37 protein-coding genes and 2 riboswitches (1 of these 39 running past the window's edge) are annotated in these 53,371 nt (G+C 63.5%); of the genes, 21 read left to right on the top strand and 16 right to left on the bottom strand.

The window, feature by feature from the left end; genetic code table 11:
* Both IRZ56_RS13395 and IRZ56_RS13390 read left to right on the top strand, forming a co-directional pair.
* The coding region (locus IRZ56_RS13395; RefSeq protein ID WP_419183259.1) for a FecR family protein at window positions 1–419 on the top strand (419 nt) is incomplete at its 5' end.
* A gap of 77 nt (window positions 420–496) precedes the next feature.
* Window positions 497–2,947, top strand: coding sequence for a TonB-dependent siderophore receptor (locus tag IRZ56_RS13390; protein WP_196145384.1), 2,451 nt, complete (start codon window positions 497–499; stop codon window positions 2,945–2,947).
* A 63-nt stretch (window positions 2,948–3,010) separates the two neighbouring features.
* Here IRZ56_RS13390 and IRZ56_RS13385 read toward each other — a convergent pair whose 3' ends face one another.
* Window positions 3,011–3,598, bottom strand: coding sequence for a GNAT family N-acetyltransferase (locus tag IRZ56_RS13385; protein ID WP_196145383.1), 588 nt, complete (start codon window positions 3,596–3,598; stop codon window positions 3,011–3,013).
* A gap of 445 nt (window positions 3,599–4,043) precedes the next feature.
* On the opposite strand from IRZ56_RS13385, the gene IRZ56_RS13380 reads away from it, so the two are divergent.
* From IRZ56_RS13380 to IRZ56_RS13360, 5 genes are read left to right on the top strand one after another with little or no spacing between them, the layout of a single operon-like run.
* The gene (locus IRZ56_RS13380) at window positions 4,044–5,438 is read left to right on the top strand and encodes a diguanylate cyclase domain-containing protein (RefSeq protein WP_196145382.1); all 1,395 of its coding nucleotides are present in this window, start codon (window positions 4,044–4,046) and stop codon (window positions 5,436–5,438) included.
* 10 nt (window positions 5,439–5,448) lie between these two features.
* On the top strand, window positions 5,449–6,777 hold the full coding sequence (locus tag IRZ56_RS13375) for a glycosyltransferase family 2 protein (protein ID WP_196145381.1): 1,329 nt from the start codon (window positions 5,449–5,451) through the stop codon (window positions 6,775–6,777).
* Window positions 6,778–8,913: a TolC family protein gene (locus IRZ56_RS13370; RefSeq protein WP_196145380.1), complete on the top strand. Its 2,136-nt coding sequence runs from the start codon at window positions 6,778–6,780 to the stop codon at window positions 8,911–8,913.
* A 7-nt stretch (window positions 8,914–8,920) separates the two neighbouring features.
* Window positions 8,921–9,961: an HlyD family secretion protein gene (locus IRZ56_RS13365; protein ID WP_196145379.1), complete on the top strand. Its 1,041-nt coding sequence runs from the start codon at window positions 8,921–8,923 to the stop codon at window positions 9,959–9,961.
* 36 nt (window positions 9,962–9,997) lie between these two features.
* Window positions 9,998–10,948, top strand: a complete 951-nt coding sequence (locus tag IRZ56_RS13360) for an NAD-dependent epimerase/dehydratase family protein (protein WP_196145378.1) — start codon at window positions 9,998–10,000, stop codon at window positions 10,946–10,948.
* A gap of 177 nt (window positions 10,949–11,125) precedes the next feature.
* On the opposite strand, the gene IRZ56_RS13355 is transcribed toward IRZ56_RS13360, so the two are convergent.
* On the bottom strand, window positions 11,126–12,451 hold the full coding sequence (locus IRZ56_RS13355; RefSeq protein WP_196145377.1) for a sigma-54 dependent transcriptional regulator: 1,326 nt from the start codon (window positions 12,449–12,451) through the stop codon (window positions 11,126–11,128).
* A 325-nt stretch (window positions 12,452–12,776) separates the two neighbouring features.
* On the opposite strand from IRZ56_RS13355, the gene IRZ56_RS13350 reads away from it, so the two are divergent.
* Window positions 12,777–13,043, top strand: a complete 267-nt coding sequence (locus IRZ56_RS13350; RefSeq protein ID WP_084858069.1) for a hypothetical protein — start codon at window positions 12,777–12,779, stop codon at window positions 13,041–13,043.
* A gap of 116 nt (window positions 13,044–13,159) precedes the next feature.
* Here the strand turns inward: IRZ56_RS13350 and IRZ56_RS13345 are convergent, their stop codons facing one another.
* The 4 genes from IRZ56_RS13345 to cobW form a co-directional block, all read right to left on the bottom strand.
* Window positions 13,160–13,717, bottom strand: a complete 558-nt coding sequence (locus IRZ56_RS13345) for a VWA domain-containing protein (protein ID WP_230386117.1) — start codon at window positions 13,715–13,717, stop codon at window positions 13,160–13,162.
* 110 nt (window positions 13,718–13,827) lie between these two features.
* On the bottom strand, window positions 13,828–14,841 hold the full coding sequence (locus tag IRZ56_RS13340) for an ATP-binding protein (RefSeq protein WP_196145376.1): 1,014 nt from the start codon (window positions 14,839–14,841) through the stop codon (window positions 13,828–13,830).
* Window position 14,842: 1 nt separating this feature from the next.
* Complete coding sequence (cobN, locus tag IRZ56_RS13335; protein WP_196145375.1) at window positions 14,843–18,604, bottom strand: cobaltochelatase subunit CobN; 3,762 nt, start codon at window positions 18,602–18,604, stop codon at window positions 14,843–14,845.
* 3 nt (window positions 18,605–18,607) lie between these two features.
* Window positions 18,608–19,675 (bottom strand): cobalamin biosynthesis protein CobW, encoded by a 1,068-nt coding sequence (cobW, locus tag IRZ56_RS13330; protein ID WP_196145374.1) that lies wholly within the window; start codon window positions 19,673–19,675, stop codon window positions 18,608–18,610.
* 97 nt (window positions 19,676–19,772) lie between these two features.
* A riboswitch (cobalamin riboswitch) is annotated at window positions 19,773–19,972 on the bottom strand.
* Window positions 19,973–20,095: 123 nt separating this feature from the next.
* Window positions 20,096–20,316, top strand: a riboswitch (cobalamin riboswitch).
* Between the two features lie 93 nt (window positions 20,317–20,409).
* Here cobW and IRZ56_RS13325 point away from each other — a divergent pair.
* The 7 genes from IRZ56_RS13325 to IRZ56_RS13295 all read left to right on the top strand — a co-directional run bounded on the left by IRZ56_RS13325 (window position 20,410) and on the right by IRZ56_RS13295 (window position 26,945).
* A complete protein-coding gene (locus IRZ56_RS13325; RefSeq protein WP_196145373.1) occupies window positions 20,410–20,595 on the top strand; it encodes a CbtB domain-containing protein in 186 nt (61 codons plus the stop codon).
* Between the two features lie 10 nt (window positions 20,596–20,605).
* Complete coding sequence (locus IRZ56_RS13320; protein ID WP_196145372.1) at window positions 20,606–21,295, top strand: CbtA family protein; 690 nt, start codon at window positions 20,606–20,608, stop codon at window positions 21,293–21,295.
* 17 nt (window positions 21,296–21,312) lie between these two features.
* Complete coding sequence (locus IRZ56_RS13315) at window positions 21,313–21,705, top strand: cobalamin biosynthesis protein (protein ID WP_196145388.1); 393 nt, start codon at window positions 21,313–21,315, stop codon at window positions 21,703–21,705.
* 36 nt (window positions 21,706–21,741) lie between these two features.
* Complete coding sequence (cobM, locus tag IRZ56_RS13310) at window positions 21,742–22,494, top strand: precorrin-4 C(11)-methyltransferase (protein WP_196145371.1); 753 nt, start codon at window positions 21,742–21,744, stop codon at window positions 22,492–22,494.
* 43 nt (window positions 22,495–22,537) lie between these two features.
* Entirely contained in the window at window positions 22,538–22,804 is a 267-nt protein-coding gene (locus tag IRZ56_RS13305) for a DUF1272 domain-containing protein (protein ID WP_196145370.1), read from the top strand.
* A gap of 197 nt (window positions 22,805–23,001) precedes the next feature.
* Window positions 23,002–23,616 carry a response regulator transcription factor gene (locus tag IRZ56_RS13300; RefSeq protein ID WP_196145369.1) on the top strand — a complete coding sequence of 205 codons (615 nt, stop codon included), beginning with the start codon at window positions 23,002–23,004 and terminating at the stop codon, window positions 23,614–23,616.
* An 11-nt stretch (window positions 23,617–23,627) separates the two neighbouring features.
* The gene (locus tag IRZ56_RS13295; RefSeq protein WP_196145368.1) at window positions 23,628–26,945 is read left to right on the top strand and encodes a transporter substrate-binding domain-containing protein; all 3,318 of its coding nucleotides are present in this window, start codon (window positions 23,628–23,630) and stop codon (window positions 26,943–26,945) included.
* Between the two features lie 19 nt (window positions 26,946–26,964).
* Here the strand turns inward: IRZ56_RS13295 and IRZ56_RS13290 are convergent, their stop codons facing one another.
* Window positions 26,965–27,984 carry a LacI family DNA-binding transcriptional regulator gene (locus IRZ56_RS13290; protein WP_196145367.1) on the bottom strand — a complete coding sequence of 340 codons (1,020 nt, stop codon included), beginning with the start codon at window positions 27,982–27,984 and terminating at the stop codon, window positions 26,965–26,967.
* 208 nt (window positions 27,985–28,192) lie between these two features.
* Here IRZ56_RS13290 and IRZ56_RS13285 point away from each other — a divergent pair, with 208 nt between their 5' ends.
* From IRZ56_RS13285 to IRZ56_RS13275, 3 genes are all read left to right on the top strand, one after another.
* Window positions 28,193–28,732: a gluconokinase gene (locus IRZ56_RS13285; RefSeq protein ID WP_196145366.1), complete on the top strand. Its 540-nt coding sequence runs from the start codon at window positions 28,193–28,195 to the stop codon at window positions 28,730–28,732.
* 100 nt (window positions 28,733–28,832) lie between these two features.
* Complete coding sequence (locus IRZ56_RS13280; protein WP_196145365.1) at window positions 28,833–30,185, top strand: GntP family permease; 1,353 nt, start codon at window positions 28,833–28,835, stop codon at window positions 30,183–30,185.
* A 76-nt stretch (window positions 30,186–30,261) separates the two neighbouring features.
* A complete protein-coding gene (locus IRZ56_RS13275; protein ID WP_416764212.1) occupies window positions 30,262–30,579 on the top strand; it encodes a hypothetical protein in 318 nt (105 codons plus the stop codon).
* A gap of 235 nt (window positions 30,580–30,814) precedes the next feature.
* Here the strand turns inward: IRZ56_RS13275 and IRZ56_RS13270 are convergent, their stop codons facing one another.
* The 4 genes from IRZ56_RS13270 to IRZ56_RS13255 all read right to left on the bottom strand — a co-directional run bounded on the left by IRZ56_RS13270 (window position 30,815) and on the right by IRZ56_RS13255 (window position 36,160).
* Window positions 30,815–32,239, bottom strand: a complete 1,425-nt coding sequence (locus IRZ56_RS13270) for a sigma-54-dependent transcriptional regulator (RefSeq protein WP_196145364.1) — start codon at window positions 32,237–32,239, stop codon at window positions 30,815–30,817.
* The gene (locus IRZ56_RS13265) at window positions 32,208–33,701 is read right to left on the bottom strand and encodes a sensor histidine kinase (protein ID WP_196145363.1); all 1,494 of its coding nucleotides are present in this window, start codon (window positions 33,699–33,701) and stop codon (window positions 32,208–32,210) included. Before IRZ56_RS13265 ends, IRZ56_RS13270 begins: the two co-directional genes overlap by 32 nt.
* A 291-nt stretch (window positions 33,702–33,992) precedes the next feature.
* Window positions 33,993–35,447, bottom strand: a complete 1,455-nt coding sequence (locus tag IRZ56_RS13260; RefSeq protein WP_196145362.1) for a sensor histidine kinase — start codon at window positions 35,445–35,447, stop codon at window positions 33,993–33,995.
* 104 nt (window positions 35,448–35,551) lie between these two features.
* Window positions 35,552–36,160, bottom strand: coding sequence for a lytic transglycosylase domain-containing protein (locus IRZ56_RS13255; RefSeq protein WP_196145361.1), 609 nt, complete (start codon window positions 36,158–36,160; stop codon window positions 35,552–35,554).
* A gap of 183 nt (window positions 36,161–36,343) precedes the next feature.
* Between IRZ56_RS13255 and gspG the strand changes: the two genes are divergently transcribed.
* A complete protein-coding gene (gspG, locus tag IRZ56_RS13250) occupies window positions 36,344–36,769 on the top strand; it encodes a type II secretion system major pseudopilin GspG (RefSeq protein ID WP_043212360.1) in 426 nt (141 codons plus the stop codon).
* Between the two features lie 11 nt (window positions 36,770–36,780).
* Entirely contained in the window at window positions 36,781–37,971 is a 1,191-nt protein-coding gene (locus tag IRZ56_RS13245) for a type II secretion system F family protein (RefSeq protein WP_196145360.1), read from the top strand.
* Window positions 37,972–38,284: 313 nt separating this feature from the next.
* On the opposite strand, the gene IRZ56_RS13240 is transcribed toward IRZ56_RS13245, so the two are convergent.
* Complete coding sequence (locus IRZ56_RS13240; protein ID WP_196145359.1) at window positions 38,285–39,199, bottom strand: site-specific integrase; 915 nt, start codon at window positions 39,197–39,199, stop codon at window positions 38,285–38,287.
* A gap of 619 nt (window positions 39,200–39,818) precedes the next feature.
* On the opposite strand from IRZ56_RS13240, the gene IRZ56_RS13235 reads away from it, so the two are divergent.
* Window positions 39,819–40,079, top strand: a complete 261-nt coding sequence (locus tag IRZ56_RS13235; protein ID WP_196145358.1) for a DUF1652 domain-containing protein — start codon at window positions 39,819–39,821, stop codon at window positions 40,077–40,079.
* Here the strand turns inward: IRZ56_RS13235 and IRZ56_RS13230 are convergent.
* The 4 genes from IRZ56_RS13230 to IRZ56_RS13215 form a co-directional block, all read right to left on the bottom strand.
* Window positions 40,076–42,169 (bottom strand): putative bifunctional diguanylate cyclase/phosphodiesterase, encoded by a 2,094-nt coding sequence (locus IRZ56_RS13230; RefSeq protein WP_196145357.1) that lies wholly within the window; start codon window positions 42,167–42,169, stop codon window positions 40,076–40,078. The genes IRZ56_RS13235 and IRZ56_RS13230 overlap by 4 nt on opposite strands.
* 179 nt (window positions 42,170–42,348) lie before the next feature.
* The gene (locus tag IRZ56_RS13225) at window positions 42,349–49,671 is read right to left on the bottom strand and encodes a neuraminidase-like domain-containing protein (protein ID WP_196145356.1); all 7,323 of its coding nucleotides are present in this window, start codon (window positions 49,669–49,671) and stop codon (window positions 42,349–42,351) included.
* A 439-nt stretch (window positions 49,672–50,110) separates the two neighbouring features.
* Entirely contained in the window at window positions 50,111–51,607 is a 1,497-nt protein-coding gene (locus tag IRZ56_RS13220; protein ID WP_196145355.1) for an efflux transporter outer membrane subunit, read from the bottom strand.
* Window positions 51,604–53,371, bottom strand: the 3' portion of a protein-coding gene (locus IRZ56_RS13215) for an efflux RND transporter permease subunit (RefSeq protein WP_196145354.1). It continues 1,340 nt past the right edge of the window; 1,768 of the gene's 3,108 nt are visible here — the last part of the coding sequence; its start codon lies off the right edge, out of view; it ends in the stop codon at window positions 51,604–51,606. Before IRZ56_RS13215 ends, IRZ56_RS13220 begins: the two co-directional genes overlap by 4 nt.

The raw sequence follows: 53,371 nt of genomic DNA, 5'->3' as shown, positions 1-53,371 counted from the left end.
CCGGGCGCCTGTTAAACTACGCCGGGGTTGTCCCCTTGGCCGGGGGGCGCGGGTTTGTCGGGCCGGGGGGCGAAGCTCAAGCCTCGACCATTCTGATGCCGGGGCAGCAGGTCGACTCGATCGGCGGGCAACTGACGCCGGTCAGCAAAGTCGACGCAGCCACCGCCATGGCCTGGAAGGATGACCGCATCGTGTTCGAGCAGACGCCGCTGGACGAGGCGATCGCGGTGCTGCGCCAGTATCGGAAGGCGCCTATCGAGATGGGCGATACCAGCTTGGCGGCGCTCAAGGTGACAGGTGTCTTCGACGCCCACAAGGTCGACCGGTTGCTCGACCTGCTGCCGAGCATCCTTCCCGTTGCCGTGCTGCGCCAAGCGGACGGCGCCGTACTGGTTCAACGCAAAACGACAAGAAAATAATTCTCAAAAGCAGGTAGGGTTTCTGGATCTCCGTGGCGGCTATTTGGAAAAAGCCAACCTACAAAGGAACTCCAGACGTGCATTCTTCCTTCAGGAATCGCTCCCTACGCCTTTCGTTGCTGACCAGCAGCCTGCTCCTCGCGATGTCGGCGCAAGGTCGGGAAAAGGTGGACGTGGACCTGCCGGCCGCGCCGCTCGGGCAAGCCATCAACACCCTCGCCCACCAGTCCTCGGTGCAGATCATCTTTGCCGGCGACCTGGGTGAAGGCCGTCAGGCCCCTGCGATCAAAGGCCGGTTCACCCCGGAGCAAGCCCTGCAGAAGTTGCTCGAGGACAGCGGCCTGCAAGCGCAAGCCAAGGATGAGCACACCTTCATCATCGTTCCGTCCAGCGCGGCCCAAGATACCCCCGCCCCCACGCAAGCCGCCCCGAGCCAGCCTCTGGAAATGGCACAGATGGAGATCACCGCCTCACGCACCAGCAGTGACCTGGTCTCTGCGACCCGGCAGTCCACCGTCATCGAGCACGACCAACTGCAGGAGCTGCGCCAAGGCTCCGACAGCCTGGCCACGGTGCTGGCCAAGGTAGTTCCGGGCATGTCCGACTCCAGCCGCACCATCACCGAATATGGGCAGACCCTGCGCGGACGCAGCATGCTGATCATGGTCGATGGCGTGCCGCTCAACACCAACCGCGACTCCTCGCGCAACTTGGCCAACATCGACCCGGCATTGATCGAGCGGGTCGAAGTCATACGCGGCAGCAGCGCCATCTATGGCAGCGGCGCCACTGGCGGCATCATTTCCATCACCACCCGCCCCGCCGGTGGTGAAAACCGGGCCGAAACCAGCCTGAGCGCCACCTCACCCCTGAGCCGCCTGGGCAGCGATGGGCTGGGCGGTCAGTTCCAGCAGTATTTCGCAGGCTCCCAAGGGGCAGTGGACTACGCGTTCGACTTCGGTACCCGCCACGTCGGCGCCTCGTACGATGCGCACGGCGACCGCATCGCGCCGGAACCGAGCCAGGGCGACCTGTTCGACTCGAACATCTACAACATCGGGGGCAAGCTCGGGCTGCGCATCGACGAGGACCAACGGGTCCAGCTCGCGGTCAGCCATTACGACGCACGCCAGGACACCGACTACGCCACCGACCCGAGCGTCGCCAAGCTTCCACCAGGCTCGGTCCCGGCCAATGCGATCAAAGGCCTGGACCTGGACGAGCAGAACCGCATTCGCAATACCTTGGTGAACCTGGAATACGAGAACCTGGACATTCTCGGCAGCCGGCTTTCTGCCCAGGTGTACTACCGGGACTACTTCACCCGCTTCACCCCATTCGATGCCCGCGCCGTCGCAACCCGCGGCGGCAACGTCGATCAGGTGATGCAGAACAGCGAAGTGTTCGGCAGCCGCCTGACCCTGCGCACCCCGCTTGGCGAAAGCGGCAATACCGAACTGGTGTGGGGCGGCGACTACAACCAGGAGCGCAGCGACATGCCGCTGGACGTGTTCGACTCGGACGCCTACGACGCCAGTGGCGGCCTGGTGTTCGACAAGACCGGCAGGCTTACCTACATGCCGCCGCTCAAAACCCGAAGCGCCGGCGCGTTCGCCCAGCTGCAGCACCGTTTCAACGAACACTGGTCGATCGACGGCGGCCTGCGCTACGAGTACTCCACGGCCAAGTTCGATGATTTCGTCCCGCTGTCCGAATCCAAGGCGGCCTCTCCGGCAACGGTCAAGGGTGGCGACATCGACTACGATGCGCTGCTGTCGAACATCGGCATCGTCTATTCGCCGGTCACCGGCCAGGAAATCTACGCCTCCTTCAGCCAGGGCTTCCAGTTGCCCGACATCGGCATCCAGCTGCGCAACGCACGCCGTGGCTTCGATCTCGGCGCCTCGAACCTGGAGCCGGTCAAGACCAACAACTACGAGCTTGGCTGGCGCGGCGAGCTGGGCAGCAACACTCTGGGCACTCTGGCGCTGTTCTACACCACTTCCAAGCTGGGCGACGTACAAAGCTTCAACAACGGCCTGATCCTCACCCGCACCAAGGAGCGCGTCTATGGCGTGGAGGCCAGCGCGGACTGGCTCAGCGACGATGAAGTATGGGGCGCCGGAGGTAGCGCGACCTGGATGCAAGGGCGAGAGAAGCCGGACGGCAAGGGCTGGCAAGACATGACCGGCTATCGCGTCCCGCCACTGAAGCTGACGGCGTACATTCAGTACAAGCCGACCTTCGACTGGAGCAACCGCCTACAGGCCACGTTCTTCGATTCCAAGGATTATCGCCTCAATGGTGTCGACAGCTTCGGCCGCCACCAGGTCAGTACCTACACGACGGTGGACCTGGTGAGCCAGTATCGGCTCACCCCCGATGACCAGGTGAGCATCGGCATCCAGAACCTGTTCAATCGCGACTACTACCCGCTCTACAGCCAACTGCTGCGCAATAACAACAACACCAGCCACCTGCCGGCACCGGGGACTGTGTTGACCGCCAGCTATACGCACAATTGGTGATAGCGTGCCAGCCAGCGGGCCCATCGCGGGCCTGCTGGCCGGCATCGCATACCAGGTTCGGTGTCAGGCCTGCTCGGCTTCAACGCTGGGCCGATACATCAGGTAGGCGTCCCCCGCCACCCGTACCAGCGGATGTGGCGCGATCTGGCAGGTCTTGACGATGCCGAAGCCCTTGCGCTCGTAGAAGCGCCGGGCCCCAGTGTTCTCGGCATAGTCGATCAGGCTCAGGCCTTTGAGCCCCAATTGGTCGGCCCTTGCCTGGGCAAGCTCCAGAAAGCGCGCGCCCAGGCCCTGGTTACGCCAGCCTTCATGCAACGCCAAGCTCGAAATGTAGAGCGTGTCGGGTACTTCCATGTCGGCATAGGGCGCCAGCACCGGGTCGGTCACAGGCTCGGCTGCAGGGTCGTGGTACATCGCATAGCTGTGCATCATGCCGATCACGCGCCCCTGCGCTTCTGCGATCAGGCAATTCTGGTACGAAAAATCCACGTCATCTCGCGCATAGCGGATAGCGCCGACATCCAGCAGCGCCTGCCCTGGCTCAGCCAACTGGCTCCAGATGTAATCGGCTACACCTTCGGAAGTGATCTGGAACAGCCTGGCGATATCACGGGCATCCGAGCGGCGAGCCGGACGAAATTCAACGGTCATGGGTACGCGTCCAAAGGGATGAAGGGGCTCTTATAACGGTCAGATCCGGGGCATTTCAATCCGCTGGTCGATTGTCTCGTCAACACGTCGTACCGAGGCATTGGCGTGACGTAACCAGGCAATGAAAGCCCTCTGGCATGCACCGGCCAGTGTCATCGGCTCTGTTCAAAAAAACGGCTCGAATTCGCCTGTCCACCCAATTGCGAAACCGTCATTTTTTGAACGGATAGCTGCACTTTTCCCAAAGAACCTCACCTGTTTGCTCTAATCCGCTGAAATACCGTGTCTCAATTCTGAACCCTCATCACAGTTAAAAAGTCAAATTTACGTCACAAACGTCAAAAATATTAATCACAAAAAATTATTAGCGGTTTTTTGACGCAGTCTCTATAGTCGCCGGGTTTCTGACTGCACGTTGTTCGTTTGACCCACAAGGAAATACAACATGCCAACCCCGACTCCTCGTATCGCAGTACTGGGCGGGCTGGTGTCGAGCCACAGCGGCGCGACACTGGACTGCTTCGCCGACCTCGAAAGTCTGCTGGCCGCTCCGGTATTCGATGTCCTGCTGATCGATCAACCCGCCGCTGTCGCCAGCCGGTCCCTGCATACCTTGCGCAGCGCCAGCCCCTACCGCTTCCATTTGATCCATTGTTGTCGCGACCTGGACGACAGCTGCATCGCGCTGAGCGATGGGCCAGTGCCTGCCGACCTGGACGAGCTGACAGTACGCTGGCAGCTCTGGCAGTCACGTTACGCCCGCTTCGAGGCATCGGCCGCGGCCGATCGCTTCGAAGGCCGGGTACTGGCTTGGCTGTGGATGCGTGCCAGCGCACAGGTCCTTGCTGTACGCGATCCTAGCGTCGCCCAGCATTACCGGTATCCCTTGCTCGAGGCGCTGGCCGGCGAGGAACAGGTCAGCAGCTTTGCCTGGCTGAGCCTGATGGCGCAGCAGGACTGGCTCGAAGAGGGCGACATGCTCGACCGCATCCGACTGTGTGGCGACTGCGGCTCCGGACGCTTGAACTATGTCGATGTCTGCCCCGAGTGCCAGGACCTGGACATCTCCCGGCAACCGGCGCTGCATTGCTTCACCTGCGGCCATGTGGCGCCCCAGGACGCGTTCATGAAGAACGCCATGCTGCTCTGCCCCAACTGCCTGAAACAGCTGCGACACATCGGCAGCGATTACGACCGCCCGCTGGAAAACTACTGCTGCCGTGGCTGCAAGGCGTTCTTCGTCGACGCCTCCGTGCAGGCGCGTTGCATGGATTGTGGCCAGGTCCATGCGCCGGACCGTTTGCGCGTGCGTGAAGTTCGCCATTACCGCCTGACCGAGGCCGGCCGCCTGCGCTGCCGCCAAGGCCTGGACAGCGAAAGCGGCGACATCAGCCACTTCAACCGGCTCAATCTGCTCGGCGGACGAGCCTTCCACGATCTGCTGAGCTGGCAACTGCAGATCGTCCGCCGCTACGAGCCGTCGACGTTCTCGGTGCTTGGCCTGCGCTTCGTCAACCTTGGCCAGACCGTCACGCGCCTGGGCGAACACCGTGGCCATGCCTTCATCGACAGCCTGGTGGCACGCCTGCAGGAAGCCCTGCGCGAAACCGACCGGTGCTCGCGCGGCACCGAGGAAATTCTCTGGGTCCTGCTGCCGCACACCGGTTCGGAAGGGCTGGACACGGTCAAGCGGCGCCTGGGTCAGGTCGCGGAGCTGTTCAGCGACCCCGAGGTGAGCAGCATCAGCCTGCGCATCTCCAGCCTGACCGCGCCCCAGGACCTTCACGGCGACGAGAATGCCGAACTGCTGCTGGCCCGCGTGGCCAGTGGGTTGGCATGAGGAGCACACCATGCCGCCGTTTTTTGAGCAGCTCTATAACGCGCTGTACCCGCTGACCGGGCCCGATGGCCTGAGCCGCGTGTTCCTGATGCTTTTTCCCTATTTCCTGTTGCTGGAGCTGCCCTTGATCCTGCTGGTGCTGCTGGGGGTGCTGCGTTGGTTCGTGCGCCGCCACGCCTCCACACCGCAGGTCAACCAGTATTGTCCGCGGGTCTCGTGCATCATCACCTGCTACAGCGAAGGGATGGATGTTCAGAAAACCCTGCTCAGCTTGTGCGAGCAGACCTACCCAGGGCATATCGAGCTGATACCGGTGGTCGATGGCGCTACCGTCAACCAGCCGACCCTGCAGGCGGTGCGCAGCTTCCGCCTCGATTCACAGCTGTATCCCAAGCGCCACCTGCGGCCAATCGCCAAATGGCAACGCGGAGGGCGCGTGTCGTCGCTCAATGCGGGGCTCTCGCTGGCCAGTGGCGAAATCGTCATGGCCTTGGATGGCGACACGTCGTTCGACAACAACATGGTCAGCTCGATCGTGCGTCATTTCGCCGACCCCTCGGTACCGGCCGTGGCCGGCAGCCTGCGGGTGCGCAATACCTGGGCGTCGGTATCGACGGCGATGCAGGCGCTGGAATACCTGCTGTCGATCCACATGTCCAAGATCGGCCTGGCCGAATGGAACCTGGTCAACAATGTGTCCGGTGCCTTCGGTGCCTTCAGGCGCAGCTTCCTGGTCAAGATCGGCGGCTGGAACACCCATACCGCCGAGGACCTGGACTTGACCCTGCGAATCAAGAGCTACTTCGCCCGCCACGACCTGCGCATTCCGTTCGAGCCGCAAGCCGTCGGCCACACCGACGCGCCGGTGACCTTCCGCCAGTTCCTCATGCAGCGCCTGCGCTGGGACGGCGACCTGTTCTTCCTCTACGTGCGCAAGCACAACCACAACATCAACCCGACGCTGCTGGGTTGGCCGACCTTCATCATGATCCTGCTCAGCGGCTTCTTCTTCCAGTTGGTGCTGCCGTTCATCATCGTCGGCTACCTGCTGCTGGCGGTGTTCGTGCTGCCGGGCACCACATTGTTCGTGCTCGCAGCGTTGATCTACCTGCTGTACCTGTCGATCACCCTGGTGCTGTTCCTGGTGATGCTGCTGATGGTATCGGACCGGCCGCGCCAGGATGCACACCTGGCCGTGCTGGTACCGGTGTTCCCCTTCTTCATGCTGATCATGCGCTGCTGGAGTGCGGTGGCCATGCTCAACGAGATTTTCCGTCGCGGCCATGAGGAAAGCAGCATGGCGCCTTGGTGGGTCCTCAAGAAAGCCACGAGGTTCTAGATGCGTTCATTTCTTCTGGTATTGACCTTGTCCATGACCAGCGGCCTGGCCCATGGGCAGCTCCTGACACTCCAGGAGCTGCTCGACCGGCAGCAGGACACCCCCCTGGCCCGGGCAGGCGCCGCCGATCTGCGCGCCTTGCAGGCTGAAGCCAAACTGCACGAGGACCGTGCCGGCTGGCAGGTCTTCGCCGGTGCCAGCGCTGGCCGGTTCGAGGAACTGGTCACCGAGGACATCCGCGATGACTACTATGGGCGCAACCTGAACCTGGGCGTGCGCCACCCGTTGCTCGGCAGCCTCAACCGCCAGCTCGAACTGCTGGAGAACAACCAGTACGAACAGCAGCGCCAGCAAATGCGCCAGGCGCTCGAGCGTTCCAGCCGGCGCCTGGCATTGCGCAGCGCCTATGCCGACTGGTGGCGGGCGCAACAGGAGCTCGCGCTGTGCCGATCGCTAAAGGCTGGCGCCTCGGACGCCGCGGGCAAGATCCGCATGCGCCGTGAAAAAGGCTGGCTGCGCGACTCCCAGGCACAACTGCGCCTGAGTGAATGGCAGGTCATGACCCAGCGTTGCGACGACCTGCCCCAGCTCGAGGCGGACATACGCGCAGACCTGGCCCTGCTCAGCGGCCAACCGATCCCCGAAGGCGCCCAGGCCACTGCCGAACCCCTGGCCCTGGCACCGGAACCGCTCGATCGCTGGCAGGCCGTGCTGGGCCGTCACCCCCGCATCAGCGAAAAGCAGAACCTGCTCGCCCAGGCCGATGCCCAACGCGATAGCCCCTGGTACAACGCCATCGACTCGGATGTGATCCTCGCCGGCAGCAAGGAATACCGCAGCGGCTCGGACAAGTCCGGCAGCGGCCTGTTGGTGGCGTTGAACTTCTCCATGCCCTTCGACGTGGTCGGCAACAGCCGTGCGCGCAAGCAACTGGCCCAGGCCCGCTACGATGCGGCCAGCGAACGCCTCGAAGCAGAACGCCAGACCCTGGGGCTTGAGCTCAACAAAGCCCTGCGCGCCCAGCGTGCCGGGCAGCTCACCCTCGAGCAGCGGCGTCAGCAACGCAGTGTCGTCGCCCAAGCCCTGGAAGAGGAGAAACGGCGCAACATCGGCGGTGGCGACGATGGCTTCGATGGCCAGCTGATGGCCCAGCGGCTCTACTACCAGAGCGGCCTGGACCTGATCGCGGCCTGGCACGCCGCCTGGTTGCGCCAGGCCAATCTGGACCTGCTGCTCGAAGATGCGCCCCAGGCCGATCAACTGCTCGGGCGCGAGCGGCAGCAATGGACCACCCTGAATGATTCCGCGACCTCGCTGACGCTGGCCGCGGCACCGCCGCTGCTGCCCCTTTCTGTCGTGCGCGATGCGCCCATTCGCACCGCCGGTTGGAACCAGGGCACCTATGTCTGGAACAGTGCCGCCCTGCTCGACCCACACCGCCGCCCTGCCGAACTGCAAGCCTTGCAGCAGGCCGGCATGCAGAAGATCTACCTGGGTCTGGATGCGACGCAAGTGCGTAACCTGCCCACTACCCGGCAAGCGCTGGAACAACTGCTGGCCCAAGCCTCTGGCCAAGGTCTTCAGGTGAGCCTGCTGCTCGGTGACCCGAGCTGGATCGAGCCGGCCCAGCGTCACGAACTGATGAGCCTCGTGAAAAAACTCGACGGCCTGGCCTTCGACAGCCTGCACCTGGACCTTGAAGTCGAACAGCTCGGCTGGCCGGTGCCCGAGCAGCGCCTACGCGATTGGCTGGACACACTCAAGGCTGCCGTGCAGACGAGCCGGTGGCCGGTGGAAATCGCCAGCCACCCACGCTGGTTCGAACCCGACCCGCCGACCAAAACCTGCGTGCCCTGTGCCTTGCCTGGCGTCGGTGTACGCCAAGTGAGCGTAATGATCTACACCAGCAACAGTAAACGCGGCATCCAGCGTGCCAATGCCATCGCCAAGCGTTGGCCCGACCTGAGCTTTCGCCTGGTCCAGAGCGTCGAGCCGCAGTTGCTCAAGACCGAGAGCTGGGCCGGGCAGCCGCCCGAGCGGCTGCAACAACAGGTAGCCCAGTGGCGCAAAGACTTGTCTCCCCAGGGAATTGTCGGGATCGACTGGCAAGCCTGGGCTGATTATCCAAAACGGTGAAAGGCTCATGAATATTCGTTTTGACAGCCCCAAAGAACTCAACCCGACCCACGATCACGGCTTGAAGGTGCTCTATGCGCCGGGCAAGCGCATGGCGTTTCGCCTGCGCTGGTACCTGATCCTGTTCCTGGTCGCCAGCCCATTGTTATGGTTGCTGGGCAAGCTGTTGTTCAGCCTGGTCCTGATCGATGCACCGGCGCAGTTGCGCCTACCCATCGAGGAAGTGCGTGCCAGGGATGCCGGCCGGATCGAGCAATTGCATGTGACGGCGGGCGAGCAGGTCCAGACAGGCCAGTTGCTGGTCAATCTGGACAATCCCGAGTGGCGCGTACGCCTGCAACAGCTGGCCGCCATGCCCACCGAGATGCCGACTGTGGCGGACTCCGAATGGGTCAGCCGCGAAAGGCAGTCGCTGCGTGCCAGCGCGGGACGTGCCGCGCAGCAGGTGCAGCAGCTGTCGGCCCTGCTCGCCCAAGGCGCGGCCACTCGCGGCGAGCTGATGACCGCGCAGGCGGAACAAGACAGGCGCCAGGCCGAACTGGCCGCCTTCGAGCGTCGCGAACAACTGACCCGCCAGCCGCGCGAGTTCGACCGCCAGCTGATCGAGCAGAACGCCGAACGGCAATGGCTGCAGACCCGACTGCAGGCGCTGTCGTTGGTCGCCCCCGAGCCTGGACGTATCGCCGAGGTATTGGTCACGCCCGGCGAGAATGTCGGCCCTGGCACCTTGCTGATGCGCCTGGAGCGCGTCGGTGATCCATTGCTGTGGATCTACCTGGAGCCGCACAACATCGGTTATGCCGGGGTCGGCCAGCCGCTGCAAGTACGCATGCCGGACGGCAAGTGGCTCGACGCCCATGTGGTCCAGGCGGTGGACAGCGCCGGGCGCACGCCGGTGGTGCTACGCGGCCCGTTCGCCGCCAGCGAGATGGGCCTGCAGGTGGCGGCACGCTTCGACCAGCCGCTGTCGCCACGCTGGCGTATCGACCAATTGCCGCTGCATGTGCGCTTCCCCACCAACTGGAAGCGCACCCTGGGCTTCGACTGACCCGGTGGGTCTCATCCAATCGTGGAGTAAGCAACAATGCCTTCCGAGAAAATCCTGGTTACCGGCGGGGCCGGCTTCATCGGCTCGCACCTGGTCGAAGCCCTGCTGGAAAAAGGCCATTGCGTGCGGGTGCTGGACGATCTGTCGACCGGCAAGTTGAGCAACCTGCCCGTCGACAACCCACGCCTGAACGTGGTCATTGGCGATGTCGCCGATGCCGAAACGGTCGCCCAGTCCCTGAAGCATTGCACGGCGGTGGTCCATCTGGCCGCCGTGGCCTCCGTGCAAGCATCGGTGGACGACCCGCTGCGCACCCACCAGAGCAACTTCATCGGTACCTTGAACCTGTGCGAGGCCATGCGCGAACGGGGGATCAAACGGGTGGTGTTCGCCTCCAGCGCGGCCATCTACGGCAGCAACGGCCAGGGCAGCGCCATTCATGAAGACACGCCCAAGATGCCCTTGACCCCCTACGCCTTCGACAAGCTCGCCAGCGAACACTGCCTGGGGTTCTACCAGCGCCAGCACGGCCTGGAACCGGTGATTCTGCGCTTTTTCAATATCTTCGGTCCGCGTCAGGACCCAAGCTCGCCCTACTCCGGGGTCATCAGCATCTTCAGCGAGCGGGTCAATACCGACAGCCCGATCACCATCTACGGCGATGGCGAACAGACCCGAGACTTCGTCTATGTCGCCGATCTCGTGCAGATTCTGGTCCAGGCCGTGCAAAGCCAGGCGATCAGTCCGGAGCCGGTGAACGTCGGGCTCAACCGCGCCACCAGCCTCAATGACCTGGTCGCAGCCCTGAGCCAGGCCACCGGTAAGACCCCCGAGCTGCGCTACGATGCCGGGCGCCCGGGCGATATCCGCCATTCCCGTGCCGACAACAGTCGCCTGCTGGGCCAGTTCGCCCTGCCCACGGTGACCGGGCTGGAACAAGGGCTGACGCGCCTTTTGGCCAGTCTCAAGAACGCTGATCGCCGGTAACCCCGCGCCACACCCAGCCCCTGTAGGAGCGGCCTTGTGCCGCGAAAGGGCTGCGAAGCAGCCCCGACAGAGGTGCATCAAGGCCAAAATCCTGGGGCTGCTCCGCAGCCCTTTCGCGGCGCAAGGCCGCTCCTGCAAAGCCTGCATCCGTCGATACGACAGGGTTACCCGGGAATGTCAGCGGATCTGGTGCTTGTGCAACAAGCGATAGAACGTAGGCCGGGACACCCCCAGCACCTTGGCCGCGATACTGAGGTTGTCACTGTGCCGGTCGAGCACGTCGCACAATGCCTGGCGCTCGGCACGGTGCTTGTAGTCCTCCAGGGTGCCCAGAGGCTGGTCCTCCTGTTCGACGCCCTGCAACCCCAGGTCCTGGGCCTCGATCTGCCGCCCTTCGGCCAGTACCAGGCCACGCCGCACCCGGTTGGCCAACTCGCGAACGTTCCCAGGCCAGTCGTGCCGGCCCATGGCCGCAAGCGCGTGTTCGCTGAACGAACGTGGGCGACGGCCGGTCTCCACGCTGTAGAAATGGGCAAAGTGGCTGGCCAGCATCGACAGGTCGCCATGCCGATCACGTAGCGGCGCGGTGACAACCTGCAACACGTTCAACCGGTAGTAAAGGTCTTCCCGAAAGCGCCCCTGGACAATGGCCTTCTCCAGGTCTACGTGGGTCGCGGCCAGGACTCGGACGTCCACGGGGATTGGTTGGTTCCCGCCGACCCGCTCGATATGCTTTTCCTGCAGGAATCGCAGCAGGTTGGCCTGTAGCTCCAGCGGCAGGTCGCCGATCTCGTCGAGGAACAGGGTACCGCCGTTGGCCGCCTCGATACGCCCCACCTTGCGCTGGTGGGCACCGGTGAAGGCGCCTTTTTCATGGCCGAAGAGCTCCGACTGGATCAAATGCTCGGGAATGGCGCCGCAATTGATAGCGATGAACGGTTTGTCGCTGCGTTGCGACTGACGATGCAGGGTACGCGCCACCAATTCCTTGCCCGTACCGCTCTCGCCTTGGATCAGCACCGGTGACTCGGTCGGCGCCAACTTGCCCAGCAACCGGCGCAAGTCGCGGATCGGGCGGCTCTCGCCGAGCAGTTCGTGCTCCGGCTCGTCGACCCGCACCGTGCCCTTGCCACGCAAGCGTGCCATGCCGAAGGCCCGGCCAAGGGTGACCTGTACCCGCGACACATCGAACGGCAAGGTGTGGAAGTCGAAAAACCACTCGCACACGAAATCTCCAATGTTCTGCGTACGCAGCTCCTCGGCGCTGAGCACGGCGATCCATTCGGTGTTGCTGCGGGTGATCAAGTCCTTGACCGCTTCGGGGTGACGCAGGTGCGAGGCCTGCAGGCGCAACAGACCGACATCGCACCGCTGCTCCAGCGCCAAGGCCAGGGTACAGCTGTGCACATCCCAGCCGACGCTGCGCAGGCCCGGTAGTAGACGGTGGCAATCGTCGCACGGGTCGACGATGAGCAGGCGGCGTTGAGCGGTCGGTTCGGGCATGACTGTTCCTTGGCGCCAAAAAGTGGTTTTTTAAGTAGAAACAGTAAGTTGCAACGTCCGACTTAACAGTAGCAACGAACCTCGACAACCCCATGACCGTTTGTCCGCCAATGGCGGCCCCCCGCCGGAGACCTGGGAATCTTTCAACATTTCGGGCGTCACAGGTTGCGCGACTTATCATGCGACCTTTGAAAAAATTTTTAATGGCTGTGTGACTTCAACCCCGACTTGGAGCATCAGTACGAATAACCCCGCGCTGCGCACCTCTGATTATCAAGCAACGCGGACATCACTTCGCTGTTTGGGACCATAGAGAGACCGAACCATGAACGCCCCGCTCCGTGTCAACGAAGCACTGCTGATCGCCGACCACGCCTTCGAACCCTTCCAGTGCGTAGCCTGGGATGCACCCAACGGTACTGGTGAGCTAAGCCTGGCAGTGATCGACCGGACCAGCACGCGTATCGGCAGCAAGCAAGTATCCTCGCGTATCTATTCCGACCCTGCGCAATGGGCCAGCCTGATCGAGGAAGTGCGTGCCGAACTTTGCGAAAAAGGGTATGACCTGCAACCTTGGTCGATGCCTGAATAATATCGACGGCCAACACAAGTGCGTGCCCGCTCACGCACTTGTGCAACTTTCCCTCTGCCCTGCTGGCAACTTTTTATTTGCGGCTTATTGTCGCAGCCGATACTTCCTAAGCGTGATCAGCCCAACGGTTTGAACTGCTCGATGTGCCAATATTCGGCCTGCAGTTGCGTGGCCAGTTGCCGCCCCCGCCCCACACGCACCGCCGCCCGCTCCATGTCCACCAGCACCGTCGCACACGGCATCGGCTGAAGGGGGCTCCAGCGTTGCAGACGGCCATCGGTGAGCACCAGGCAGCGCCGGGTTTCCTGGGGGTGGCGCTTGTCGCGCGCCAGCAGCCAGCGCCGCGCGTCTTCCAATGCAGCGATCAGCGGCGTACCGCCGCCTGCACCCAGCGCCTGCAACCACGGTTGCAGGGCCGCCGATGCCTTGAGCCCATGACGCTGCCAGCGCGGCGCACCACCGCTGGCGGTCAGCAGGGCCAGGCGGGCACGCTGACGGTAGGCCTGGTCGAACAGTTCGGCCAGCAGCCCCTTGGCGTGGGCCAACGCCTGGTTGCGTCGGGTGGATGCCGAGGCATCGACGATCACCAGCCACAGCTGCGGCGCCTCGGCCTGACGCTGTTGCCAACACAAATCCTGGCGTTGCCGCGGCCGCCCCTTGAGCAAGGTGGGCAGCCAGGCGACCCGCGCCGAGCCGCCGCTACTGGCCCGGCCTCGAGCGGCGCCGGCGAGCGTTCCTGCCTGTGGCCTGGCATCCGCCTCCTGTGCAGCGTGCGGGCGGATGCTCAGGGCTTTTTTGCCCAGTTCGGCACCTCGCGCCGCACACCATTGCTGACCGCCTGCGGCGCCAGTGCCCCCCAGTCGCCCTCGCCGCCCTGAGGACCTGCATGGCCGCCATCCGGAGGCGGCGCACTGGTCGGGGCATCGGCCGGTGGCGATTCGCGACGCCGATGACGCAAGGCGAAATCCGCCACGGCCTGGACGTCGCCCTGTTCTATCGTCGCTCCCCCTCGCCAGGCGGCGTGGGCCCGAGCCGCGCGTAGCCAGACCAGATCGGCGCGCAGGCCATCGACACCGGCGCTGAAGCAACCTTCGGTGATCCAGGCCAGGGCCTGGTCATCCAGCGGAATCTGAGCCAGGCGTTGGCGAGCGGCCTGACAGCGCTCACGCAGTTGTGCCTGGGCGTCGGCCCACTGCCTGCAGAACGCCTGCGGGTCGCTGTCGAAGGCGAGGCGGCGGCGAATGATCTGCTGACGCGCTTCTGGTGGCGGCAGCCCTTCGAGGGCCACATTCAGACCGAAGCGGTCAAGCAACTGCGGGCGCAGCTCGCCTTCCTCCGGGTTCATGGTACCGATCAGCACGAAGCGGGCGTCATGGCGATGCGAGATGCCATCGCGCTCGATGCGGTTGGTGCCGCTGGCAGCCACGTCCAGCAACAGATCCACCAGCGGGTCGGGTAGCAGGTTGACCTCATCGACATAAAGCACACCGCCATCGGCCTGGGCCAGTACGCCGGGAGAAAACTGCGCCTTGCCCTGCCCCAGCGCGGCATCCAGGTCCAGGGTGCCGACCAGCCGTTCCTCGGTGGCCCCCAATGGCAGGGTCACGAACGGCGGTGTGTGCCCAGGCGCCTGCAACAGGTCGGCGAGGCCACGGGCCAAGGTGCTCTTGGCCATGCCCCGAGGGCCTTCGATCAGCACACCACCAATCTTGGGGTCGATCGCAGTCAGGCACAGGGCCAGCTTGAGGTCGTCGGCCCCCACCACGGCGGCCAGCGGGAATTGCAGGGGTTCGTTCATTTCAGGCTTGTTCCTCGCCATCGAGCAGTTGTTCCTCGAGCGCTTGGCGATAGTCGCCCGGCGCCGCCCACAAGCCGCGCTGCTGGGCTTCGAGCAAGCGTTCGGTGAGGTCGCGCAGGGCCTCGGGGTTGTGCTCGCGCATGAAGTCACGGGTCGCCGGGTCGAGCACATAGGCATCGGCCAGGGATTGGTAATGGTGATCGTCGATCAGGTGTGTGGTGGCGTCGAAGGCGAATAGGTTGTCGACCGTCGCCGCCAGTTCGAAGGCACCTTTGTAGCCGTGGCGCTTGGCGCCGTCGATCCACTTGGGGTTCAAGGCTCGAGCGCGGATCACCCGGTTCAGTTCTTCCTTGAGGGTCCGGATGCGCGGGCGGTCGGCTTGGCTGTGGTCGCCGTGGTAGCTGGCCAGGGTTCTGCCGGCCAGGGTTTCAGAGGCAGCGAGCATGCCGCCTTGGAACTGGTAGTAGTCGTTGGAATCGAGCAGGTCGTGTTCGTGGTTGTCCTGGTTGTGCAGCACCGCCTGCACGTGGCCCAAGCGCCGGGCGAACTCAGCTCGGGCCGGGGTGCCCTCGTCGGCGGCGCCATAGGCATAGCCGCCATGATTGAGGTAGACCTCGGCCAGGTCGTCGCGGGTATGCCAGAGCCGACCATCGATGGCGTTTTGCACGCCGGCACCGTAGCTGCCGGGCTTGGCGCCGAACACCCGCCAGCCAGCCTGGCGCGCTGCCTGCTCGAGGTCTACGCCTTCGGCCAGCAACGCCTCGCGTTCGCGTCGCACGCGGGCGGCCAGGGGGTTGAGGTCTTCAGGCTCGTCCAAGGCTGCCACCGCCTGCACAGCGGCGTCGAACAGGCGGATCAGGTTGCCGAAGGCGTCGCGGAAAAAACCCGATACGCGTAGGGTCACGTCCACGCGCGGACGATCGAGCAGGCTCAAGGGCAGGATTTCGAAATCGTCGACCCGCTGGCTGCCGGTGGCCCAGACTGGGCGCACGCCCATCAAGGCCATGGCTTGGGCGATATCGTCGCCGCCGGTGCGCATGGTCGCGGTGCCCCATACCGACAGGCCGAGCTGGCGCAGGTGGTCGCCATGATCCTGCAGGTGGCGCTCGAGGATCAGGTTGGCCGAAGCGAAACCCAGGCGCCAGGCGGTGGTGGTGGGCAGGTTGCGTACGTCGACGGTATAGAAGTTGCGGCCCGTGGGCAGAACGTCCAGGCGCCCGCGGCTGGGCGCGCCGCTCGGGCCTGCTGGAACGAAGCGCCCGGCCAACGCGGCCAGCAGGCCGTCGATTTCCGCGGCGCCGCAGCCGTCCAGTGTCGGCGCCAGCGTGTCGACCAAGGCCTGGAGCACTGTCGCGACCGGTTGCCAGGCGGGTTCGTCGGGTAATTGTAACTGGCCCGCCAAGGCCTGCTCGATCAGTGCCAAGGCCAAGAGCTCGAGGCGCTCGCGGGTATCGCCATAGGTGCGCCAGATCGCATCGTCGAGCACTTGCAAACGTTGCGGCCGCGGGCCTTGCCACGGTTGACCGAGGTCACAGTCCAACGGGTCGAAACCCAGGGCCATGGCCTTGGCCAGAGCGCGGACAAGGCTTGCATTCGCGCCTTTGCCGTCGCCCCGCTCGACACGTAGCAGGGCCAGCAGGGTGTCGCGGCGCAAACGCCCTCGCGGCGACAGCCCGAACACGTGCAGGCCATCGCGGATCTGCGACTCCTTCAAGTCGCACAGGTAGGTATCCAACCGCGGCAACCACAGCGCGGCATCGTCCAGTTGCCCCTCGAGCTGAAGTTCACGGTCGATATGGTTGGCCTTGACCAGCTCGAGAATATCTCGCTGCAGTTCGCGAGCCCGGCGCGGGTCGAGCAACTGCGCCTCGTAGTATTCGTCGGCCAGACGCTCCAGGTGGCGCAGCGGCCCGTAGGTTTCGGCGCGGGTCAGCGGCGGCATGAGGTGGTCGATGATCACCGCCTGGGTCCGGCGCTTGGCCTGGGCGCCCTCGCCCGGGTCGTTGACGATGAACGGATAGATGTTCGGCAGCGGGCCGAGCAACGCGTCCGGCCAGCACTCGGCAGACAAGCCGACGCCCTTGCCGGGCAGCCATTCAAGGTTGCCGTGCTTGCCGACATGGATCACTGCGTCGGCGGCATAGCCGTTGCGCAGCCAGAAGTGGAACGCCAGGTAGCCATGCGGCGGCACCAAGTCCGGGTCGTGGTAGACCGCGCTGGGGTCAACTTGGTAGCCGCGGGCGGGCTGGATGCCGACGAAGGTCAGGCCATAGCGCAGGCCGGCGATCATCATCCGGCCACTGCGGAACATCGGGTCCTGTTCCGGCGAGCCCCAACGCTCCAGCACTGCCTGCTGGTTCGCCTGCGGCAGCGAGGCAAAGGCCTGCTGGTAGTCGGCCAGGCTCAGGCTCTGGGCACAGGGGCGCTGGTCGAGGTGGTCCAGGTCGTTGGTCACGCCACCCAGCAACTGGTGGATCAAGAGGGTGCCGCTTTGCGGGAGGTCGGTTACCGAGTAGCCCTGCCCTTGCAGGGCCTGGAGGATATTCAGCGCGGCACCGGGGGTGTCCAGGCCAACGCCGTTGCCGATGCGCCCATCGCGCGTCGGGTAGTTGGCCAGCACCAGAGCCACCCGCTTCTGCGCATTGGGCAGGCGCGCCAACATTACCCAGCGACGTGCCAGTTCGGCGACGAAGTCCATGCGCTCGGGGTGGGCGCGGTAGCAGACCACATCCGACTGGCTGCGTTCGCTGCGCCAGGCCAGATCCTTGAAGCTGACCGGCCGGGTGATGATGCGTCCATCCAGCTCCGGCAAGACGATATGCATGGCCAGGTCGCGGGCGCCCAAGCCCTGTTCGCTGTCCTCCCAGGCCGGCTGATTGTCCTGGGCGCAGATCGCCTGGAGCACCGGGATGTCACGCCGCAGGGGACGCAGATTGGGCTGCTCCGGGCTGGACAGGGCAAAGCCGGTGGTATTGATCACCACTTCGGCCCCGGCCTCGTCCAGCCAGGCCTCGACTTGCGCCAGGCAGGCTGCCTCCTTGAGGCTGGCCACGGCGATTGGCAGCGGGTTGAGCCCCGCGGCCTGCAGGCGCTGGCAGAACACATCGATGAACGAGGTATTGGCCGCCTGCAGGTGCGAGCGATAGAACAGCACCGGCGCCACAGGTCGCTCGGGGTGCCACTGGGCATACCAATCCTGGAGGGTCGCGCGGGGCTTGCCGGGGTGGTAGACGCTGGTGCGGGGCAAGGAGTGCGGCTCGTCCCAGGCGTAATCACGCTCCAGCCAGAGGCTCGCCAGGCAGTTGAACAGGTTCAGGGCATTGGCCTTGCCCCCCTGGCGCAGGTAATGCCACAGGCGTTCAGCCTGTGCGCCGGTCACCGTGCCCAGGCCGGTCAGTTCAGGGTCCGGGCGGTCGTCCCCGGGCACCAGGATCAGCTGCACGCCACGGGCGGCCAGCGCCACCAGTTGCTCCACACCATAGCGCCAATAGCCGACTCCGCCATGCAGCGATACCAGGATCACCTTCGCGTGGCGCAGCACCTGGTCTACATAAAGATCGACCGAGGCGTGGTTCTGCACCTGCATAGGGTTGGCCAGGCGCAGGCTAGGGAAATCCTCCGGCAATTGCTCGGCGGTTTCGGCGAGCAGCGCCAGGTGCGAGTCGCCGCTGCAGAGGATTACCAGCTCGGCAGGCGTCTGGCCGAGGTCGGCGATGCTGTCGTCCGGCACGAAGCCGCCGGGCTGGGTCCGCAGCAAGTGCATGGGTCAGGCGCCCAGGGCCTGGCGCAGGCGTGCTTCCAGGTGCGCGGCGTCCAGTTCCTGGCCGATCAGTACCAGGCGGGTGATGCGCGGTTCATCGGCGCGCCATGCACGGTCGAAGTGTTTGTCGAAGCGGGTGCCGACGCCCTGGATCAGCAAGCGCATGGGCTTGCCAGGGATGGCGGCGAAGCCCTTGGCGCGCAGGATGCCAAATTCCACCACCAGTTGGGTCAGTGCATCGAGCAACAAGCTCTCGTCCGCCTCCGGCAGGTCGATGGAAATGGAGTCGAAGGCATCGTGATCGTGGTCGTCGTGGTCGTCGCCGTCGTGATGGGCGTCATGGTGGGTGCGGCGACCGTCGATGTGCGCCTCGGCCTCGGCACCCACCCCAAGCAGCACCTCAAGCGGCAGACGACCGCTGCTGGCCTCGATCACCTTGACCGCCGGCGGCAGTTCCTCGAGCACCTCGGCGCGGACCTTGGCCAAGCCTGAGGCATCGATCAGGTCGGCTTTGTTGAGCACCACCAGGTCGGCGCTGGCCAGCTGGTCGGCGAAAAGCTCGTGCAAGGGGGACTCATGGTCCAGGTTTGGGTCGAGCCTGCGCTGGGCATCCACCTGGTCGGGATAAGCCGCGAAGGTACCGGCGGCCACCGCCGGGCTGTCGACCACAGTGATCACCGCGTCGACGGTGCAGGCGTTGCGGATTTCCGGCCACTGGAAGGCTTGTACCAGTGGTTTGGGCAAGGCCAGACCGCTGGTTTCGATGAGGATGTGGTCCAGGTCAGCGCGACGTGCCACCAGCTCGCGCATAACCGGGAAGAATTCTTCCTGCACGGTGCAGCACAGGCAGCCGTTGGCCAGTTCGTAGACACGGCCGCTGGCCTCCTCCTCGGTGCAACCGATGCTGCATTGCTTGAGAATTTCGCCATCAATACCCAGCTCGCCGAACTCGTTGACGATGACCGCGATGCGCCGGCCCTGGGCGTTGTCGAGCATGTGCCGGAGCAAGGTGGTCTTGCCCGAGCCGAGGAAGCCGGTGACGATGGTGACGGGGAGCTTGGCCAATGTTTTCATGTCGCGATGCCCTAGGCAGATGGCGCGGGCATGCAGGACGAAAGCCGCGGGCCTGCTGGCCGGGCTCGTTCGCCACCGGATCACCCCGCCCGGTTGAAAGTCGAAAACGTCGCGAGGCAGGTCTCCTGGCTTGCACCGTACCGGCCGGGGCCGGTGTAACGACGCCTTCCCGCGCCTGGACGCAGTGGCTGTGTCGATCCTGTTCAGTGCCTACAGTTGCGGGGGCAGCCGCGGCTTGGACCGCGTTCCCGTCTTAGCTGCGGCCAACGCCGCAGAACCTCGAAGCGGCAAGGCTACGCAGTGGTGGGTAGGCGGTCAACCATCAGCGCAGTATTCATGTGCCACCGACATCAGGACCGTCTCCCTCCATGCCCGCTCACGCCTCACCCGCCAATTGACGGGAAATCGGCCGCATGCTTTGCTTGCACCTTGCGTTCAGGTGCCCCTTCGGGGGTGAAACGGGAAACCGGTGCGTCGCAGGCCCCAAGGGGCCGGGCAAGGCCGGTGCTGCCCCCGCAACGGTAAGCGAGTGCGCGTCTTGACCACTGTGCCGCGTCGTATGGCATGGGAAGGTGACGCGATCCAGGGAGCCTGCCTCCTCCTCGCCAGCCCGGAGACCGGCCTGACGTCGAATGAACACCCCGCGGTGGGCGGGTGCTGTCGTATGCCCTGGGCAAGCCTTGCCCAGGCGTGACGCCTGTACCCGCCGCCCATAAAAAGCAGAGGAACGCGTCATGTCCGTCACCAGTGCCAAACACAGCATCGCCACGCCTGTCAGCCTCAGCCAGCGCGTGATCCTCGCCATCGGAGCCAGCCTGCTGGGCTTGTGCCTGGTGTACTTCGCTGGCTTCTCGCACATCGAGGCCGTGCACAACGCCGCCCACGATACCCGCCACAGCGCCGCCTTCCCCTGCCACTGAGTACGCCTGCATGATCAAGCGCATTGCCCGTACCGCCGGCTTCAGCGGGCTGCTCGCCGCCCTGTTGCTTACCCTGTTGCAGAGTCTTTGGGTCACGCCGCTGATTCTCCAGGCGGAAACCTTTGAAAGCAGCGCCCCGAACGCCGAGCACCACGCCCATGGGGATGGCACGGTCGCACATACCCACGATGCCGAAGCCTGGGCCCCGGAAGACGGCTGGCAACGCGTGCTGTCCACCACCGGCGGCAATCTGGTGGTGGCCGTCGGTTTCGCCTTGATACTTGCAGCGCTGTATAGCCTGCGCGAGCCAGGGCGGGTAGCCACCGGGGCACTGTGGGGCCTGGCCGGCTTTGCGGTGTTCTGCTTGGCGCCGACCCTCGGGCTACCCCCGGAACTGCCCGGCACTGTCGCGGCCGACCTAGGCCAACGCCAGGCCTGGTGGGCCGGTACGGCGGCTGCCACGGCCGCGGGCCTGGCGCTGGCGGTGTTTGCCCGGCATTGGCTGTTCAAGGTGCTCGGCGTGGCCTTGCTGACCGTTCCCCATCTGGTAGGAGCCCCTCAAACAACCGTTCACGAGAGCTTGGCCCCCGAAGCCCTGGAAGCCCAGTTCAAGCTTGCCTCCTGGTTGACCAATGCGGCCTTCTGGCTCGCCCTCGGCCTGCTCAGCGCCTGGCTCTATCGTCGCGCCAGCCAGGCCTGATGACGCGCGCTACCCTGTTGCCGGCGTTCTACGCCGGCTTTGGGTGCCGCAAAGGCTGCCCGGCTGACCTCCTCGAACAGCTCCTGCGCGACACACTGTCTGCCCATGGCCTGCAACTGGCCCAACTGCAAGGGATCGCCAGCATCGACCTGAAGGCCGGCGAAGCTGGGTTGCAGGAACTGGCCAGTCGCCTCGGGGTCACCCTGACGCTGTTTCCGTCTGCGCAATTGCACGCCTTCGAACCGTTGCTCAGCCACCGCTCGCGCGCCGCGTTCAACCACAGTGGCTGCTGGGGGGTCGCCGAAAGCGCAGCATTGGCGCTGGCCGCACAGAGACAAGGGCCGCCTAGGCTGCTGGTGCCACGCCAGACGAGCGACCGCGCTACCGTTGCCTTGGCGTGCAGCCGATAATCACTATTCTCAATTGCCTTTCTGCAAGGATTTCCCATGACGGTCTTTTTCATCGGTGCCGGCCCCGGCGATCCGGAATTGATCACGATCAAGGGCCAGCGCCTGATCCGCCAATGCCCTGTGATCATCTATGCCGGCTCCCTGGTGCCTGCGGCCGTCCTGCAAGGCCATAGTGCTCATACGGTGATCAACAGCGCCGAGTTGAACCTCGACCAGATCGTCGCAGCCATGCGCAACGCGCATGAAAAAGGCCAGGACGTAGCTCGCGTGCACAGTGGCGACCCGAGCTTGTACGGGGCTATCGGCGAGCAGATCCGCCACCTGCGCGAGCTGGGCATCGATTACCAGGTCATTCCGGGCGTCACGGCCGCTGCGGCTAGCGCAGCCCTGCTCGGCTGCGAGCTGACCTTACCGGAGCTGGCGCAGACAGTGATTCTCACCCGCTACGGGGACAGCTCGCCCATGCCCGCAGGCGAGCAATTGGCTGACCTCGCCCGGCACCGCAGTACGCTGGCGATCCACCTGGGCGTCAAGCACCTTGAACGCATCGTTGCCGAGCTGCTACCCCACTACGGCCCGGATTGCCCGATTGCCGTGGTACACCGCGCCACCTGGCCGGACCAGGACTGGGTGCGTGGCACCTTGCAGGATATCGTCGCGCTCACGGCAGCCAAAGGTTTCCGGCGCACGGCCCTGATCCTGGTGGGTCATGTACTGGGCGACACCCCCTTCGCCGAGTCGGCTTTGTACCGGGCCGGGCATGCTCACCTCTATCGCCCGCTGGGCTAAAGTCCAAGATCATTCCTACAAAAAACGACATGAGGTTACACAGATGCTCGAACTGCGCCCCAATTGCGAATGCTGCGACAGCGACCTGCCAGGCGACAGCCCCGACGCACGGATCTGCTCGTTCGAATGCACCTTCTGCCGGGCATGCGACGAGCAGCATTTCCAAGGACGTTGCCCGAATTGCGGCGGCCAGCTGGTGCCTCGGCCAACACGTGTCGGAACCGCCCTGCTGAACAACCCAGCCTCACGCCAACGCGTCATAAAGTCCCATTCCCGTTGCCCCGAACCGGTGAATAGGGACGCGAATTGACCCTGACTGTCCAGCCTGTATCATTGCCATACCGCTTGTAGGACTTTTCAACAAATCCTCTTAGTTTATTCAACGACCCTACGCCTCCCATTACTATACCCCCCGAATAAACGTATCTTGCGCGCTGCCGCGCAGGTCCCAGAGGGTATTCCTGCGGGATTTCAGGAAACGGACCACATTCCTACAGGAGTTATCCAATGACAACCGTTCTGATGGTTGACGACCATCCAACCGTTCGACTCGCAGTACGCATGTTGCTCGAACGTGAACGTTTTCGCGTCATCGGTGAATCAGGAGACGGTATCGATGCCGTGCAGCAGGCCCGCTTGCTCCGCCCCGACGTGGCGATACTCGACATCGGCCTACCTGGCCTTGACGGCATGGAAGTGATCAAGCGACTGCAATTGCTTGAGTCTCCGCCGAAGATCATGGTACTCACCGGTCAACCTGCCGACCTTTATGTACGTCGCTGTCTTGATGCCGGGATCGCCGCGTTCGTCAACAAGGATGAAGACCTGGACGCCCTGGTGTTCGCGTTGAAGGCGCTGGTCAAGGGCTACTCGACCTTTCCACAGATGTCGGTCAACAGCAGTTCGCTGGAGAGCGAATGCGAGCGCCTGGGGAGCCTTTCGAACCGTGAGATGGAAGTGCTGCGTCGCCTCAGCCGCGGGGAGAACAACAAGTACATCGGCGAGTCCATGAACCTCAGCGCCAAGACCATCAGCACCTACCGGGGTCGCATCATGGACAAGCTCAAGACCGAATCGCTGGTCGAGATGGTTGATCTGGCCAAGCGCAACCAGGTCGCTTGAACACGCTCTGCATGAAAAGCGTGCTAGGGGCTCTTTGGCTGGGCTTGTGCCTGATAGCCAACACTTCGCCAGCAGCGAGCACGGATAGCGAGGCTCGCCACCTGCTGGCGCGGTCATTGAGCGTCGCGCCGCCCTTGCCGATGGACCCGGTCGACCGGCAATGGCTGGAGCGGCGCAAGACCCTGGTGCTCGGTAGTTCGAAGCCGGACTACCCCCCGTTCGAAATCAACACCAGCCTCACCGATTACGAAGGGATCAGCGCCGACTATGCCGGCCTGATCGCCAAGCAATTGGGCGTGGAGATCGAAGTCCGGCGCTTCCCTGATCGCCAGGCGGCCATCGACGCGCTCCGTGCAGGCAGCATCGACCTGCTGGGCAGCTCGAATGCGTTCGAGGCCGCCGATGCGCAAATGGTGCTCAGCCAACCTTATGCCGAAGACCTGCCGGTGATCGTCAGCCGGCAAGATCGGATGCTCGCCCTGCACGCCAAGGACCTGGCCGGCTTGCGCCTGGCGATGGTTGATCACTACCTGCCGCAAGCCAAGGTCCGCGAGCAATACCCCCAGGCGCAGCTACGCCTGTATCGCTCGACCCTGGCAGGGCTCTCGGCCGTGGCACTGGGCGAGGCGGATGCCTACCTGGGCGATGCCATCAGCACGGACTACCTGGTTGGCAAGAGCTTGCAGGGACTGGTGAAGATCGACCATTTCAGCCCGCTGGCAACGGATGTATTCGCCTTTGCCCTGGCTCGCGACAACCCACGCCTGCAGCGCCTGGTCGATAGCGCCCTCTCCCGGATCAGCGACAGTGAACGGCTGGACATACTGCGCCGCTGGAGCACCGGAAACACCAGCCTGCTACTGAAAAACCACACCGGCGCCCTGACCGACGAAGAGCAGGAGTGGATCAAGCGAACCCCGAAAATCCGCGTACTGGTAAATAGTTCGCTCGCCCCCCTGACCTTCAATGACGCTGCACATAACCCCAGCGGTATCACGATCGACCTGCTCAAGCAGATCCGCCTGTTGACCGGCCTACGCTTCGAAATCGTCGAACGCGACTCGATCCAGGAAATGGTCGACGAGGTGGCCGAGGGCAACGCCGAGATGATCGGCGCCCTGGGCTATGGCCCCGAACGGGCGGCGCGCCTGCGCTATACCCGCCCTTACCTGGTGAGCCCGAGGGTCCTGGTTACCCGCAGCGATGCATACTGGGCCGGCGGCCCCACCGCGCTGGACGGGCGACGGGTCGCACTGCTGCGCGGCTCCCCTCAGCGGGAGGCGCTGCGGCAGAAGTATCCCGGCGCACGTCTGGTGGAGGTGAATACCCACCTCGAGCTGATGGAAGCAGTAGCCAATGGCAATGCGGATGTCGCGCTCAGCTCGCACATCAACGCCAGCTATTACATTACCCATGTGTTCAAGAACGCCCTGCGCATCGCCGGCCTACAGAGTGACGAACCGGCGGTTGCGGCCTTCGCGGTGGCGCCCAACCAGTCACTGTTGCAATCGATCCTGAACAAGACGCTTTTGAGCATACCGCCCGAGGAACTGGACCAGGTGGTCAACCGCTGGCGCACCACCACCGTGGTCAGCGACAGCCCGTGGCGCAACTACCGCACCCTGGTATTGCAAATCGTCGCGCTGGCGGTCCTGCTGCTGGCCGGCGTGGTGTTCTGGAACACCTACCTGCGCAAGCTCATACACCAGCGCACCGAAGCCGAACGCGCCCTGCAGGCCCAGCTGGCCCTGAGCCGGAGCTTGCTGGAACAACTGCGCCAAGCCAAAGACGACGCCGAACAGGCCAGCCAGGCTAAGAGCACCTTCCTGGCGATCATGAGTCACGAAATCCGCACCCCCATGAACGCCGTGATAGGCCTGCTCGAGCTGGCGCTGGAAGACAGCCGACACGGCCGCAGCGACACACAGGCGCTACAAACCGCACACGGCTCGGCGGTGGGCCTGCTTGAGCTGATCGGCGATATCCTCGACATTTCGCGCATCGAATCCGGCCACCTGACCCTGCAACCGGCGCCCACGGACCTGGTGGAGCTGGTCCGCTCGACCCTGCGGGTGTTCGAAGGCAATGCTCGCATCAAAGGCCTGCTCCTGGACGCCGAACTGCCACAGGCGCCGGCCTGGCTGCAAGCCGACCCGGTGCGCCTGAAGCAGATTCTTTCCAACCTGATCAGCAATGCCATCAAGTTCACCGACCACGGCAGCGTGAAGGTCAGCCTGAGGCTTACTCCTGATGCGTCCAGCGCAACGGTTCGCGTTGCATTGGCCGTGCAGGACACGGGAATCGGCATAAGCCCTGAGGACCAGGCGAGGCTATTCAATACCTTTGCCCAGGTAAACGGGCCTCAGGCCCGCCAGGGCGCAGGCCTGGGGCTGGTGATCAGCCGCACCCTGGCCGAGCTCATGGGTGGCCAGTTACAGCTGCACAGCGTGGAAGGCATGGGCACCCGGATCGAAGTGGAACTTGCCTTGCCGCCTGCCACGCCACTGCCTCGGCACGAACGCCCCGAAGCCGCCCTATCACAGGCGAGCAAGCCGTTGAATGTGCTGGTGGTCGATGACTATCCGGCCAACCTCCTGCTGCTGGACAAACAATTGGCCACCCTGGGGCATCGGGTCATCCAGGCCGAACAGGGTGCGGCAGCCTTGGCGCTGTGGGAGGCCGGTAGTTTCGACGTGGTGTTGACCGACTGCAGTATGCCGGTGATGGATGGCCACGAGCTGACCCGACGGATCCGTGCCCTGGAACGCGAGCGCAACCTACCGCCTTGTCGGATTATTGGCATCACGGCCAATGCCCAGGCCGAGGAGAAGGCTCGATGCCTGGCCAGCGGGATGGATGATTGCCTGTTCAAGCCTATCGGCTTGCAGGCGCTCAAGGCCCACCTGCCCCAGGCGAGGCCGCAGCCGCTGGCGAGCGTCGAGCCAGCAGCACCTGCCGCGCCCAGCCCGGTCGACGCCCCGGCCACCGGCTTCAATCTCAATGAACTGCGTCACCTGACCCAGGACGACGAGACGCTCATTCGCCGCCTGCTGGACCAGCTTGCCCATAGCGCCAGCGAAGACCTCGCCGCGCTGCGGGCCCTGGGCGACCCGCCTGGGGACAAAGCGACCCACGCCCTGGCCCACCGTATCAAAGGCGGTGCCAAGATGCTCAAGGTGCGTGGTGTGGTAGGCGATTGCGAAGCGGTCGAGCACGCCGTCGCCCACGGCCAGCCAACCGGGGCCGCGTTGCGCCGCCTCGAGGCCAGCCTAGAGACCCTGCTGGGGGAACTGCGAGAAAGTCTCGCCAGGCTCGATGGGCCGGCTTGACCCCTCGGCTTGCCGGGCCTCAGGAGCTTTCGCGAACCATCAGTTCGAACCCTAGGTCCTGCTGTTCGGTCGCCACGCGCTTGCCGTCGAGCAGGGCCAGCAACGCCTGGGCCGCACCGCGGCCGACAGCTGCCCGCGGCGTGCGGATGGAGGTCAGGCGCGGCACCATGTGCGCCGAGGCCGGCAGGTCGTTGAAGCCGACCATCGCCACCTGGTGCGGTACCTGAATCCCTTGGCGCAACGCCTGCAGTACCGCCCCCTGAGCCAGGTCGTCGTTACAGAAGAAAACGCCATCGACATCGGGTGACTGCGCAAGCAGGCGGCTGAACAGCTCGCTGCCAAGGCCGATGGACGAAGGCTGCGGTGCCAGCAGCTCCAGCTCCGGCGCGTGCAGGCCGGCTTCAGCCAAGGCCTGGCGAAAACCTTCGGCACGCTGCATCACACGCGGGTCGAGCTGGGCTGCGATGAACGCCAGACGCCGCCGGCCTCGCTCGATCAGGTGGTGTGCCGCTGCACGCCCGGCCTGCTGCTGGGAGAACCCCACCGACAGCTGACCTGCCTCGCCGCCCAGCTCCATCATGTGCACGCATGGCACGCCGCTGGCCGCCAGCATCTGTCGCGCCGCGTCGCTGCGCTCAAAGCCCGTGAGCAACATGCCGCAGGGCTGATAGGCCAGGTAATTGCGGATGAGGTTTTCTTCCTCGGCGATGTCGTAGTGATAGTTGCCGATCAGCACTTCCAGCCCGCGCGGGCGCATCACCTCGTGGATCGCTTCGAGGGTATCGATGAACAACTGGTTGGACAGGGACGGGATCAGCACCACCACCGATTGGCTGCGCGCCGACGCCAGCGCCCGGGCGGCCGGGTTGGCCACGTAGCCAAGGCTGGCAGCGGCGACCATGACCTTCTCGACCAGCTCCGGGGCCACGGTGCTGACGCCGCGCAAGGCGCGCGAAGCGGTGATGGGGGAAACGCCGGAGAGCCTGGCGACTTCTGCCAGGGTGGGGCGACCGGTGGTACGCGAGCCTGTGCGGGACATGGGGGTTGTAATTTTACTACTTGCCAGAAAAGGGAACGGCCACTAAGGTAGCGCTGTCTCAGGACACAGGCAACGTAAAACTTTAGCGGCTATGTGCCCAGCGTCCATACTGCGTGAAGACAAGACCAATAACACCCGGGAGGGTGGCGCTTGCAACTGCGTTTCGCCATCAGCGAGACAGCGCTATCTCACCCCGCAGGAGGTACTGATGAACTTTCCCCTGTCTGCAATAGTGGTGATGGGTGTGGCTGGCTGCGGCAAGAGCTGCATCGGGTCGGCCATTGCCAGCACCAGCGGTGGTCGCCTGATCGAAGGCGATGCCTTTCACCCTGCCGAGAACATTCGCAAGATGAGCGCCGGCATTCCTCTGGATGACGATGACCGTGCCGGTTGGCTCGTCCGCCTTGGCCAGGAACTGCAAGCCACGCTCCAGGCCGGCGAACGCCCCATCCTCACCTGCTCTGCGCTCAAGCGCCGCTACCGCGAAACCCTGCGTCAAGCCGTGCCAGGCCTTGGCTTCGTGTTCCTGGAACTGACCCCGGCCGAAGCCGAGAAGCGCGTGCTCGCCCGCCCCGGTCATTTCATGCCGGCCAGCCTGATCGACAGCCAGTTCGCCGCCCTCGAGCCGCCCCATGGCGAACCGCTGACCCTGACGCTGGACGCCACCCTGCCCATCGAGACCCTGGCTCACGCCGTAGATACCTGGCTAAAGCCCTGCGGTGACCGGAGGCTGGCGCGAACCGCCTGACGCCAGCGGTTTTTCCGGCTCACCAAAGACAGCGCTGTCCCGACACCTGAACGTGTCGAACGTTTCGCCAAAACAACGATAAGATCGAGGCATATAAATTATGTTCGGATTGGCTACTGATACCTTCCTGCTACTCGACGCTCTGGTGACCATCGTCGGGCTCATCCTGCTGATCACTCATTTCAAGGTCCACCCCTTCGTCGCCCTGACCCTCGCCGCAGGCTTTCTCGGCCTGACCTCCGGCATGCCGGTGGCCAAGGTCATGAAGTCGTTCCAGGACGGCTTCGGCGGCGTGCTCGGCTTCGTCGGCATCGTGCTGGCGCTGGGCACCATGCTTGGCAAGCTGATGGCCGACTCCGGCGGCGCCGACCAGATCGCCCAGACCCTGATCCGCGCCTTCGGCAAGCAGAAGGTGCACTGGGCCATGATGTTCGCCGCCTTCCTGGTGGGCATTCCGCTGTTCTTCGAGATCGGCTTCGTGCTGCTCATCCCGCTGGTGTTCATCGTCGCCCGCCGCTCCGGGGTCTCTCTGGTGAAGATCGGCATCCCGCTGCTGGCCGGCCTTTCCGTGGTCCATGGGCTGGTACCGCCGCACCCGGGCCCGCTGTTGGCGATTGGCATCTTCCATGCCGACATCGGCAAGACCATCTTCTACGGTCTGCTGGTGGCGCTGCCGACCGCCGTGATCGCCGGCCCGCTGTTCGGTAACTTCATCTCCCGCTACATCCCGGGCAACCCGTCTCAGGAACTGATGGACCAGATCGCCCGCGAGACCAACCAGCAAAACCTGCCAAGCTTCGGCATCACCCTGCTCACTGTGTTGCTGCCAGTGGCGCTGATGCTGCTCAAGACCTTCGCCGACGTGGTGCTGCCGGCCGAACATATCGTGCGCCAGTGGATGGACCTGATCGGCCACCCGATCACCGCCCTGCTCGCCGCCCTGCTGCTGGCGTTCTACACCTTCGGCTCTGCTCGCGGCTTCTCGCGCCAGCAGATCATGAAGATGCTCGACCAGAGCCTGGCGCCCACCGCCGCCATCGTGCTGATCGTCGGTGCTGGCGGGGGTTTCAAGCAGATGCTGGTGGACACGGGTGTCGGCAACGTGATCGGGCAGATGGCGGTACAGGCCGAAATCTCGCCGATCCTGCTGGCCTGGCTGGTGGCGGCGGTAATCCGTATCGCCACGGGTTCGGCCACCGTGGCAACCATTACCGGCGCGGGCATCGTCGCTCCGGTGGTGGACCTGGTTCCCGGTGTGAACCGTGAGCTGCTGGTGCTCGCCACCGGCGCGGGATCGCTGATCCTGTCCCACGTCAACGACGCTGGTTTCTGGCTGGTCAAGCAGTACTTCAACATGACCGTGGCCGAGACGTTCAAGACCTGGAGCATGATGGAAACCATTCTTTCGGTGGTAGGCATCATTTTCATCATGCTGCTGTCGATGGTGGTCTGACCGTTCATCGTGGTGGTGGCACCTTGCTGCGGGCCCGTAGCCCAATCCGGTACAGGTCATTTGCAAGGAGCCACCCATGAAACTGCACCGCACCTGCCTGCTCGCCGTTCTGCTGGCCTCTCCCCTGGCCGTGGCGGCGGGCACCGGGCCGACCCACCCGGACGACCCGCACTCGCCCGCGCCGCAGCCCGGCGTCGACAGCACGCTCAACCCGATCGAAAAACCCATGCCACGGGATACCGACCCGCGCATCCAGGGCAATGACCCGGACAGCCCGCCCGCCGAACAGAACGACAACCGCGACCTGCCGGGGATGGACGGTGGCGGATCGGAAGGGATGCGCGGGCATGGCGATGGCAGCGGGACGCGCGGCGGCGATAGCGGCCAGCCTTGAAGCGAACAGTGCCCGCTTGTGGGAGCCGGTTAAGCTATTTGAGATATCTCTTTGGGGCTGCTGTGCAGCCCATCGCGGCACAAGACCGCTCTTACAGGATCACCCAAACCTTGCCAATGGCGGGCTTCTTGAGCGGGCTTGTCCCGCGATTGGGCCGGGCGCAAGGGCTGGGTGGTCTCCCACAGGGGTTCAGCGCTGGGTAATCTTTTGCGGCCCCTTGAGCGTGTGCCAAACCTCACCACTGACGCTTGTCAGGCCGGGTCAGGCCCAGCTTCTCGATCCGATAACGCAGCATGTCCCGCGACAACCCCAGCAACCGCGCCGACTTGGTGACATTCCAATCGGTCCGATCCAGGGTCCTGCACACCAGGTCGCGCTCCATGTCCGGCAGGCTGGTGCCAGGCTCCGGCTCCTGGCGTGGCGGTTCGAATGCCGCAGGCATGGGCTGGGCCATGGGTTCGTCGACCAACGTCATGCACAAGTTCAGCTGGTGGGCCGCGATCACTTCGCTGGGCGCCAGCAGCACGGTCTGCTCGAGCATGTTGCGCAGCTCGCGTACGTTGCCCGGCCAGCTGTAGCCGAGCATCAAGGCCTCGGCCTCGGCACTGAAGCGCAGGTTGGGCTTGCCATAACGGCGGCCGTGATGGGCCAGGAAGTGCCGGGCCAGCAGCAGGATATCCTGCCCACGGGCATACAGCCGCGGCACTTTTAGGGCAATGATACGCAAGCGGAAGAACAGGTCACGACGGAATTTGCCTTGTTGCACCATCTGCTCAAGGTTGCAGTTGGTAGCACTGATCACCCGCAGGTCGACCTTGCGCTCCTTCACCGCACCGATGCGACGAATGCTGCGGTCTTCGAGGAGCTTGAGCAGCTTGGCCTGGAGCACCAGGTCCATTTCACCGATCTCATCGAGGAACAAGGTGCCCCCGTCGGCCGCCTCGACCAGCCCCACCCGACGCTCCTTGGCGTCGGTGAACGCGCCTTTTTCATGGCCGAACAGTTCGGCCTCCAGCAGGTTGGCAGGGATCGAAGCACAATTGAATTCAATGAACGGGCCCTTGCTGCGCGCGCCATCGAAATGCAGCGCCCGGGCCACCAGTTCCTTGCCGGTGCCCGTCTCGCCCTCGATCAGTACCGGCGGCAGGTCGTCGCTGGTCATGCGCCGCTCGGCATCGAGCAACTGGCGCAGGGTGTGCTTGAGGCTCTGCATCACCGGCGACTCGCCGATCAACGCCTGTAACCCGGATTTCTGCGCCTCGCGCTCCTGGTAGAACGACAGGGTGCGCTCCATCCGTTCTGCGGCCAGCGCCTTGTCCAGCATCAGCTTGAGTTCGGCCAGCACCACCGGCTTGGTCAGGTAGTGAAAGGCGCCCTCCTTCATCGCCAGCACAGCGTCTTCCACATTGCCGTAGCCGGTCATCATGATCACCTTCAGGTCCGGCGCCTGGGCCACCAGGTTGCGCAGCAGGTCGTGGCCGCTCATGCCCGGCAACGAGTTGTCGGTCAGCACCGCATCGGGCTGGCCCTGCCTGACCTGCTCGAGCGCCTGCTCGGCGCTATGGCAAACCGTGACCTCGAAGCCCTTCAGGCCTAAGTACGTGCGTATGTTGTCAGCGAGGATTTCGTCATCCTCGACCACCAGAATGCTGGGCCCCATGGTCCCCTCCCGCTGCGATATTGAAGACAAGGCTGACGCGGGTTCCTTCCTCTTCGCGGCTGCGAAGGCTGACCGAGCCGCCGAAGCGTTCCATGATGCGCTTGACCAGGGCCAGGCCCACACCGAGGCCACCCTGCTTGGTGGTGAAGAACGGCTTGAACACCATCCGCTCCTGTTGCTGGCTCATGCCCTTGCCGGTATCGCTGAGCACCAGCTTCACCTGCTGCCCCTCCAGGTTGCTGACCTCCGCGCACAGCAGGCCGCCCTTGGGCATGGCCTCCAGGGCATTGGCGAACAGGCTGTTGAGGATCTGGGTCAACTGCAGCGACTGGCTGGCCACCCAAAGCTGGGTTGGCCCTTCGAAGCTGAACTGCACGCCGTTGCGTTCGATCTGTTGCAGAAAGGCCAGCCGGGTGTCCTCGATCGCCGCCACCAGGTCCACCGCCTCTGCCTCGTCACTGGTCGGGCGCAACGACACCAACAGATCACGCACCCAGCGCGACATGCGGTCGACCTGGCTGATGATGTCGGCGATGTTCTTGCGCGCCGGCTCGCTGGCGATTTCCTGGGCCAGCTCGGCACTGGAGCGGATATTGGCCAATGGGTTGCGCAGGCTATGGGCCACTGCCGAAGACATCTCGCCGAGCGCGACATACGTCTCGCTGGCCACCAGGCGGTCCTGCTGGTGGTGGAGCATGCCGGCGGCGCGGCGCACGATCCAGAACAGGCCAAAATAGACCAGCGCCCCACCCAGCAAGGTCGACACCCAGATCAGCACGTAGCCGCGCTGGATGCGCCGCACCAGGTCCTGGGGCTCCTTGTAGATCTCCACCATCGACAACACCTGCTCGCCCTGGCTGTCGAACAATGGGATGTAGTTCTCGATGAACAGGTACTGCGGCTCACGTTCGAATTTCTGCTCCTCGCGGTCCTCATCGGCCTTGTGGTAACTGGCCGACACCGCCTTGCGCGAATGGAAGGCGCGGTCCAGGTCATCGTCCTCGGCGATGCGCTTGCCTAGCAACTGCGGGTTGGTCGACCAGACGATGGTGCGATCGTGGGCATAGACATTGGCCAGCAACGTGTCGGGCAGGTGCTCGACATGGTCGAGGAATTCCACTCGAGTCGACTTGACCAGCGCCGGCGCGATCTGCAAGTGCTGCTCGTCCAGCCGCGGGTCGAGCAGCTCGCCCATGGTGGTGCCTGGCGGCAATTGCGAATGACGGACCTCGGCCTGGGCCATGGCCTGGATGAACTGGGCGGTGAGCATGGCGTCACGCTCGACGCTGTCGCGTACCACGAAGCGGGTGGAGAAGTAACCCAGCCCACCGGCTACCGCCGTGATCACCAACAGGCTGATCACCGAGAACCAGCGCAGCAGGTTGAACTCACGCAGCGGCGCGGCCAGCCCGCTCGAAGTGGGTGACGTCTTGTCGGGAGCATCATGATCCAGCGTATGCATGGTGGGGTTCCCGCTCTGAGATGCCATCGGGGGGAAGCAAGGCATCGCTACCGTGAGTAGCAAGGTGATACCACTTTGCCTATTTCGCTGCCGCCACCGTCTATAGCCAAAGGGCGCAGCAAGAAACCGGCCAATCTAATCTGAAAGAAAAATACTGAGCAAAATCAGTTAGTTATTTAAATAATCTAATCTGGTTTCGGAACTCAGACCCCACAATTGGGGGTATTTCTCACCCATTCGACAAAAAACTACCAATAACAATGATTTATAGGCATAACTTGATATTTGGCTTTAATTTCTGACCAACCGGAAGCTCAAGGAAACACTCGTACCCTCCCCCTCCCGGCTGCTCAGCCGGACCGAGCCACCGAAGCGCTCCATGATCCGTTTGACCAGCACCAGCCCCACCCCAAGCCCGCCTTGCTTGGTGGTGAAGAAAGGCCGGAAGGCCATGCGCTGTTGTTGTTCGCTCATGCCCCGGCCGGTGTCCGAGACCCTCAAGGTCAGGCTACGTCGGTCCTGGCGCACCACCTCCACACGCAGTTGGCCACCCTGCTCCATCGACTCCAAGGCATTGGCGATCAGGCTGTTGAAGATTTGCCCCAGCAACACCGGATGGCCCAGCACCTGGAATGCTGGCAAGGGCTTGAGGTCCAGGCTCACCCCACAGCGCGCCAGCGGCACGGCGAAAGCTTGCAGACTGTCTTGGAGCGTTTGCGGCAGGTCCACGGGGATCGCGTCGTCGTTGAGAGGGCGCAGCGATTGCAGCAGCTGACGCACCCACTGGGACATGCGATCGACCTGGCTGATGATGTCGTTGATGTTCTTCTGCGCCGGCCCTTCATCGAACGCCTGGGCCAGTTCGGCGCTTGAACGGATACTAGCCAGCGGGTTGCGCAGGCTGTGCGCAACTGCCGAGGACATCTCGCCCAGCGCCACGAAGGTCTCGTTGCTGATCAGCCGCTTCTGCTGCACCGCCATCACCCGGGCGGCGCGCCGCATGATGCCATACAGGCCCAGGTAGACCAGGCTCGCGCCGATGGCGATGGCCAGCCAGATCAGCAGCAGGCCGTGCTCGATGCGCACGATCAGGTCATGGGGCTCCTTGTAGATCTCGACCATGGCCGCGACCCGCTGGCCATCGGCGTCGAACAGCGGGATGTAGTTCTCGATGAACAATTGTTTGGGCGGGGTCACGAACTTCTGTTCACTGCGGGCGTCGTCGAAATCGTGGTAGCTGGCCGAAACCTGCATCCGATATTCGAAGGCGCGCTCCAGGTCGTCGTCGGACTCGATCATCTTGCCGATCAACGCCGGGTTGCTCGACCAGATCACGGTGCGGTCCGGCGCGTAGATATTAGCCAACAGCACGTCCGGCAGGTGGGCGATATGGTCGAGGAATTCGCCGCGGGCGCGCCTCCGTGCATCCGGGTCGACATCGGGCATGGCCAGGTCCATGCGCGAGTCGAGCAGTTCGCCCATGGTGCGCACATTGGGGATGGACACGTGGCGCACTTCAGCGTCGGCGATGGCCTGGATGAACTGGGCGGTGAGCAGCGCATCGCGCTCGACGCTCTCGTTGATGATGAAACGGCTGGAAATCAACCCCAGGCCCACGGCCACCGAGATGATGATCGCCAGGCTGACCCAGGCATACCAGCGCAACAGGTCGAAAGGCTTATGGACCTTACCGCCATCACCACCTGCGGGCACTTCGAGTGTGTCGGAACGTGGGGCGAGGTCCATGACGGACTCCAACGGCTGGGCACCTTTGAAGGTTATAGCCCAGAGTTGGGGGTTCGCCCGCCGCTCGCCGAACAGATTCCCGGCAAAACGCCGCAAGGCCCGGTTCACCACCCGCTGTAGAGCGGCGCATCTTCGGCAAGCCCCTGCAAGCGGCGGTAGTCACGCAGCACGTTGGGCACGTACTTCTGCGTCTCGGCGAACGGCGGCACCACCCGCCCTCGGCTGAGCACAGCTTCCGGGCCTGCATTGTAGGCGGCCACGGCCAGGGTTATATCATTGTCGAACAGCTTGAGCATGCGCTTGAGATAACGCGCACCGCCCTGCAGGTTGGCCGCGGGGTCGAGCACATCCTTGACCCCCATTTCCTTCGCCGTGCCAGGCATTAGCTGCATGAGCCCGGCCGCGCCCTGGGGTGAGCGCGCCTTGGGGTTGTAACCGGACTCGGCCTTGATCAGCGCATGCAGCAGCGCTTGCGGCACGCCATGGGTACGCGCCGCGTCGGCCACAAGGTCAGCGTAGGGGCGCCCGGTGATCAGTTGCGCATCGACAGGCCCGGCATGGGCCTGCGGCTCGCTGATGATTCGCTCATAGTGCCGCCCTGGCCGGTGCACGTTGGATAGCACGTAGCCGCCTTTGGCATCGATGGCGATGTACATATCGGCCTGGGCGGCGCCCGCCGCCAGCCAGATCAATCCCAGGATGATTCCACGCATGTCGGCTGCCTCCCCGTCGTGGCCCCCGATGTGGGGGAAATGCCCCGGAAAACCCGAGGTTTCCAGCTGGAACGCAAGCACTGTGCCGCTTGCCATGGCGCATGGCGCAAGGCCCCGAGCCAGACGTGCACGGCTGTTGCATGGCGAAGGCAAACCTGCCCGAACGCACTGGAGGGTTTCACCATGCAGCGCAGATCCATCACCCAACGCGGCTTCACCCTGCTCGAACTGTTGGTGGTCCTGGTGGTGCTCGGCCTTCTGGCCGGCATCGTCGCGCCGAAGTATTTCAGCCAGCTCGGCCGCTCGGAGGCGAAGGTCGCCCGAGCGCAGATCGAAGGCCTGGGCAAGGCACTGGACCTGTACCGCCTGGAGGTCGGCCACTACCCCAGCAGCGAGCAGGGCCTGCAGGCACTGGTAGCCGCTCCGAGTGGCGAACAACGCTGGTCGGGGCCCTACCTGCAGAAGGCCGTGCCCCAAGACCCCTGGGGTCGCGCCTATATCTACCGCCAACCCGGTGAAAACGGCGGCGAGTACGACTTGCTCTCGATGGGCAAGGACGGCCAGCCCGGCGGAGACGGAGAAAATGCCGAAATCACCAGCTGGCAATGAGGAGAGCCGCCATGCGCTACAGCCTCAAGGCGCTAGGCCCACAGGGCATCGTCCAGTTGCAGGTCGAGGCCGAGGATGCCGGCCAGGCGCGGCGCCACGCCGAGGCCCAAGGCCTGCGGGTGGTCAGCCTGCGCAGCCAGGGCGGCGGTTTGCGCGCACTGCCCTGGCTGCGTACGCCAAGCTTCGACCTCGTGCTGTTCAGCCAGGAACTGGGCACCTTGCTCAGTGCCGGCCTGCCGTTGATCGAAGCCCTGGAGAGCCTGGCCGAGAAGGCCCCTACCCCTTCGGCGCGCCAGGTACTCGAGGCGCTGGTACGCCAGCTCTACGAGGGCCATTCGTTGTCCCAGGCGCTGGGCCAGCAGGCGAAGGTGTTCCCCGCCCTGTATGTGGCCCTGGTGCAGTCCAGCGAGCGCACCGGTGCACTGGGCGAAGCCCTGGCACGTTATATCGGTTACCGACAACGCCTGGACCTGGTCCGGCAGAAGCTGGTCGGCGCCTCGGTCTATCCGTTGCTGCTGTTGTTGGTGGGCGGCGGCGTGGTGCTGTTTCTGCTCGGCTATGTGGTGCCTCGCTTCAGCCTGGTATTCGAGGGCATGGGCAGCGAGCTGCCCTGGTTGTCGCGGATCCTGATGCAGGTCGGCCTGTTCCTGCATGCGCAGCAGTTGCCCCTGGCATCGGCGGTACTGGGTGGCCTTTGCGCCTTGGCGCTGCTGCGTCGCCGCCCTGCCGTGCGCCGCTGGGCCAACCATCAGTTGCGCCGCCTGCCGGCCTTGCATCAGCGCCTGGTGATGTATGAGCTTGCCCGCTTCTATCGTTCGCTGGGGATTCTGCTGCAAGGCGGCATCCCCATCCTCACCGCCATGGGTATGGCCCGTGGCCTGCTCGGCAGCGCCGCCGCGCAAGGCCTGGAGCACGCCTGCCGACGCGTGGGCGAAGGCCTGCCGCTGTCCGATGCACTGGAGATGGGGCAACTGGTGACGCCGGTGTCGCTACGCCTGCTGCGGGCGGGCGAGCGCTCAGGCAACCTGGGCGAGATGCTCGAACGCTGCGCCGACTTCCATGATCAGGAGATCGGTCGCTGGGTGGAATGGTTCGTGCGCCTGTTCGAGCCGTTGCTGATGACCTTCATCGGTCTGCTGATCGGCCTGATCGTGATCCTCATGTACATGCCGATCTTCGAGCTGGCGTCGAGCATCCATTGATTGAAGGAAGGGCCGGGTTCGCCCGGTTTGCGGCCGCTGCGCGCCCGCTCTCATAGAACAGGTGCAACTAATTGATTTTGCGAGGTCCTGTGGGAGCGGGCTTGTCCCGCGATCGGGCCTGCCCCGATATCACGTCGCCTGGCAAGGGCTGCGCCCTTGATCGCGGGGCAAGCCCGCTCCCACAAGGCCTGCGCTGTCTTCAGAGATACCGCCGTACCTGCGGGAGCTGGCTTGCCAGCGATAGGACCGGGGCAAGCAACTCAAGACAGTTGGCTCCCACAAGCGGCATCGCTAGCCGCTTGTTCTCTGCGCCTCAGTAGTCGAAGCGGTCCACCGCCCGGCGTCGTTCGTTGTCGTCACGCCGGTCATAGCTGGCGGTGGTCTGGATATTGGCGTGGTGCGCCAGCTTCTGGGCAATCGACAGGTCATGCTCCTCGATCACCCGAGTAATGAAGGCACGGCGGAAATCGTGGGGCATGATCTTCACCCCCACCTGCGACCCTCGCTGACGGGCGATGTAATAGATCGCATGCTTGGTGATGCGCGCCCGGGTGATGTGGCTGCCGCGCCGAATGCGGTTGAACAGGAAGGCATCATCCGCCTCGCCCGCGGGCAGGTGCGCGCGACGCAAGTCCAACCAGGCCTGCAGTTTCTCGAATGCCCAGGCCGGTGCGTATTTGATAAGTTGCCGATTGCCCTTGCCCACGACCTGCAGGCTGCGCGCCTGGAAGTCGACCTGCGCCAGGTCGATGTCCACCGATTCGGACTTGCGCATCCCTGTGCCATACAGCAGCGCGATGATCGCAGCGTCACGTACGCCCTGCGGGCGCGGATCGGCCGCGCACACGTCCATCAGCTCGCGGATCAGGCTGCGCCGCAGGTTGCGCCCCGGCGGCAGGCGGCTGCCGCTGGCCGGCTTGACCTCGCGGATGTGCAGCAGTTTTTCATGGTCGATCAGGCCTTGGCGCCACGCCTCATTCATCACGCCACGCACGGCATTCACGTACAACGACGAGGTATTGGGCGCGTAGCCATCGGCGCGCAGCGCCGCCACCAAGGCGACCACATGGCCAGGCTCGAGCAAGTGCCAAGGTACCTCGGTGATATCGCAGTCGACGAAACCCAGGCGGTCGGCTGCGTCCTGGAGGATGTAGCGCATGGTCAGCTGGCTGGAAGGGGCCAGGCGGGCCAGGTACTGCAGCAGCGGATTGTGCAGGTGATCGGACAAAACATGGATCCTGTAGCGGTAGCTTCGGCAGGCGAAGCATGAAGCGAGTCAATACGACGTGGTTGATAGTCAGAGCGACAATAAAACGGCCAGGTCAATTCGACCCTTCGCGTGCCATTACCCTGATATACAAGGGATTTGCCGCTGGCATGGTTCGGGATGGTACCCCATTAGCGCCCCATTGTTCGAACCAAGGATTGCTCCATGCTTACCCAGCCGACCATCGCTCGACCGCGGGCGCGAGGGGCCCTGGGTTTCCACTACTTCGCCTTCACCCTCAGCGGGCGGGCTTGGTGTTCAATACCGCGATCCTCGGGTTCACCATCAACATCGCAGCCGGCCTGCTGGGTTGACATATCCGTGGACCGCTGGTCCGAAAGTGCGCTGTTTTTCGACAGTGGCCGGAACCTCCCGGCCCGACCGCTATCGCCCAGAAAAACGTTTGCCCCGGCGGCTGCCGGCACTCGGCCAGGCACCGGTCGCCTGTGACGCACGTCAAGCAATGGCATTTTTGTCATGTTCGACGCGAGACACTGGCGACACAGGTGCTATGGTTAGATTCCCACCGGCCGAGTGAGCGGCCGATCACCGGGTTCAGGATCAGAACAAGGAGGCTGGCATGAACAAGATGACGTTCCCCAACGCCTGCCAGGTGATGCGCTGGCATTTCCACCCATTGGGCTTCGAAGCAAGCATGGATGCCCCGCGCAGCATGGTCGCACGGCTGTTCGACCGCGCCACCGGCGAAACCTTGCTGGCCATCGCCGGCATTCCCTGCGCAGCGATCATGGCTGCTGCGGACGTGGAACGTATCATCGAGGCCGTCGAGGCCGAGATGGAGGCGTTCGAACCTTCCTGTGTGCTGCGAGACGCGGTCTAGCTAGCCCGAACTTCATCGCCAGGCTGGCCCATGGCACCGAGCCGTTCCATGAACTGTTCGGCCGGTACGGGCTGGCCGAGCAGGTACCCCTGCAACGAATCGCAACCCAGGCGGGTGAGGAATTCCTGCTGGCGATTGGTTTCCACCCCTTCGGCGACGATCCGCAGGTCCAGGGCCTGACCCAAGGCGACGATGGCCGAGACGATTGCCGCATCATCGCTGTCCTGCTCCAGGTCGCGGACAAACCCGCGGTCGATCTTCAACTCATTGGCGGGCAGGCGTTTGAGATACATCAGGCTGGAATAGCCGGTGCCGAAATCATCGATGGACAGGTCCACCCCCATGTCGGAAAGCCTCTGCAGTACCGCCAGGCTGGCGTCTGCGTCGCGCATGGCGGTGGTTTCGGTGATTTCCAGGGTCAGGCGATTGGCCGGCAGGTCGTTGCCCTGCAGCGCGCGGGCCACGCTGTCGACCAGCCCGGCGTGACAGAACTGGATGGCCGACAGGTTCACCGCGATGCGCCAGTCGCTGCGCCCCTGGTCGAGCCACAGGCGCATCTGCCGACAGGCTTCGCCGAGCACCCAATCACCGATCGGAATGATCAGCCCGGTTTTTTCCGCAAGGCCGATGAAACGGTCCGGCAGCAGCAGACCTTGCTGTGGGTGCTCCCAACGCAACAAGGCCTCGGCACCGATCGGCCGGCAAGCGACCGCATCGAACTTGGGCTGGTAGTGCAGGCGGAACTGGCCATGCTGCAAGGCAGCACGCAGGTCCTGCAGCAACTGCAACTGCTGGCGGGCATTGGTATTCATGGACACGTCGAAGAAACTATAGCCGTTCTTGCCCGCGCTCTTGGCGTGATACATGGCGGCGTCGGCATTGCGCAGCAGTTCATGCTGGTCCTGGCCGTTGCCAGGGTACAGGACGATGCCCACGCTCGCGGAAAGCTGCAGGTCGTGCTCGGCCACGCGGTAAGGCCGGGCCACCAGGTCCACCTGCTTGACCGCTACGTCCATGGCATCGGCCGGCTCGTCCAGCGCCACCAGCAGGACGAACTCGTCGCCACCGATGCGCGCCAGGGTGTCCTGGCTGTGCAAATGGCCACGCAGGCGCGCCGCGACGGCCTTTAGCAACTGATCGCCGACATGGTGGCCAAAGGCATCGTTGACCGGTTTGAAGCCATCCAGGTCGATGAACATCAGGGCAAAGCAACCACCCTGCTCTTCCACCTTGCTGATCGACTGCTCGATGCGTTCGGCCAGCAGGGTGCGGTTGGGCAAGCCGGTCAGGGTGTCATGCAGGGCCAGCTGGGTGAGCTCCTGGTTGGCCAGGGTCAACGAGTGCGCCAGTGCAGCGGTACGGGCCTCCAGGCGTGCATCCAGCACCGAGGTGAGCAAGGCCACCGCCAGCACCGCCAGGGTGGTGATCAGCACCAGGTAATCCAGGCCATCACCGCGCAGGCCATCGGCCAGCGCGCCACAGAAACTGCCTTCCGGGAAATTGGCTGCTGCCATGCCGGTGTAGTGCATGCCCACGATGGCGATACCCATCACCACCGCAGCTGCCCCCCGTATGTGGCGCACATAAGGGGTGTGCTGGCGCAGGCGGAAGGCGATCCACAGCGCCGCCGCCGATGCGCCGACGGCGATGCCCAGGGATACGCCGAACAACGTCGGGTCATAGTCGATACCCGGCAGCATGCGCAGGGCCGCCATACCGGTGTAATGCATGCTGGCGATCCCGCCGCCCATGATCAACGCCCCAAGCGCCAACTGCAGCCAGGGCAGGCTAGGCTGGCTCACCAGCCACAGGGCGAAGGCCGAGGACAGCACGGCGATCAGCAGCGACAGCGCGGTCAGGGTCAGGTCATAGCCAAGCTCGATGGGCAAACTGAAGGCGAGCATGCCGATGAAGTGCATCGACCAGATGCCTACGCCCAGGGCGAAGGCGCCTCCTCCCATCCACAGGTAGGCCGCACGGCCCTTGGCCGTGGCGATGCGACCGGTCAGGTCCAGGGCGGTGTAGGACGCCAGGATGGCCACGCACAATGAGATCAATACAAGGGAAGAGGAATAACTACCGATCAGCATTTGAATCCCAGCCAGGGCTGAACAAGAACTCGAAAAAAAGTTGGCCATTGTACTGGAGCACGGACGAAACGCACGGGCTTTTTGAGAATGGGAATGGATCCTAAAATAAAAACGCCGCACAAGCTCGATGGCTTGCGCGGCGTGGTCGCAGGGGGGAGGCGCGAGCCTCCCTAGCAAGATCAGCGGACGGTGAACTGAACGTGCACGAGGATATCGCTCAGGCTTTGCAGCAGGGTCTTCTGCTCACCCAGGACGTCGGTGAAGCTCAACGTCATGGTCGTGTTGCGATATTTGCCGTCCTCGTCCTCGTCCTCGACGATGCGCAGACCTTCGAAAGGCAACCACTGAGCCCCCCAGCGCGGATGGGAATCACCGGCATCGGACAGGAACAAACCTTTGTCCTGCATGCCATGGGAAATCGCCACTTCCTCGCAGCCAAGCGGCAAGCCTTGGAAGTCCGTGCGCAGACGAGCCCGTACATTCTGGTAAGGGCCGAGCAAGGCTGGCAAGGAAACGGCCAGGCTGCGAACCCTGCATGACCTGTTGGCGAAGTCTTTCGTCAGGCCCAGCTCTCTCAGGCCAAAATGAATCGCCAGATCTTTCGTGTCGGTGATCTCGAACTTGGTCAGCTCGGCGTCCTTGACCGTGACCTTCTGTGACTTGTCGAGCATCAGCTTGATGACATCGTTGAGCGTAAGGTCAGGGTTCACCGTATCCGCTATTTCGAAGCGCCCTTCGAAGAGCTGCGCCAGCGATACGGTGCGGCTGACTTCCAGTTCACGTTTCTGCCATTTCACCCAGGCGTTTTCCATCTGACCCAGGGCCAACATCAGCCCCTCGCCGCACAGCAGACCAGCCCAAGCGCCGTTCCAGGTGCCGGTGCGCAGGTAGCGGGTGTCGTCACCCATTTCCCACTGCAACGCCTTCTGCGCCATCATGCAACGCGAGGCAGTGAGGTCGTAGTAGGTATAGAAAATGCTCGCCAGACGCGCTCGCAGCCAGCTGTACATCTTCTTGCCGGTGAACTTGCCACGCAACAAGGCCAGTTGCGCCTGGGCGTGGGCCGACTGGGTCTGCATATGTGCGATCTGCATGTTGGCCGAGGTTTCCCGCACAGTCAGGGCGTCGAGCTGGGCCTGGATGACTTTCATTTCCTGCTCGGCCGATTTGTACTGGATCTCCCACTCCTGGCGACGGCGGCGGTAGGCCTCTTCCTGGCCCATACGCCACGAGGCAATATCGAGCGCATCCGAAGCCAGGCTTGTACCAATGGCCATGGCATTGAATGTCGCCCCCCAGCGACCACCACCATTGGCCAGGCCAAAGATGTTCGGCACAGCGTCGGCGAACGAGGCCGCCATGTGCAGCCCCTTCGCAGCGGCCCTGATGGTCTGAGACGAGGTGGACAGGTCCAGTGCCAGGTGTTCGCGGGTATTGATGTCCTGCTCGTAGAGCTGGTGGTAATGGGTATGACGCAGGCTTGCGCTTGCATATGACGCCGTCAGCACCTCACGTTCGGCGACCAGTTCATTGAGCGTCTGCTGCTGCAACTTCACGCTGCTGGCCGCCAACTCCACGCCTTGGGTATTGAGCAACTCAGCCAACGCTTCGGCATCCTGGCGCTCCAGGATATTTTGCATCGTGCTGCCGAACTGAATGAGCTGCGAGGCCATGGTCCGTGCGCCTTCCATCAGGGGAATGAAGCGCAAGGCAGGCACGAGGTCGATTTTTGGCAAGGCACTCGCGTTGCCCGCCTGCGCGGAAACGGCGTCGGCCCACAAGGCCTTCGGATCCGCCGGCGTGGCGTAGAGCGGCAAGCTCAACGGCTGGCCGTCCAGGGTCAGGTTATGCCGCAGGTTGTACAGTCGAATGCGCAGCGCTTCCCAATACCCCAGCAGCATGCGGTTGGCTTCGGGCAGGAACAGCGTTCTGCCCGCCTCGGCGCGGTCTTTACCTACCGCACGCAGGCGCACCACATCGTCGGCACAAACGCCGTCTGCCATCATCGACAGGGCATCCATGCGGTCATCCAGCGCCTTTTGCGATGCGGCATCGCCCAGCGACGGATCATTCCAATCTGTGCTCGGCTCGATCCAGGGTTCGTCGCCCAGCAGGCGCAGGGCACGCTGGTACCATACCTTCGCTTCGCTCAGGGTGTCGCGCTCGAGCTTGCGGTATGCTGCGTCACCACGGCCCAGGGTAATGTCCAGCAAGCGCATGAACGCATTGAGCTTGTAGTGCATCGGGTCATTCTGCGCCACCGCATCCGGGTCCAGCGATTCCAAGGGCTCGTCGTTCCATGAGGTGTCCTCTTCCAGCGGGCGTACGTTCCACATGCGGTACGTGTGAACGCCGTCTACCGTATAGCCGGTCGGGTTGAATACGTATTTGAGCCATTGCTCGGCCAGGTCGAAGCGCTCTTCCTGCAGGAAACGCTGCATCACCATCATCGGCGTGTAATAGAACAACTCCCAGAAGTACAGCGCGTTGGCGCCCCGGAAGTCCATCATCGGGCTGGCGTCGCTGCCTTCGATGACGGGTTCGGGGATCTGCTGGGTGTCATAGCTCAGAATGGTGTCGATGCCCAGGACTGCACGTTCGGTGAGCTGGCGGGCGAACAGCGTATTGAGCCGGGTGACCGATCGGCCACGCTTGAAATATTGGGCGCCTTCGGCGGTTTGACCAATGATGGCGTTTTTCTCGGAAGCGGCTTCGAATCGGGCCACCCATTCTGTACGCTCCCCACCGTACGACGAGGTGTCGGGTTTCTTGGTCAGGTCGATCCGCCATGTGCGAGTATTACCCTCGCCAAACTGAAAAACTAATTGATGCGAGGCTTTGTCTTGGCCTTCCCACTCTGACATCTGGCCGACTGCCAATACGCCTGTAAACTTGAACTGTTGCATGCCACGCCCCAGATCGAAGTCACGAGATGCCGTTTCGACGGTACCCTCTCTCCCATTGGCACGATTGACGATACGCTTTACTTCATGGCCGGAAATTTCCCCGGGGATATTCACATATGAATGAGGCGCGACCAAGTCAGGCTCACCCATATGATCCAGTAACGTCATGACATGGATTTCACGGGTAAACGAAAGGTTCGCCAAACCAAACCTTACGCTAATTTCGGATAGCGGACCCTCAGAGTTTATCCTGAACTTAGCAACACGCGCCTGTTCCTCACGCGCCCAGACGAATTTGAGGTCTTCTTTCTCGTTTGGAATCGGATAATCACATACAGTTCTAATATTCGTGATGTGGTGAGGGAAAACCTCAGACAGACGTTGCTGAGTGACGCAGAAATACGCCCAGAGCTGTTGATTCTCCTCACGTAACAAGAACGCTCCCCATGGCCCTCGCGCCAGCGCCCTTATCTTCCTGGCTTCCTGTGCAAGCTCCTCATACTCAGTTACCAATACCGGTATCCAAGGATTGTCGATCTCCGGACGTTTGCCTTCTACCGACAGCACCGTATCGAGGTACAGACTATAGCTATAGTCATCGCCATCATTCGAAGTTTCGATGGCCCTCACCTTCATATTGGAAATGGTAAACGTCTTGAACCCAGTCGGTACAGGCGAGCCGGTGTCGACAATTCCGCCTTCCATGACCTGCCCTTTCCTGTAGAGCACAGCGCATAGTCCAGTGTGTTCATCGGTATCCAGCCAATGCATGTTCGCTTCCAAATCGGTAGTGAAGTCCTCCTCACCTATCGCCTTGCTGTTCAGGGCCTCATAGATCTCGATACCGCCATAGCCTATCCTTTTGCCTCGTTCATACATGCCTGCCACAAGCGCATTCAGCCCTGGCATATAAGCGAGGAACAACGATAATTTTTCTATTTCAACCTTATTACTCTCGAGTTCTATCACGACCGTCGAAGATATCGGGTAATCCAGTGGCATGCTCCAGGTGCCGTCATAGCGCAGCCAGGCAAGCTTGTAGGACCAACGCCATTCACGATCCTTGGGTTCACCTTTGTCATCGCGGGTGATGATGTGTTCCTGGCGCTCTACCCACATCAGATATAGACGTTCACGGTAGACCACCGGCCGGATAAGACGGCCTTGCACTTGGGCCGCCAGTTCAATCTTCGTCCAAGGCGTCCAGGCATTGGCCGGCAGTACGCCATCGGTCCCACGCTTGCTTTCATCAACCATCCGCCACCAGTATTCGCGAGGCTCGCCACGTGTGCTGCCGATGAACCAGGTTTTGCCCAGCGCATGCTGGCTATCGGCGTCTGGATCGCGTCCATCGTGATAACCGCTGATGGTCTCCAGGTTCGCCACTTCCTCGAACGCACTGAGGTAGCCATGGAACGCATCGCTCACGGTATCGCCGTTGATCTGCGCCTGCCCCAGCACCTGCAGCATGTCGTCCATCGCCTTGGTCTGGCCCAGGCGCACGGTCGGGTCGATGTAGTTTTCCGGGTAGTACATCAGCATCTGCCCGGCCGACCAGGTGGCATAGCGGGCGTTCCAGCGGGTCCAGTCGCGGAAGAACTGTCGGTCCAGTGCCGCAGTGTTCAGGGCATGCTTGTCTTCCGGCTCGGACAGGGTGCGATGGATGAACATCTGCAGTGCCGCCATGGCTTCGGCGATACGCGAAGTCATCACTTGCGCACCATTGAGGCTGTCGAGCAGCAGGTGCTGGTTCAACTGCTCAACGCCGAAGTTCATGCGCCCTGCCAGCACGCCAGCCAGGGCACTGCTGAGCGGCGCCTCGACCGCTACCTGCGCCCGCTTGACCTGCGAAGCGTCCAGACCACCCTCGAAGGCGTCCGCCAGCGTTCGCCAATCGTTCCAGGTATGCTCTGGCAGCAGCATCGCCGCGACGGTGTCCGGTTGTACGCCGAAGGCGCCTGCCAGGTCGAGCCATTGCCGTACAACCGCGATCTCGTGCGCACTGACCAGGCTCGAGGCGTCTTTCACGTCGCCCTTCCAATCGGCTTGTTTGGCCGCCTGGGCGATCAGCCTTTCGGCCTGCCCCGTGGCTTGGGCCAGCAATGCGGGCGAGACCCCCTTGGCGTTAAGCGCGGCAAGCAGGGCGCCGCTTGCGCCCGCGGCGTCCGGCAGCTCGTTCAGCCAGGCACTGAAGTCCGTCAGTGCCACCACCATGTCCATGGAGCGCTTGAGGGTTGCGCGGCTCGCCTCGCCTTCCACGGCCTCGTCGGCCAGCAGATGGGGTTGCTCCACCAGCAGCGCAAGCAGGTCGGCGGTGACACCGCTGGCGTGCACGATCAGCGCCATCTGCGCCAGACCATAGGCGAAGGCTATCGCTGGATCGCTCACCGGCTCCTGCAGTTTGAGCATCTCGCCCAGTTCCACCAGCGAGAGCCCCCCCGGCGCCGCTCGGTCCGCCCAGATGAGCAATGCCTGCGCAGTTGTTTCCCCGCTCAGGCCAAAGACCGAGGCGATCAGCGGGGTCAGCACGCGAAGGTAGTCTTCCGTGACGGGGGCCTCGGGAAGCTCTGCATTGGCGATCGCCGACTGCATCTCCTTGATCAGATTGGTAATTTCGGTGCTGGCAGGGATTTCATTCACGTCGCGGGACATCAGGACCAAGTCCTGGACTGTCCAACCACGTTTATGCAGCCAGCTGGACAGCCCCGTCAAGCGCTCCAGCAAGGCCAGCCATTGATCCGGCCGTGCCTGACCCAGCTCTCGCGGCGCGCCAAAAGTCTCCAACAACAACGTCAGCTCGACCGGTGCCAAGCCATGCGACCGTGCCCACAGGCTCAAGGTGTAGAGACCGGACAGGTAGTCCACCGTGGTGGGAAACAACCACCTGTCATTCGGTTTAACCAGAAGGAACCGACCCAGCTGGTATAACCCCTCGTCATCCGTCTGGCAGGCACGCTTGAGCGTGGCCTTGATGTCAGCGTGCTCGCTAGCCTTGCTGGGATCCAGGTCGAGCATGGAATACTCTGCCTCCGGATCCAGCCCACCTTCGATCAGCGGTGGGTCGTTGAACAGGCGGTCGAACTGGCTCATCTGGCCAGCAGGGGCAGCCACGTCGATCAACTGCCGTGCCATGACCAGGGCGCTCTCATGGGAAATGGCGTAGCGCTTGGCCAGCCGTACCGCATGCGACAGCACCGTTAGGGTCTGTGCACTGATCTGGGTCGGATCCACGCTGCGGATGATACTATCCAGCGTCTGCGCATCGAGCCCTGTGGCCTTGTGCAGCCTGATCGTCTTGTTGAGCTTGAGCAGGAAGTGCGCCGGCGAAAGCTTCGGCGTGGCGAAACGGGCACTCAGGACACGGCCGCGGTCGGTGTCGCTTTCGAACTTCACCGTGTAGGACGCATAGGAACGGTACTCACTCGGCCCTTTCCACTCGAATGCGTAGCGGTATTCTTTACCCGGGTTGAAGGCCGTGTCGTCGACCATCTTCGGCGACAACCTGAGGCTATGCACGTCCTCCAGGATGAACTCGATCGCCCCGGCTTGCTTGAGGCTGAAGCTGAGCTCCCAGCGATCGCCGCCCAGGAAGAACAGGTACGCGTAGAGGATCGCCGTGCTGGCCGAGCCGACGCCTAACTGGTAGATGACCCCGCCGTTATTGATCAGCTCCGAGACGTCCGTCTGGGGGCCCTTGCGCTCGTCCTCGATCTTGACCCCACCGTTGATGAACGCCATCAGCTCCTTGTCGGTCAGGCCGAACCATTCGCGCAACCGGGCAGGACGCAGCATTTCCTCTGGCACGGTACCAGGGAAATAGGTCGCGAACTTGGCATCCACGTTTTCATCGGTGATTTCATCAACCAGCAGTGCATACAGGGCGGGCGAGATATCGTGACGAAACCCGGCCATCGAGGCATCGCCGAGATGCTTGGAGACATGAGGCGCACCCTCCATGTGCTCGAATGCCGGATCCTTCAGGCGCCGGGCCTGGCTGAAGCGGTTGTAGTGATGATGGTAAGGCGTGACCCCGTATCCCACATGGGCCGACAGCCCCTCAAGGGTCTCGCCCGCTTCGTCCAGGCGCTTCATCAAGATGGTGTTGGACAGGCTCAACGCGCTCACTGGCGTATCCAGGTTCACCTGGCTCAGTGTCAGGTCCTTGAGGTCAGGACGGCGCACATCGATATGCCAGGGATTGTCCTCGGGATAGAGTTTTTGGGCTTCGCGGTACAGCGTCACCAGATAGGCCGCCGGTGAAAACATCGAAGCAACGTCGCCCGGGGCGGCAAATTTCAATGCGCGCCCCCCGAACCAGTCTTGGTAATCCTGCAACGAAACACCGGGGTGCTTGATACCCAACTTGATCGCCTGGGGCAGCAAGGGCGAGGCATGGGTCAATATTTTCTTTTCGAGCAGCATTGCATCGTCGCGGGTTCTCGTCGCAACTTTGTGCAGCACCCGCATATCGTGCGATGTCAGGCTGTTATCCAGGCATTGCAGTTCTGCACAAGAGCGTAACCCAGCCGAAGCGAGGGAGTTGATACCGGCCTTTGCGCATAGCGCAGCCTGAGCATCATGATTTACTTGTATCACGATAGATCCTCAATAGTTTGCCGTGCGGCACTGAACTGAGCGAGACGAGAAACCGTCGGACGCTTCTAAAACCAAAAACAAGCCCAAGGCTCTGACGTAGGCGCCCTGCTGCATGGACGCGCAGGAGCCGTGCAGGTCAGAACAATTCCAAGGTGCGTTGGATAGAGAAGTCTATTGAGCCGCTCAGCAGCGGATAACCATCAGAAGTACAAGGTTGTAAGTCGTTATGATCCATGCTCTATTAAGAGCGTGTATGAGTCCGACATAATGACCTGGCAATTTTCGCAAGAAGATCTGATCGTGTTCGATCAAGAGGCGGGGCATTCGCCCTCACATGAAGAGGGCGAATTCGAGGAAAGAAGTTAAAGATTCGAGATCTGACGCAACGCGCGTCCATACCTCATCAAGATGAAACCGACCGGCGAGGTCCAGCAAGGCGTTACCGATCGCCTTCGGCCTCGGCGAATGCCTGCTGTGCATCCCAACCGCCGCCCAATGCCGCAATCAGCTGCACGCTGGCGACCAACCTGCCCTGCAGCAGGTTCAGCACGCTGCGCTCGTTGCTCAGCGCTGTGGTCTGCACATTGACCACGTCCAAGTAGCTGATCAGGCCGGCGCGGTATTGGTTCTCGGTCAGGCGCAACGACTCGCGGGCAGCATCCAGCGCCTCCTGGCGCACCAGCGCTTCGTCGCCGTACACCTTCAACTGCACCAGGTAGTTCTCCACTTCCTTGAAGCCATCGAGCACGGTTTGCCGATACTGGGCCACGGTCTGGTCGTATACTGCGACGGTGCGGTCGACCTCGGCACTGCGCCTGCCGGCATCGAACAGGGTCATGGCCAGCGAGGGCCCCACCGACCAGTAGCGGTTGGGCAGCTCGATCCAGTTGCTGAAACTGCTGCTGGAATAGCCACCGCTCATGCTCAGGCTCAGGTCCGGGAAATAGGCCGCGCGGGCCACGCCGATATTGGCGTTGGCCGCCATCACGTTGCGCTCGGCCGAGGCGATGTCAGGGCGGCGTTCCAACAACTGCGAAGGCAATGCCAGCGGAATCTGCGGCAGCGCCGGAATAGCCTTGCTGTCGGCCAGGGCAAAATCAGCCGGGGCCTTGCCCAGCAAGACGGCAATGGCGTTTTCGTACTGGGCACGCTGCCAGGCCAGGTCGATGAGGTCGGCCTGGGTACTCTTGAGCTGGGTGCGCGCCTGGGCGACGGCATCCGGCCCGGCGACGCCTGCCCGGTATTGGTTCTCGTTCATCCGCAACGAACGCTCGTAGGCCGCCACGGTGGCCTCCAGCAGACGCTTTTGCTCGTCGATGACCCGCAACTGCAGGTAGTTCTGCACCAGCTCCGACTGCAGGCTAAGACGAATACCGGCCAGGTCCGCCAGGCTCGCCTGGGCACTGGCCTCGTTGGCATTCAAGGTTTCGCGCAGCTTGCCCCACAGGTCGATCTCCCAGCTCACGCCAAGCTGGGCGTTGTAGGTATTGCGAATACCGCTGCTGTTGTTGGACAGGCTAGAACTACTGCTGCCGGTGCCCTGGGCCGAGCGGGTCTTGCCCACCGACAGGTCGAGGCTGGGGAACAGCGCGCCCCGGCTGCTGCGCACCAGAGCCTGGGCCTGACGGTACTGGGCCTCGTACTGGGCAACGGTCTGGTTGCTGCGGTTGAGCTCATCGACCAGCGCGTTGAGGCCGCTGTCACCGTAGATTTCCCACCACGCCCCTCGCGCGATGGCATCGGAGGGGTTGGCCTGGGTCCAGCCTTCGGCCTGCTTGAACTGTGCCGGGGTTGCGAGCTCTGGGCGCTGATAGTCCGGGCTCAGCGTACAGGCACTGAGCAGCGCGGCGCAAAGGCCCGCGCCGACCAGGCGCGAGCCACGCCCACGGGTCAGCATCTGCAGGGCGCGGTGAAGTGGGGTCTGGGCGAAATTCATAGCGGGGTATCCAGTGCGGCGTCGGTGCGCACGCCGCGCCAACGGTTGAATCGGTGGCGCAGGCGGTCGAGGTACAGGTAGACCACGGGCGTGGTGTAGAGGGTCAGGACCTGGCTGAACACCAGGCCACCGATGATGGTCAGGCCCAAGGGCTGGCGCATTTCGGCGCCCTCGGCACGGCTGAGCAGCAGCGGCAGCGCGCCGAGGATGGCCGCCAAGGTGGTCATCAGGATCGGCCGCAGGCGCAACAGGCACGCCCGGCGGATGGACTCCTCGGGGCTCAGGCCATCGTGGCGCTCCAGCTGCAAGGCCAGGTCGATCATCAAGATGGCGTTCTTCTTCACCACCCCGATCAACAGGAACAGCCCCAGCAGCGAGATCAGGCTGAACTCCCCGCCCGTGGCATAGAGCGCGAGCAAGGCGCCGACACCGGCCGACGGCAAGGTGGAGAGGATGGTCAGCGGGTGGATATAGCTCTCGTAGAGGATACCCAGCACCAAGTACACCAGCACCAGGGCACCGAGGATCATCAGGGGCTGGCCCTGGGTCGTCTGGGCGAAGACATCGGCGCTACCGCCGAGCTTGGCGATCACTTCTTCCGGCAAACCAAGCTTGGCCACTGCACGCTCCACCGCAGCCATCGCCTGGTCCGGGCTGTAGCCCTCAGCGATATCGAACGCGATGTTCTCGGACGCGAACTGGCCTTCATGGCTGACGCGGTCATTGGCCAGGCTGTTTTCGTAATGAGCGAATGTGGACAGCGGCACGCGGGCGCCATCGGCGGTGATCACCTGCACCTGCTCCAGGGTGCTGGGGTCCCAGGCGTATTTCGGGTTGATCTCCAGCACCACCTGGTACTGGTTGAGGCTGTCGTAGATGGTCGAGATCTGCCGTTGGCTGTAGGCGTTGTTCAGCACCGTGGTGACCATGTCCATGTCGATGCCCAGGCGCTTGGCCTGGTCACGGTCGACCACCAGCGTCACCTGCTGGGTGCCGGCTCCGTCACGGGCATCGATCGCCGTCAATTGAGGCAGGGCGCGCAGGGCCGCGACCACCTTGGGAAACCACTCGCGCAACGCAACCAGGTCACCGCTCTGCAGCGTATAGAGGTACTGGGAGGTAGACTGGTCGCGCCCGGCGCTGCCCAGTTGCAGGTCCTGGTCGGCCATCAGGAACAGACGCCCGCCGGGTACCTTGGGCATTTCCTTGCGCAAGCGCTCGATCACCTGCTGGGCCGACAGCTTACGCTCGCTGATGGGCTTGAGGCGCACCAACACGAAGGCATTGTTGGTGCCACTGTTGCCACCGATGAAGCCGGCCACGCTCTGCACCGCTGGGTCTGCCAGCAAGGCGCGGCGGTAGATCTCCATCTTCGGCTGCATCACGCTGAACGACAGGCCATCATCGCCGCGGATGAAGCCCTGCAGCTGGCCGGTGTCCTGTTGCGGCAGGAGGGTCTTGGGCACCACGACGTACAGGGCGATGTTGACGCCGATGGTCACCAGCAGGCTGAGCAAGGTCAGGCGCTTGTGCCTCAGCGCCCAGCCGAGGCTGCGGTCGTAGGCCGCGACCATGCGCTGGTGCACATGCTCGCTCCACTGCTGCAGGCGGTTCTGCTCCTGGGTGCTGGGCTTCAGCCAGCGGGAACAGAGCATCGGCGTCAACGTCAGCGACACCAGCAGCGAGACCAGGATCGCCGCTGCCAAGGTGATGGAGAACTCCAGGAACAAACCGCGGACGATGCCCCCCATGAACAGGATCGAG

The sequence above is a fragment of the Pseudomonas guariconensis genome, assembly GCF_015680235.1.
GTDB classification, from domain to species: Bacteria; Pseudomonadota; Gammaproteobacteria; order Pseudomonadales; family Pseudomonadaceae; genus Aquipseudomonas; species Aquipseudomonas guariconensis_A.
This window is presented reverse-complemented; position numbering and strand designations above follow the sequence as displayed.

Bases quoted from the DNA above. Each gene is read 5' to 3' on its own strand.
- IRZ56_RS13245 (WP_196145360.1), top strand. From the start codon at position 36,781: ATGCGCTACAGCCTCAAGGCGCTAGGCCCACAGGGCATCGTCCAGTTG.
- cobN (WP_196145375.1), bottom strand. From the start codon at position 18,604: ATGCACTTGCTGCGGACCCAGCCCGGCGGCTTCGTGCCGGACGACAGC.
- IRZ56_RS13325 (WP_196145373.1), top strand. From the start codon at position 20,410: ATGTCCGTCACCAGTGCCAAACACAGCATCGCCACGCCTGTCAGCCTC.
- IRZ56_RS13305 (WP_196145370.1), top strand. From the start codon at position 22,538: ATGCTCGAACTGCGCCCCAATTGCGAATGCTGCGACAGCGACCTGCCA.
- IRZ56_RS13290 (WP_196145367.1), bottom strand. From the start codon at position 27,984: ATGTCCCGCACAGGCTCGCGTACCACCGGTCGCCCCACCCTGGCAGAA.
- IRZ56_RS13340 (WP_196145376.1), bottom strand. From the start codon at position 14,841: ATGAACGAACCCCTGCAATTCCCGCTGGCCGCCGTGGTGGGGGCCGAC.
- IRZ56_RS13220 (WP_196145355.1), bottom strand. From the start codon at position 51,607: ATGAATTTCGCCCAGACCCCACTTCACCGCGCCCTGCAGATGCTGACC.
- IRZ56_RS13370 (WP_196145380.1), top strand. From the start codon at position 6,778: ATGCGTTCATTTCTTCTGGTATTGACCTTGTCCATGACCAGCGGCCTG.
- IRZ56_RS13235 (WP_196145358.1), top strand. From the start codon at position 39,819: ATGAACAAGATGACGTTCCCCAACGCCTGCCAGGTGATGCGCTGGCAT.
- IRZ56_RS13260 (WP_196145362.1), bottom strand. From the start codon at position 35,447: ATGGACCTCGCCCCACGTTCCGACACACTCGAAGTGCCCGCAGGTGGT.
- cobM (WP_196145371.1), top strand. From the start codon at position 21,742: ATGACGGTCTTTTTCATCGGTGCCGGCCCCGGCGATCCGGAATTGATC.
- IRZ56_RS13300 (WP_196145369.1), top strand. From the start codon at position 23,002: ATGACAACCGTTCTGATGGTTGACGACCATCCAACCGTTCGACTCGCA.
- IRZ56_RS13280 (WP_196145365.1), top strand. From the start codon at position 28,833: ATGTTCGGATTGGCTACTGATACCTTCCTGCTACTCGACGCTCTGGTG.
- IRZ56_RS13295 (WP_196145368.1), top strand. From the start codon at position 23,628: ATGAAAAGCGTGCTAGGGGCTCTTTGGCTGGGCTTGTGCCTGATAGCC.
- IRZ56_RS13350 (WP_084858069.1), top strand. From the start codon at position 12,777: ATGAACGCCCCGCTCCGTGTCAACGAAGCACTGCTGATCGCCGACCAC.
- IRZ56_RS13270 (WP_196145364.1), bottom strand. From the start codon at position 32,239: ATGGGGCCCAGCATTCTGGTGGTCGAGGATGACGAAATCCTCGCTGAC.
- IRZ56_RS13255 (WP_196145361.1), bottom strand. From the start codon at position 36,160: ATGCGTGGAATCATCCTGGGATTGATCTGGCTGGCGGCGGGCGCCGCC.
- IRZ56_RS13360 (WP_196145378.1), top strand. From the start codon at position 9,998: ATGCCTTCCGAGAAAATCCTGGTTACCGGCGGGGCCGGCTTCATCGGC.
- IRZ56_RS13320 (WP_196145372.1), top strand. From the start codon at position 20,606: ATGATCAAGCGCATTGCCCGTACCGCCGGCTTCAGCGGGCTGCTCGCC.
- IRZ56_RS13375 (WP_196145381.1), top strand. From the start codon at position 5,449: ATGCCGCCGTTTTTTGAGCAGCTCTATAACGCGCTGTACCCGCTGACC.
- IRZ56_RS13275 (WP_416764212.1), top strand. From the start codon at position 30,262: ATGAAACTGCACCGCACCTGCCTGCTCGCCGTTCTGCTGGCCTCTCCC.
- IRZ56_RS13385 (WP_196145383.1), bottom strand. From the start codon at position 3,598: ATGACCGTTGAATTTCGTCCGGCTCGCCGCTCGGATGCCCGTGATATC.
- IRZ56_RS13230 (WP_196145357.1), bottom strand. From the start codon at position 42,169: ATGCTGATCGGTAGTTATTCCTCTTCCCTTGTATTGATCTCATTGTGC.
- IRZ56_RS13285 (WP_196145366.1), top strand. From the start codon at position 28,193: ATGAACTTTCCCCTGTCTGCAATAGTGGTGATGGGTGTGGCTGGCTGC.
- IRZ56_RS13365 (WP_196145379.1), top strand. From the start codon at position 8,921: ATGAATATTCGTTTTGACAGCCCCAAAGAACTCAACCCGACCCACGAT.
- IRZ56_RS13355 (WP_196145377.1), bottom strand. From the start codon at position 12,451: ATGCCCGAACCGACCGCTCAACGCCGCCTGCTCATCGTCGACCCGTGC.
- IRZ56_RS13380 (WP_196145382.1), top strand. From the start codon at position 4,044: ATGCCAACCCCGACTCCTCGTATCGCAGTACTGGGCGGGCTGGTGTCG.
- IRZ56_RS13265 (WP_196145363.1), bottom strand. From the start codon at position 33,701: ATGCATACGCTGGATCATGATGCTCCCGACAAGACGTCACCCACTTCG.
- gspG (WP_043212360.1), top strand. From the start codon at position 36,344: ATGCAGCGCAGATCCATCACCCAACGCGGCTTCACCCTGCTCGAACTG.
- cobW (WP_196145374.1), bottom strand. From the start codon at position 19,675: ATGAAAACATTGGCCAAGCTCCCCGTCACCATCGTCACCGGCTTCCTC.